Annotated in this window: 46 protein-coding genes, 1 tRNA gene, 1 pseudogene and 1 riboswitch; of the genes and pseudogenes, 27 read left to right on the top strand and 21 right to left on the bottom strand. The window is 35.3% G+C overall.

The features are described from left to right. The first annotated feature begins 47 nt into the window (after positions 1-47). The 3 genes from DOS84_RS08510 to aat all read left to right on the top strand — a co-directional run bounded on the left by DOS84_RS08510 (position 48) and on the right by aat (position 2,086). Entirely contained in the window at positions 48-923 is an 876-nt protein-coding gene (locus DOS84_RS08510) for a flavin reductase family protein (protein ID WP_111409693.1), read from the top strand. A 32-nt stretch (positions 924-955) separates the two neighbouring features. Continuing rightward, positions 956-1,330: a DUF3127 domain-containing protein gene (locus DOS84_RS08515; RefSeq protein ID WP_111409694.1), complete on the top strand. Its 375-nt coding sequence runs from the start codon at positions 956-958 to the stop codon at positions 1,328-1,330. Positions 1,331-1,447: 117 nt separating this feature from the next. After that, complete coding sequence (gene aat / locus DOS84_RS08520; protein WP_111409695.1) at positions 1,448-2,086, top strand: leucyl/phenylalanyl-tRNA--protein transferase; 639 nt, start codon at positions 1,448-1,450, stop codon at positions 2,084-2,086. A 91-nt stretch (positions 2,087-2,177) separates the two neighbouring features. On the opposite strand, the gene DOS84_RS08525 is transcribed toward aat, so the two are convergent. The 11 genes from DOS84_RS08525 to DOS84_RS08575 form a co-directional block, all read right to left on the bottom strand. Next, positions 2,178-2,888, bottom strand: coding sequence for a HesA/MoeB/ThiF family protein (locus DOS84_RS08525; protein WP_111409696.1), 711 nt, complete (start codon positions 2,886-2,888; stop codon positions 2,178-2,180). Positions 2,889-2,927: 39 nt separating this feature from the next. Further along, the gene (gene thiH / locus DOS84_RS08530) at positions 2,928-4,085 is read right to left on the bottom strand and encodes a 2-iminoacetate synthase ThiH (RefSeq protein WP_111409697.1); all 1,158 of its coding nucleotides are present in this window, start codon (positions 4,083-4,085) and stop codon (positions 2,928-2,930) included. A gap of 120 nt (positions 4,086-4,205) precedes the next feature. After that, a complete protein-coding gene (locus DOS84_RS08535; RefSeq protein WP_111409698.1) occupies positions 4,206-4,982 on the bottom strand; it encodes a thiazole synthase in 777 nt (258 codons plus the stop codon). After that, a complete protein-coding gene (locus tag DOS84_RS08540) occupies positions 4,963-5,601 on the bottom strand; it encodes a thiamine phosphate synthase (RefSeq protein ID WP_111409699.1) in 639 nt (212 codons plus the stop codon). Before DOS84_RS08540 ends, DOS84_RS08535 begins: the two co-directional genes overlap by 20 nt. Then, positions 5,594-6,349 (bottom strand): hydroxymethylpyrimidine/phosphomethylpyrimidine kinase, encoded by a 756-nt coding sequence (locus DOS84_RS08545; protein ID WP_111409700.1) that lies wholly within the window; start codon positions 6,347-6,349, stop codon positions 5,594-5,596. The genes DOS84_RS08540 and DOS84_RS08545 overlap by 8 nt, the downstream gene beginning before the upstream one ends. Beyond that, the gene (locus tag DOS84_RS08550) at positions 6,322-6,933 is read right to left on the bottom strand and encodes a thiamine phosphate synthase (protein WP_111409701.1); all 612 of its coding nucleotides are present in this window, start codon (positions 6,931-6,933) and stop codon (positions 6,322-6,324) included. Before DOS84_RS08550 ends, DOS84_RS08545 begins: the two co-directional genes overlap by 28 nt. A 95-nt stretch (positions 6,934-7,028) precedes the next feature. After that, positions 7,029-8,852 (bottom strand): phosphomethylpyrimidine synthase ThiC, encoded by a 1,824-nt coding sequence (thiC, locus tag DOS84_RS08555; RefSeq protein ID WP_111409702.1) that lies wholly within the window; start codon positions 8,850-8,852, stop codon positions 7,029-7,031. Between the two features lie 229 nt (positions 8,853-9,081). Continuing rightward, a complete protein-coding gene (gene thiS, locus DOS84_RS08560) occupies positions 9,082-9,288 on the bottom strand; it encodes a sulfur carrier protein ThiS (protein ID WP_111409703.1) in 207 nt (68 codons plus the stop codon). Between the two features lie 65 nt (positions 9,289-9,353). Next, positions 9,354-9,448: riboswitch (TPP riboswitch) on the bottom strand. A 100-nt stretch (positions 9,449-9,548) separates the two neighbouring features. Beyond that, entirely contained in the window at positions 9,549-10,115 is a 567-nt protein-coding gene (locus tag DOS84_RS08565; protein ID WP_111409704.1) for a DNA-3-methyladenine glycosylase I, read from the bottom strand. Beyond that, on the bottom strand, positions 10,112-10,816 hold the full coding sequence (locus DOS84_RS08570) for a hypothetical protein (protein WP_111409705.1): 705 nt from the start codon (positions 10,814-10,816) through the stop codon (positions 10,112-10,114). Before DOS84_RS08570 ends, DOS84_RS08565 begins: the two co-directional genes overlap by 4 nt. A gap of 146 nt (positions 10,817-10,962) precedes the next feature. Beyond that, on the bottom strand, positions 10,963-12,021 hold the full coding sequence (locus DOS84_RS08575; protein ID WP_111409706.1) for a Ppx/GppA phosphatase family protein: 1,059 nt from the start codon (positions 12,019-12,021) through the stop codon (positions 10,963-10,965). A 222-nt stretch (positions 12,022-12,243) separates the two neighbouring features. On the opposite strand from DOS84_RS08575, the gene DOS84_RS08580 reads away from it, so the two are divergent. Beyond that, entirely contained in the window at positions 12,244-13,482 is a 1,239-nt protein-coding gene (locus DOS84_RS08580; RefSeq protein ID WP_111409707.1) for an MFS transporter, read from the top strand. A gap of 368 nt (positions 13,483-13,850) precedes the next feature. Here the strand turns inward: DOS84_RS08580 and tsf are convergent, their stop codons facing one another. The 4 genes from tsf to rplM form a co-directional block, all read right to left on the bottom strand. Continuing rightward, positions 13,851-14,813, bottom strand: coding sequence for a translation elongation factor Ts (gene tsf / locus DOS84_RS08585; protein ID WP_111409708.1), 963 nt, complete (start codon positions 14,811-14,813; stop codon positions 13,851-13,853). Positions 14,814-14,949: 136 nt separating this feature from the next. Then, positions 14,950-15,744, bottom strand: coding sequence for a 30S ribosomal protein S2 (rpsB, locus tag DOS84_RS08590; RefSeq protein WP_111409709.1), 795 nt, complete (start codon positions 15,742-15,744; stop codon positions 14,950-14,952). Positions 15,745-15,917: 173 nt separating this feature from the next. After that, on the bottom strand, positions 15,918-16,304 hold the full coding sequence (gene rpsI / locus DOS84_RS08595; RefSeq protein ID WP_077371473.1) for a 30S ribosomal protein S9: 387 nt from the start codon (positions 16,302-16,304) through the stop codon (positions 15,918-15,920). Continuing rightward, positions 16,304-16,759: a 50S ribosomal protein L13 gene (gene rplM, locus DOS84_RS08600; RefSeq protein WP_111409710.1), complete on the bottom strand. Its 456-nt coding sequence runs from the start codon at positions 16,757-16,759 to the stop codon at positions 16,304-16,306. Before rplM ends, rpsI begins: the two co-directional genes overlap by 1 nt. 351 nt (positions 16,760-17,110) lie before the next feature. On the opposite strand from rplM, the gene DOS84_RS08605 reads away from it, so the two are divergent. Then, complete coding sequence (locus DOS84_RS08605; RefSeq protein ID WP_111409711.1) at positions 17,111-18,130, top strand: LacI family DNA-binding transcriptional regulator; 1,020 nt, start codon at positions 17,111-17,113, stop codon at positions 18,128-18,130. Positions 18,131-18,211: 81 nt separating this feature from the next. Here DOS84_RS08605 and DOS84_RS08610 read toward each other — a convergent pair whose 3' ends face one another. Together DOS84_RS08610 and polA are read right to left on the bottom strand one after the other, a co-directional pair. Next, positions 18,212-18,619: a hypothetical protein gene (locus DOS84_RS08610; protein ID WP_111409712.1), complete on the bottom strand. Its 408-nt coding sequence runs from the start codon at positions 18,617-18,619 to the stop codon at positions 18,212-18,214. A gap of 239 nt (positions 18,620-18,858) precedes the next feature. Beyond that, positions 18,859-21,720 carry a DNA polymerase I gene (gene polA / locus DOS84_RS08615; RefSeq protein WP_111409713.1) on the bottom strand — a complete coding sequence of 954 codons (2,862 nt, stop codon included), beginning with the start codon at positions 21,718-21,720 and terminating at the stop codon, positions 18,859-18,861. A gap of 235 nt (positions 21,721-21,955) precedes the next feature. On the opposite strand from polA, the gene DOS84_RS08620 reads away from it, so the two are divergent. From DOS84_RS08620 to DOS84_RS08645, 6 genes are all read left to right on the top strand, one after another. After that, on the top strand, positions 21,956-22,144 hold the full coding sequence (locus DOS84_RS08620; RefSeq protein WP_111409714.1) for a hypothetical protein: 189 nt from the start codon (positions 21,956-21,958) through the stop codon (positions 22,142-22,144). A gap of 184 nt (positions 22,145-22,328) precedes the next feature. Next, positions 22,329-23,003 (top strand): response regulator transcription factor, encoded by a 675-nt coding sequence (locus DOS84_RS08625; RefSeq protein WP_111409715.1) that lies wholly within the window; start codon positions 22,329-22,331, stop codon positions 23,001-23,003. A gap of 22 nt (positions 23,004-23,025) precedes the next feature. Beyond that, positions 23,026-24,360, top strand: coding sequence for a sensor histidine kinase (locus tag DOS84_RS08630; RefSeq protein ID WP_243636338.1), 1,335 nt, complete (start codon positions 23,026-23,028; stop codon positions 24,358-24,360). 103 nt (positions 24,361-24,463) lie between these two features. Beyond that, positions 24,464-24,709, top strand: a complete 246-nt coding sequence (locus DOS84_RS08635; protein ID WP_243636339.1) for a hypothetical protein — start codon at positions 24,464-24,466, stop codon at positions 24,707-24,709. A 177-nt stretch (positions 24,710-24,886) separates the two neighbouring features. Further along, positions 24,887-26,122, top strand: a complete 1,236-nt coding sequence (locus tag DOS84_RS08640) for a metallophosphoesterase (protein WP_111409716.1) — start codon at positions 24,887-24,889, stop codon at positions 26,120-26,122. Between the two features lie 72 nt (positions 26,123-26,194). Beyond that, on the top strand, positions 26,195-26,491 hold the full coding sequence (locus DOS84_RS08645; RefSeq protein ID WP_077371545.1) for a thioredoxin family protein: 297 nt from the start codon (positions 26,195-26,197) through the stop codon (positions 26,489-26,491). 16 nt (positions 26,492-26,507) lie between these two features. On the opposite strand, the gene DOS84_RS08650 is transcribed toward DOS84_RS08645, so the two are convergent. Together DOS84_RS08650 and DOS84_RS08655 are read right to left on the bottom strand one after the other, a co-directional pair. Then, entirely contained in the window at positions 26,508-27,158 is a 651-nt protein-coding gene (locus DOS84_RS08650) for a polysaccharide deacetylase family protein (RefSeq protein WP_111409717.1), read from the bottom strand. 94 nt (positions 27,159-27,252) lie between these two features. Next, complete coding sequence (locus DOS84_RS08655; RefSeq protein ID WP_111409718.1) at positions 27,253-30,528, bottom strand: glycosyltransferase family 117 protein; 3,276 nt, start codon at positions 30,526-30,528, stop codon at positions 27,253-27,255. Positions 30,529-30,789: 261 nt separating this feature from the next. On the opposite strand from DOS84_RS08655, the gene DOS84_RS08665 reads away from it, so the two are divergent. Next, positions 30,790-30,860 (top strand) — tRNA-Gln (locus tag DOS84_RS08665). A gap of 107 nt (positions 30,861-30,967) precedes the next feature. Here DOS84_RS08665 and DOS84_RS08670 read toward each other — a convergent pair. Next, on the bottom strand, positions 30,968-31,792 hold the full coding sequence (locus DOS84_RS08670) for a universal stress protein (RefSeq protein WP_111409720.1): 825 nt from the start codon (positions 31,790-31,792) through the stop codon (positions 30,968-30,970). 174 nt (positions 31,793-31,966) lie between these two features. Here DOS84_RS08670 and rimP point away from each other — a divergent pair, with 174 nt between their 5' ends. From rimP to DOS84_RS08690, 4 genes are all read left to right on the top strand, one after another. Next, positions 31,967-32,431, top strand: coding sequence for a ribosome assembly cofactor RimP (gene rimP, locus DOS84_RS08675; protein WP_111409721.1), 465 nt, complete (start codon positions 31,967-31,969; stop codon positions 32,429-32,431). A 13-nt stretch (positions 32,432-32,444) separates the two neighbouring features. Continuing rightward, positions 32,445-33,698, top strand: coding sequence for a transcription termination factor NusA (gene nusA / locus DOS84_RS08680; RefSeq protein ID WP_111409722.1), 1,254 nt, complete (start codon positions 32,445-32,447; stop codon positions 33,696-33,698). 91 nt (positions 33,699-33,789) lie between these two features. Beyond that, on the top strand, positions 33,790-36,693 hold the full coding sequence (gene infB, locus DOS84_RS08685; protein WP_111409723.1) for a translation initiation factor IF-2: 2,904 nt from the start codon (positions 33,790-33,792) through the stop codon (positions 36,691-36,693). A 305-nt stretch (positions 36,694-36,998) separates the two neighbouring features. Next, positions 36,999-37,754 (top strand): 5'-methylthioadenosine/adenosylhomocysteine nucleosidase, encoded by a 756-nt coding sequence (locus tag DOS84_RS08690; protein ID WP_111409724.1) that lies wholly within the window; start codon positions 36,999-37,001, stop codon positions 37,752-37,754. A 30-nt stretch (positions 37,755-37,784) separates the two neighbouring features. On the opposite strand, the gene DOS84_RS08695 is transcribed toward DOS84_RS08690, so the two are convergent. Then, positions 37,785-38,174, bottom strand: a complete 390-nt coding sequence (locus DOS84_RS08695) for an SPOR domain-containing protein (RefSeq protein WP_111409725.1) — start codon at positions 38,172-38,174, stop codon at positions 37,785-37,787. 217 nt (positions 38,175-38,391) lie between these two features. On the opposite strand from DOS84_RS08695, the gene DOS84_RS08700 reads away from it, so the two are divergent. From DOS84_RS08700 to DOS84_RS08750, 11 genes and pseudogenes are all read left to right on the top strand, one after another. Further along, entirely contained in the window at positions 38,392-39,729 is a 1,338-nt protein-coding gene (locus tag DOS84_RS08700) for a c-type cytochrome (protein ID WP_111409726.1), read from the top strand. Between the two features lie 110 nt (positions 39,730-39,839). Further along, positions 39,840-42,902: a TAT-variant-translocated molybdopterin oxidoreductase gene (locus tag DOS84_RS08705; RefSeq protein WP_111409727.1), complete on the top strand. Its 3,063-nt coding sequence runs from the start codon at positions 39,840-39,842 to the stop codon at positions 42,900-42,902. A 36-nt stretch (positions 42,903-42,938) separates the two neighbouring features. Next, positions 42,939-44,342: an NrfD/PsrC family molybdoenzyme membrane anchor subunit gene (gene nrfD, locus DOS84_RS08710; RefSeq protein WP_111409728.1), complete on the top strand. Its 1,404-nt coding sequence runs from the start codon at positions 42,939-42,941 to the stop codon at positions 44,340-44,342. Then, positions 44,335-44,859: a DUF3341 domain-containing protein gene (locus DOS84_RS08715; protein WP_111409729.1), complete on the top strand. Its 525-nt coding sequence runs from the start codon at positions 44,335-44,337 to the stop codon at positions 44,857-44,859. Before nrfD ends, DOS84_RS08715 begins: the two co-directional genes overlap by 8 nt. 8 nt (positions 44,860-44,867) lie before the next feature. Continuing rightward, a complete protein-coding gene (locus DOS84_RS08720) occupies positions 44,868-45,416 on the top strand; it encodes a c-type cytochrome (protein ID WP_111409730.1) in 549 nt (182 codons plus the stop codon). Between the two features lie 30 nt (positions 45,417-45,446). Beyond that, on the top strand, positions 45,447-46,775 hold the full coding sequence (locus DOS84_RS08725; RefSeq protein ID WP_111409731.1) for a quinol:cytochrome C oxidoreductase: 1,329 nt from the start codon (positions 45,447-45,449) through the stop codon (positions 46,773-46,775). A gap of 19 nt (positions 46,776-46,794) precedes the next feature. Then, entirely contained in the window at positions 46,795-47,952 is a 1,158-nt protein-coding gene (locus DOS84_RS08730; RefSeq protein WP_111409732.1) for a cytochrome c oxidase subunit II, read from the top strand. A gap of 28 nt (positions 47,953-47,980) precedes the next feature. Next, complete coding sequence (locus tag DOS84_RS08735; protein WP_111409733.1) at positions 47,981-49,777, top strand: cytochrome c oxidase subunit I; 1,797 nt, start codon at positions 47,981-47,983, stop codon at positions 49,775-49,777. A gap of 80 nt (positions 49,778-49,857) precedes the next feature. Further along, on the top strand, positions 49,858-50,880 hold the full coding sequence (gene ruvB / locus DOS84_RS08740; RefSeq protein WP_111409734.1) for a Holliday junction branch migration DNA helicase RuvB: 1,023 nt from the start codon (positions 49,858-49,860) through the stop codon (positions 50,878-50,880). Positions 50,881-51,011: 131 nt separating this feature from the next. After that, on the top strand, positions 51,012-51,932 hold the full coding sequence (gene queG, locus DOS84_RS08745; protein ID WP_111409735.1) for a tRNA epoxyqueuosine(34) reductase QueG: 921 nt from the start codon (positions 51,012-51,014) through the stop codon (positions 51,930-51,932). Between the two features lie 222 nt (positions 51,933-52,154). Beyond that, positions 52,155-55,955: pseudogene (locus DOS84_RS08750) on the top strand (DUF11 domain-containing protein); the annotation flags it as partial.

The following is a 55,955-nucleotide window of genomic DNA, read 5'->3' on the forward strand; positions in this document are numbered from 1 at the left end:
CGATAATCTAACTGCTATTTTGTTATTTTTGTCCAAATAAAAATTTTATGATTAGCATTGATCCAAAAAGCATTGACACCGTAAAGCTGCAAGGGTATTTACAAAGCTCAGTTGGGCCTCGGCCTATTGCTTTTGCTAGTACTATAGGGAAAAATGGCATTCCCAATTTGTCTCCTTTTAGTTTTTTTAATGTATTCAGTGCCAATCCGCCAGTGCTTATTTTTTCACCCGCAAGACGCGTAAGGGATAATACGGTCAAACACACCTTGATAAATGTAGAAGCCACTTTAGAAGTCGTAATCAACGTGGTAAATTACGATATGGTGCAGCAAACTTCCTTGGCCAGTACAGAATATGCCGAAGGTGTTGACGAGTTTTTAAAAGCTGGATTTACTCCGGTTCCTTCAGATATTGTAAAACCATATCGGGTAAAAGAATCGCCTGTACAGTTTGAGTGCAAGGTGACCCAGATAATTCCTTTGGGAACAGAAGGTGGTGCAGGGAATTTAATTATTTGTGAAGTGATTCGTATGCATATCAATGAAGCGGTTCTAAATGAGAATGGAGCCATCGACCAGCATAAAATTGACTTGGTTTCCAGGCTGGGGGCTAATTGGTATTCCAGATCCAATCAAGGACTGTTTGAAGTGCCAAAACCGCTTACAACTCTGGGAGTTGGGGTAGATGCTATACCTGATTTTGTTAAAAATAGTTCGGTTTTTGACGGGAATGATTTAGGAATGTTAGGTAATATTGAAGCCTTGCCTACTAAAGAGGAAGTTAGTATATTTGTAAATCAAAATTTTGCAGTAAAGGCTGTTTTGAGCTCGGATGACCTTGAAAAACAGCACTTGGAAGCCAAAAAATATCTTTTAGACAGTGATGTGCTTTCGGCTTGGAAAGTGCTTTTAGCCAAAAAATAAATTCAAAGTAACAATAATAAAACAAAAAGAAGATGGAAGTATTAGGAAAAATTAAAGTTGTTAATCCAGAGCAACAAGTGAGTGCAGCATTCAAAAAAAGAGAATTGGTTGTTACTACAGATGAGCAATATCCACAGCACATTCTGATTGAATTTACTCAAGACAAATGTGATTTACTAAGCAATTATAATATTGGAGAAGCCGTAAAAGTATCTATCAATTTGAGAGGAAGAGAATGGGTTAATCCACAAGGTGAAACAAGATATTTTAACAGTATCCAAGGTTGGAGAATTGAAAGATTGGTTGCTGATGCACCAACTCAACAAGCACCTCCAATGCCAGCTGCAGCAACTTTTGCACCAGCAACTAACTTAAATGAAGAAGATGCGGACGATTTGCCATTCTAAAAAATAAAATGCAATTTTTAAATTCCAAATTCCAATTAACAATATATAATTGGAATTTGGAATTTTTCATTTATTGGAATTTGAAGTTGCCATTGAAATTGATTTTTAAAATTGAAAATGTATTATTTATCTAAAGCTTTATTTTTTCCACCCGTTTCTCACGCCGATAGCGATGGAATTCTTGCGTTTGGGGGGGACTTGTCTCCAGAGCGTTTGCAGTTAGCTTATAATAGTGGAATTTTTCCATGGTTCAACGAAGGAGAGCCTATTATTTGGTGGTCACCCAATCCTAGAATGGTGCTGTTCTTGGATGAATTGATTGTTTCCAAAAGCATGCGAAACATCCTAAACCGAAACATTTTTACGGTTACTTTCAATCAAAATTTCAGGGACGTTATTTCCAATTGTCAGCAAATAAAGCGGGGTGGACAAACAGGAACTTGGATTACCAACGAAATGATTGAAGCCTATTGTAGGCTGAATGAATTAGGAATTGCAAAATCAATCGAAGTTTGGCAAAATGATCAATTAGTTGGCGGTTTGTACGGCATCGATTTAGGACATGTTTTCTGTGGTGAAAGCATGTTTTCTTTGGTTTCCAATGCTTCCAAAGTGGCATTTATCGCTTTGGTAAACCAACTCAAAAAAGACAATTATCGCTTGTTGGATTGTCAGGTTTACAACGAACATCTCGAAAGTTTAGGCTGTAGGGAAATTGAGCGGGAAGCTTTCATGGCAATTTTGAAGAGTAAATAGTTTAAAAAAAGAAAGGTTTACCATATAAGAAATATAAGGACATATAAGAGTTTAACGTTCTAGCTTAAATGAACTTATATTTCTTATATGGTTAAAATTTTATTTTTGTAAAACTCCAATTCAAAGTGCTGAACAATACCAATTCGTTCTTTAAAGTAGGTAAATCAATTATCAGTTTTAAGGTTTCATGAGCCATCATAGTTCCAATCATTCCTGGCAAAGTTCCCAGTACGCCATTAAGGCTGCAATTGGGTACATCTTTTGGATTGGGCGGTTCCGGAAATAAATCCCGAAGATTTTTACTTCCGTTACGGTTGAAAACGGCCATTTGTCCTTCAAAATTCAATATGCTTCCGTAAACCAATGTTTTTCCTAAAGCAACACAGGTATCATTGACCAAATAACGAGTTTCAAAATTATCCGATCCATCGACAACAAAATCATAATCCTGCATAATTGCAGCGGCATTTTCGGAGGTTAATTTTTCTTCGAATGCCAAAATGGAAATCAAAGGATTCATTTCTTCCAATGTTTCTTTTGCCATGATGGCTTTACTTTTACCCACATGGTTTTGGGTGTATAAAATTTGACGGTGTAGGTTATGAATCTCAATTTTATCAAAATCGACAATTCCAATTGTGCCTACACCAGCTGTAGCCATATATTGCAAAATAGGACAGCCCAATCCGCCGGCGCCAATGACCAATACTCTTGCTTTTTTTAGTTTTTCCTGTCCTTCGTCGCCAATTTCGGGGAGGATCATTTGGCGGTTGTATCTTAAATATTCTTGAATTATACTCATTTTTGTTAAGTCTTAAAGTTATAAAGTTGAAAGGAGGTATTAATTATGGATTGAATTCTCTTTAAGGCTTTCGGCTTTCGACTTTTGGCTAAATGTTCTGTCCCAATCTTTCCATATCGGTTCGTATCCTCTATCGCTGATTATTTTGGCAATTTCTTGGGCAGAACGTTCATCGCTAATCTCAAATTGTTCTAAAGATTGTGGGTCAACAACGTAACCGCCCGGATTGGTTTTGGATCCCGCACTCATGCTGGTAACCCCAATCGGAATGATATTATTCCTGAAATTTTCATTCTCCCGTGTCGAAATTGAAATCTCCAAATCTTCATTCCATAATCGATATGCGCATATTAATTGCGTCAAATCTTTGTCGTCCATAATAAAGTTGGGTTCGATAATTCCTTCGGCGGGTCGCAATCTCGGAAAGGAAACTGAATATTTAGTTTGCCAATAAGTTTTCTGTAAATAATCCAAATGCATGGCATTGAAAAAACTATCCGTTCGCCAATCTTCCAAGCCTAATAAAACGCCCAGTCCAATCTTGTGAATTCCAGCTTTTCCAATTCGGTCTGGTGTTTCCAAGCGAAAATCAAAATTGGACTTTTTACCTTTGGTATGATATTTTTTATATACTTCCTGATGATAGGTCTCCTGATATACCAAAACCGAATACACTCCAGCTTCGTGTAGTTTTTGGTATTCTTCGGTGGAAAGAGGCTGTACTTCTACCGAAATGGTTGAGAATTGCTCTTTTATTTGATCAATCGCATTCAGGAAATAATTGATGTTTACGGTATAATTGGCTTCTCCCGTTACCAATAATACATGATTAAAACCTGCCATTTTCAAGGCTTCGACTTCCAGTTTTATTTCAGTGTCGGATAGTGTTTTGCGTTTGATTTTATTATCCAAACTGAAACCACAATACGTGCAAATGTTTTGGCATTCATTGCTTAAATACAGAGGTGCATACATTTGAATGGTTTTCCCAAAACGTTTTTTGGTCAATTCGTGGCATTCTTGTGCCATTTGCTCCAAATAGATCGTGGCTGCTGGTGAAATCAGAGACAAGAAATCGTCTAGATTTCTTTTGCTTTTTGCCAATGCCTGTTCCACTTGTTTGGTGGTCGTTTGGTATATTTTGGTTTGAATGGTATCCCAATCATAACCCTCAAAAACCGATTTGTATGTTTTCATAATGTTTGTTTTTACCGTAAGGTTCGCAAAGTTTTATATTTTGAATTCTTAGAGTTAAGTCCGCAAGGCTTTGCGGATTTCGCGTCAATCATTGCATCCCTTGCGGTTAATTTTCGACAATTATACATTTAAAAAAGCAGTCAAAGGACTAGAAGCAACTGCTTGTTTGTATTGTTGTCCCAGTTTTGCTTCAAATGCTTTTCGTCCAGCGATTACTGCTTCCTTAAAGGATTCAGCCATTAATTTTGGATTTCCGGCTACGGCAATTGCGGTGTTGACCAATACTGCATCGGCTCCCATTTCCATTGCTTTGGCAGCATCAGATGGTGCGCCAATCCCTGCGTCAATGATTACTGGAACCAAACTTTGTTCGATGATTATTTCTAGAAAATCGATGGTTTTCAATCCTTTGTTACTTCCGATAGGGGATCCCAATGGCATTACGGCAGCTGTCCCCGCGTTTTCTAAATGCTTGCACAAAACAGGATCGGCATGAATGTAGGGCAAAACAATGAATCCTAATTTTGCGAGTTCTTCAGTTGCCTTGAGGGTTTCAATGGGATCTGGCATCAAGTATTTCGGGTCGGGATGAATCTCAAGTTTTAGCCAATTGGTTTCCAGTGCTTCTCTGGCGAGTTGTGCCGCAAAAATCGCTTCCTTGGCATTTCGTGCTCCAGAAGTATTGGGCAATAAGTTGATTCTGGGATTCTTTAAATGATTTAGAATAGCATCGGTATCTGTTTCCAGATCGATTCTTTTTAGGGCTACAGTTACCAATTCGCTTTCGGAAGCCAGTATAGCCTCTTCCATTTCGACATTGGAGCCAAATTTTCCGGTTCCTAAAAATAATCTGGATTCGAGTGTTTTATCCCCAATTTTAAATAGTGACGTTGCCATATAAGTTGTAGTTAAGTTGTGTAATGAGTTCTTGTTTGTCGTCGCTTTTGGTAATAACACCCGAAACTGCGATACCATGAATTCCCGTTTTCATTAGGGGGTTAACATCTCTCAATGTAATGCCGCCAATGGCATAAACCGGTATGTCAATTTGCGACTCTTTCATTTTAGTTATTATGGAATGATAGCCTTCAGAACCAAGTATCGGACTGAGATTGGTCTTGGTTTTAGTGTGTTGGAAAGGACCTAAGCCAATATAGTCACAGCCGTTGGTGACTTGACAGACAATGTCTTCAAAAGTGTTTGCCGTTGCACCAATGATTTTGGTTTTGCCCAAAATAGCTCTTGCTTCTGAAACCCTCATATCCGAAAGACCAAGATGGACACCGTCAGCATTAATTTTTTCGGCTAAATGTACATCATCGTTGATGATGAAATTGGCTAGGTATTCTTCACATAGAAATTTTGTGGCTTCCGCCAAAGCCAATGCTTTTTTAGGTTTTTGATGTTTGAATCGCATTTGTATCCAGTCGCATCCATTGTCGAGTGCTTGGTGGATGTTGTACAATTGTTCTTCGACGCTTTCTCCTTGGGAGATGTATTGTAGTTTGTTATACATGGTGAAATCCTAGTTTAGATGAGTTGGACAGTAAATAGTTTTCGGTATATGTTTTTGCATTTTCACAAGCCGTTTTCAGGTTTTGTCCCAATGCAAGGTTGGCCGTAATTGCGGCAGATAACACACAGCCTGAGCCATGTTTCTCAAAACATTCGTTGGTTTTGGGCAAAAGTTTAAGGATGTTATTTTTGGTGTATAAATAGTCAACTCCAATTTCGTTGTCGTTATGTCCGCCTTTTAGTAAAATCGAGCAGTAATCAGAATAGAATTTTGAAATCTTTTTCGGGTCATTTTCTCTATGATTAAAATTTTTGATTTCGTTGTAATTTGGAGTAATCAACTCCATTTGTTGCAGGATTTCAATCAAGGTCGTACGATTTAGTAGTGACAAAAACTCGAATTCGGTTGAAGATTTCAAAATTGGATCCCAAATAATTTTGATAGTCGGGGAGTGTTTTTTTAGGTAAAAAATAATCTGTCCCAAATAATCCAATGAAGGTATAATGCCAATTTTGACTGTGTTGATAGCATAACTGTCCAAAAGGGTTGTTATGGATTCTAAAACAAAATCTATAGAGCTCCATTCGTTTTTGTGGAATTTATTTTCAGTTTGTATGGTATTGGCCGTGTTGATGGCAAAACCATACACTTTATGCTGCTCAAAAGTTTTGATATCTGCCAAAACTCCTGCACCGCCCGAAGGATCAAATCCAGCGACAGTTAATACGATTGGACGATTTTTTGACATGATTTAAAGTTTTCTATTGGATTGTTCTGACTCCAAATGGTTCCTAGTAAGGCTATATTATCAAAACCGTTTTGTAATGTTTTCCCTGTGTTTTTTGATTCTATCCCTCCTAAAGCAATGAGTTTTGTTGAATAATTAAATCTGTTCTTAACGGCATCGAATAAATCTGTTTTTGAAGAATAATTTTCTTTGGAAATACTTGGGAAAATTGGACCCAAAAAAGCATATTTAAACACGCTGTCCAAAGTATTGAAATCGTCCATGCTATGAACCGAAGTCGATAAATGAAACCCTTTTGTTTTGTATGTTTCAAATGGAAATTTTCCGAATAACGTTATTGTTTTTTTTCTTTCGCTTTCGCTAAAGTGAATTCGATTGATGCCAAATGCTGAAGCTAAATGACGATGATTGTGCAAAACCAATTGTTCTCTTAAATCTGATTTTATTTCCGACAAGAAGGATCTCATTTCTACTGCAGAAAAATAAGGTTTCCGCACATGAAGCAACTCCAATCCACTCTCAAAAAGAGAATGGATGGTGTCGATTTCATTGGCTATCGGAATTGGATTTGTGATTACGATCATATTAATTTTAGATGAGAGATAATAGACTAAGAGATAATAGACTAAAAGATATTAGAGATTGTCTCTCATCTCCTAGTCTATTATCTATTCTCTTTTTAAATATAAATTTCTTTTCCTTGTTCAATAAACTCCTCTGACTTTTCTTTCATCCCTTTTTCGGCTTCCGCTACATCACGGATTTCCTGTGATATTTTCATCGAACAGAATTTAGGCCCGCACATCGAACAGAAGTGGGCGACTTTGGCGCCATCTGCAGGAAGTGTTTCGTCGTGGAATTCTCTAGCCGTGTCTGGATCTAATGATAAATTAAACTGGTCTTCCCAACGGAATTCGAAACGGGCTTTGCTCAGGGCATTGTCGCGGTATTGCGAACCAGGATGGCCTTTGGCCAAGTCGGCGGCATGTGCGGCAATTTTATAGGTTATAACACCGTCTTTTACGTCTTTTTTGTTAGGTAAACCAAGGTGTTCTTTTGGAGTGACATAGCATAGCATCGCACATCCGTACCAGCCAATCATTGCGGCACCAATGGCAGAAGTAATGTGGTCGTAACCCGGAGCAATATCGGTGGTTAACGGGCCTAAAGTGTAAAAAGGTGCTTGGTCGCAATGTTCCAATTGTTTGTCCATATTTTCTTTGATCATGTGCATTGGGACATGACCAGGACCTTCGATGAAAACTTGTACATCGTGTTTCCAAGCGATTTTTGTCAGCTCGCCAAGAGTCTCCAATTCGGCGAATTGTGCGGCATCATTGGCATCGGCAATTGAGCCAGGACGTAAACCGTCTCCCAATGAGAAAGCTACGTCATATTGTTTCATGATTTCGCAAATCTCTTCAAAATGCGTGTAAAGGAAGTTTTCTTTATGATGAAATAGACACCATTTAGCCATAATTGAACCACCACGAGAAACAATTCCGGTAACGCGATTGGCGGTTAAATGTATGTAGCGCAATAATACTCCGGCATGAATGGTGAAATAGGAAACTCCTTGTTCCGCTTGCTCGATAAGGGTGTCACGGAATACTTCCCAGGTTAAGTCTTCGGCGATTCCATTTACTTTCTCCAATGCTTGGTATATAGGCACCGTTCCGATAGGCACTGGTGAGTTACGAATAATCCATTCTCTAGTTTCGTGTATGTTTTTACCTGTTGATAAATCCATAATAGTGTCGGCTCCCCAACGGCATGCCCAAACGGCTTTTTCTACTTCCTCTTCAATGCTTGACGTTACGGCACTGTTACCGATGTTTGCGTTTATTTTTACCAAAAAGTTACGTCCCACAATCATAGGTTCGCTTTCGGGATGGTTGATGTTGTTTGGGATAATGGCGCGACCTCTGGCTACTTCGCTTCTAACGAATTCGGGAGTGATTTTGCTTTTTGGGGTTTGTGCTCCAAAACTATGCCCTTGGTGCTGGCATTGCATCGCTTTGGTTTGCTCATTCAGTTGTTCGATGCGCTGGTTTTCGCGAATGGCAATATATTCCATCTCGGGAGTGATGATGCCTTGTTTTGCGTAATATAATTGGGTTACGTTGGCTCCTTTTTGGGCACGCATCGGTTTATGCAAATACTCAAAACGTAGGTGGTTTAGTTTTTCATCATTCAAACGTGATTTTCCGTATTCGGACGAGATTTCTGTTAGTTCTTCTACGTCATTACGCTCTAGAATCCATTGTTCGCGAATGCGGGGCAATCCTTTTCGGATGTCGATTTCGATATTTGGGTCAGTGAATGGTCCTGAAGTATCATAAACGGTTACCGAAGGATTTTTTTCGATTCTTCCGTTGGACATTTTGGTGTCGGCCAAGGAGATTTCTCTCATTGCTACTTTTATAGGGTGGATTTCTCCATCGATATAGACCTTTTTGGAGTTTGGGAAGGGGGTTTTTGAGATTTTTTCTTCGTTGTTCATAGCTTTAGCTTTTATGTTGTGAGTAGTTATATTTTTAGTTGAAAATGAAAAGTTCTTGGTTTCTGGTTTTGCGTGAGGGATAGTAGCTAGCTACCGAAGTAGCGCGGATAGCCCGACCCCGTTTAGGAAAAGGGCTTTATAAGCAGTGCTAAGAGTAAGCCCTTTTTCTCAACGGGGGCACGCCCACACGAGTTTTTGCGAACTGACGCAGTAACTAGACATAATTATTTTATCCGCCTTGTGTGGCAGAAATGATTAGAATGTCGTCTGTTGGGTTGAGGAAATGGGTATTCCAATCGGATTTTGGAATTACCGTATTGTTGATCGCTAGGGCAATTCCGTTTTGTTTTTCGGGAAATTCTATGTCAAGAAGCGCTTGTACAGTGAGACTGTCAAGGGGAAATTGTTTGGTTTGATTGTTGATTTTTAGTTCCATTCCTTTTTGAATTTAGTATAAGTTATACTTTAGGAATGGCTACAAATACGCACAAATGTGCGACAAGAAGTCATCTTACTTTTTCCTACGCTAGTATGAACTAGATCAGGTTCGAGGGTAAAGTCTCAGCCTGCGATTGCAGACACCCCTAAAGTGTGAAACAAATGTAATTAAAAAAGTTTAGAAGTTTAAAGGTTTAAAAGTTTAAAGTTGTTACAGATGTAACTTGTGTTTTGGAGTGTTAAAATGATGATTGTGTATTAATTTCTTTTCCAGCAATCTTCTACATGATCGTCAACCATTCCGGTGGCCTGCATGTGGGCGTAAACCACAGTGGAACCGACAAACTTGAATCCGCGCTTTTTTAAATCTTTGCTGATGGCATCGGATAGGGGAGTTGCGGACTGTACTTCGCTTAAGCTTTTTCGTTTGTTTATAATTGGTTTTCCGTCGACAAAGCCCCAGATGTATTTGGAAAAACTGCCAAATTCAGCCTGAATTTTCATGAAGGCTATAGCATTGGAAACGGTAGAATAAACCTTTAGTTTGTTACGAATGATACCTGGATCTTGAAGCAAATCCTGAATTTTATCTTCGGAATAGTTGGCTATTTTTTTATAGTCGAAATTGTCAAAAGCTTTGCGAAAATTTTCTCTTTTGTTTAAGATGGTAATCCAACTTAATCCTGCCTGGAAAGTTTCCAGCAACAGGAATTCAAAAAGTTTTAGGTCGTCATAAACGGGAACGCCCCATTCTTCGTCGTGGTATTTTTGGTATAATTCGCTGGAATTGCACCAAGCGCATCTTGTGAGTTCTTTTTGTGTCATTTGTTTATTTCCCAATGGTAGCCTTTTACAGTCGGAATGTAGGCTGATCCGTTATTAAGTATCAATTCAGTGTATATTTTTTTATTGTATTTAATACCGATGGCACCTCCCGATACGTAAGTTTTATTTTTTTTGAAGGTGAAAATCATGGTGTCGTTTTCGAATTCGGCATCCGATACTTTTTCTACAAGCCAAGTGGATCCCCAGTTGAAATATAATTTGTTTGGTCCTACGCAGGTTACATGTTTTATGAGATCGACGGCTTCTTTTGGAAATTTGTACTCTTCAATTAATTCTTTTTTGGTATATGATTTGCCGAATTGGGCATTTCTCAATAAATTTCTCAAAGGAGTGTTGACGATAGCTTCTGCGTTTTCCGCTATTGGTGTTGCAATCGTTACTATAATTTGATCTTGATTATTACTATTGTTTTGGGTGTTTTTGTTTGAAGTTTGTGACTTTGGAATTTGTCTTTGAATGGCTGATGCTAAACCGGAATCAATATCAGTATCTTCTGTTTCCGCGTTCTCAATTTCAGTATTTGACACTGCGTTTTCTGCGTTCATTGCTGGAGTGTCTGTTGTAATATTTGAGGTTTGGGTATAATTAGTTTCTGCTTCCTCTTCTTCAGGTTCATTTTTTCCACAACTAATTAGCAAAGCAAGAAATATAAAAGAAAATATTATTTTAAAGTTCTTCATGATTAGAGCGTTAAGATACTTAATTACTCAAATTTAAACTTTTTTTTAAAATCTTATTCAAAAGAATAATTGAAAAGTGCAAAAAAAATCCCAAACATATAATGAATGGGATTTGATTTTTAATGAAATATTTTTTGATTCTATACTTAGTATATTTGTTTTACACCTTTAGCATTATCAAATACGTAACTAACTAACCATGCAATTTGACCTTGTTTAGCGAAATAAATCTTTTTGCTTTGTATGTTGGGGATAACTTCAAGAGATGTTTCTAAAAGATTAAAAGCAGCGATTAAGTATTTTTGTTGGTACGTGTTCAAAACTTTTTTCATTTCAACATTACTTTCAGCGCTAGTAACAAATCTCTGATAATTGTTTTCTGCGATTGTTCTTATAGCTAGAATATCATCATATTGGATTTGAGTAAAGTTTTCTTCTGCTTTGGCTCCATTTAAAAGAGTGTAGAAAGCCCAGGCTGCACCACCAGAGATGTAAACATTGCTCTTGTCTTGAGATTCAGCTCTGCTTGTGTACATTTTTTTGAAACTCTCTCTCATTGTTGGTAAATAGTCAAACAAGTTTTCGTTGAATTCAAATACTGTTTTTTGTTTACACTTTTTATTGATGATTTCAGTCAAAGTCACCGTTCCCAGATCACATGAAATTGGGAAAAATACAGATGAGTCGTTGATGTCTTTAGCATAACCTCCTTTAGTGTTTCCACCACCTATGTCTATAATTACGGAGTTTAAATAATTTTTAGGAGGAATACAACCTCTCAAAAGTAATTTGGCTTCCAATGATGAGGAGATGATTTCTATTTTTTTATTTGTCAACTCTTTTATTTTTACTACTAAATCATTAGTGTTTGTTGCAAGACCAACACCTGAAGAGGCAACAACGAAAATATTTTTGTCTTCAATCTTGTATTCATTAAGCATTTTTTTGTAGTTGTTGTAAACTACTCCACCTGCCTTGTCAATATCTTCTTTCAATAAAGTACCGTCGATTCCGATACCAGCTGCTATTCCTACGTTTTCAGTCCAAAACTCCTTTACATCGTAAGTGTTTCTTTTAATGCTCTCAACTTGAAGAACGGTCATTTTGATACCTTTACTTCCGATTTCAATACCACCGTAGAGTTGTGCCTGTGCTGTGTAGGTAAAGATTAGGCCTATTATTAAATAGTAAATTTTTTCTTTCATAATTATTATTATTTGGGGTTAATGCTGGTTGCAAATCTATATTAAAAATCTATAATTTCCTTTTTTTTAATGTTTTTTTTGAAGAACTTTTTTTTTAAGCAAAAATGTTTTAGAATTGTTATAAAATTATTATGTTTTTTAACTACTTGATTGTTGGTTGATTGAAAAAAAAATCTATTTTTGCCAAAATGAAAAAATTTTTTGCCCCAAAAAAAATTAATTATGATAAAAAAATACCTAGACAATTTTAAAGATTTTCCAAAAGAGATTTGGATACTTACTTTAATTACATTCATCAACAGAGCAGGGACTATGGTTATTCCCTTTCTATCAAAGTACATGAAAGAAAATTTAGAATTCAGTTACAGTCAAATAGGCTGGGTGATGGTTTTCTTTGGAGTCGGTTCTATAATTGGAACTTGGCTTAGTGGTAAATTATCTGACAAGATTGGCTTTTATAAGGTCATGGTGTTCAGTTTATTTGTCAGTGGTATCGTGTTTATTTTATTGCAGTATGCCACAACTTTTGAAGAGCTTTGCGTAGGTATACTTGTGTTAACAACTATTGCTGATATGTTTAGACCAGCAATGCTTGTGTGTCTAAAGACGTTTACCACAAAAGAAAATAGAGCTCGTGCCTATTCGTTAACCCGTGCAGCGATTAACTTGGGATTCCTTTTTGGGCCGGTATTGGGTGGATTGATTATTATGCAGTTGGGATATGAATATATATTTTATGTTGATGGTGCAACCTGTATCTTGGCAATTATTGTTTTCATGTTTTTTGTGAAAGAGAAGAAATTGCAAGTCAAATTGAAAAAACATCATGAGAAAGCTTTTAAGAAAGTTTCCGTGATGAAGGACAAGCCTTTTATGCTTCACTTGGTTATATGTTTGATAACAGGAATCTTGTTTTTTCAGATTTTTACAACTTTACCATTATATCATAAAGAACGATTTAATATGTCGGAATTTGATAGCGGATTGCTATTGAGTTTAAATGGACTGCTTATTTTGCTTTTCGAACTTCCAATTGTGAATTATGTAAGCAAAAATAAAATAAACAATCATAAAGTTATTTCTTTAGGGTTATTGCTTATGGCAACTAGTTTTTTACTTCTGTTGTTCCCTTGGGAGGCTATTTTGATTCCTATGATGCTTTTTATGACATGCGGAGTAATGTTGACTTTCCCATTTGCTAATTCATTTGCAATGGAGAGATCCAATGAAATGCAAGAAGGTAAGTATATGGCAGCTTTTACTATGAGTTATAGTTTTGCACATATTTTAAGCGCTAAAACAGGTATGGAAATAATTCAGAATTCTGGTTATGAGTCGAATTGGATGTTTATGACGATTCTAGGAGTTGCCGGTACTTTGCTTGTTTTTAAGTTGTCTAAGATGGTTGAAAAAGAAGAGTTGAAAGAGAGAATGATACCCGTAGAAAGTAACGAGAAATAGTTCGGTTTAATTCGACTTATCTTTGTATTGTAATGTTATATTGTTTACTGTAGAAAGAAGTTCGGGATTAATAAAAAATAGAATAAAAATTGTTATTAGCAGCAGTGAACTTTTGTTTGCTGCTGTTTTTTTGTTTTAGGACTTATGTTATTTTTGTTGTTGATGCTTTGTTAAAAGTTATTAATTGTTTTTGTTAAAGTGTTTTTAGGATCCTAGATCATATCAGTGTTTTTTTTTTTTTTTGTTCTGAAAACTTATTTTTAAATGATTAAGAAAAGGCATAAAAAAAGTCCCATTTCGTGATGAAATGGAACTTTATGAGTAAACGAAAATCTGTAATTAGAAAATCGTTAATGTGATCTAATTGATTATCCTAAAGTAACTCTTTTGAAACCTGTAATTTCAACATTGAATCCTTTAACGTAATCACCAACTTTTTTGCTGTCATCTTTGATGAAGTTTTGATCTAATAAGGCTTTCTCTTGATCTAAAGTAGTGTTGTCAGAGATGAAACGTTGAACTTTTCCTGGAATAATTTTATCCCAAATTTGTTCTGGTTTACCTTCAGCTCTTAATTCAGCTTTAGCATCTTCTTCAGCTTGTTTGATAACTTCTTCAGTCAATTGAGAGTAAGAAATATATTTAGGAACATTTTTTAAAGTTTTTCCTAAACGTTTTGCTTCTTCATTTTCTTTTTCGATTATAGCAATACGAGCAGCAAGTTCAGAAGCAACGAAAGCTGGATCAAAATCTTTGTAAGATAATGTATCAGCTCCCATAGAAGCAACTTGCATAGAGATGTCTTTAGTTAAAACGTCACCATTAGCAATTGGTGCAGAAATTGCAGTTAATGCAGCAATTTTGTTAACGTGAACATAAGATCCAACGAAAGCACCTTCTAAAATTTCAAAGCCACCGATTTCGATTTTTTCACCGATAACACCAGTTTGTTCGATTAATTTTTCAGCAACAGTAAGTCCGTTGAAATCTGAAGCTAAAAATTCCTCTTTAGAAGAAAAGTTAATAGCTCTTTCAACCAATTCTTTAGCTAAAGTTACGAAAGCCTCATTTTTACCTACGAAATCTGTTTCGCAGTTTAAAGTGATGATAGCTCCTTTAGTTTTGTCAGCATTAACAAAAGAAACAGCAGCTCCTTCAGAAGACTCACGGTCAGAACGGTTAGCAGCAACTTTTTGTCCTTTTTCTCTAAGGTTTTGTATAGCTTTATCGAAATCTCCTTCAGCTTCAACTAAAGCTTTTTTACAGTCCATCATTCCGGCACCTGTAGTTTGTCTTAATTTATTTACGTCTGCAGCAGTAATTGTTGCCATAATATAATGTGTTTAATGTTATAAAAATAAAAATTCCAATCTTTAAATCCCAAATTCCAATTTTATTAAATTATCAACATACTGTTTCTAATTTTTTATGGAACTTGGAATTTAAAATTGGAATTTAAAATTTGATTTATTCTTCAGTTGCTGGAGCTACAGGAGCTTCAACTGCTGGAGTTTCAGCTACAGGAGCTTCTGTTTCAGCAACAACTTCAGTAGCATCAGTTTCTTTATCAGAAGTTCTATTTGCAAGACCGTCGATAATTGAAGCAGTTACTAAAGATAAAATTTTATCAATTGATTTAGAAGCATCATCATTTGCAGGGATAACATAATCTACTTCACGTGGATCAGAATTGGTATCAACCATTGCAAAAACTGGAATGTTTAATTTTTGAGCTTCTTTTATTGCGATGTGTTCAGCTTTGATATCTACTACGAACAATGCTGCAGGAAGTCTAGACATATCTGCGATTGATCCTAAGTTTTTCTCTAGTTTTGCACGAAGACGATCAACTTGTAAACGCTCTTTTTTAGAAAGGGTCATGAATGTACCATCTTTCTTCATTTTATCAATAGTAGCCATTTTTTTAACAGCTTTACGGATAGTTACGAAGTTAGTTAGCATTCCACCTGGCCATCTTTCAGTGATGTAAGGCATGTTTGCAGCTTTTGCTTTATCAGCAACGATGTCTTTTGCTTGTTTCTTGGTAGCAACAAATAATATTTTTCTACCTGATGCAGCGATTTTTTTCAAAGCGTCATTTGCTTCTTCAATTTTTGCTGCAGTTTTATATAGATTTATAATGTGTATACCATTACGCTCCATATAAATGTAAGGAGCCATATTTGGATCCCATTTTCTAGTCATGTGTCCAAAATGAACACCTGCTTCTAGTAATTCTTTTACTTCTACTTTGTTTGACATTTTTTGTACTAGTTTACGTTCTGTTGATTAGCAATGCATGAATGGCGATTAATCGGCTACATACATTTAGATGCTAAACTAATTTCCAACCTCGGTCGGACAACAACAACATTGTTTTAAATTGTTTAATACATTCTGAGATGCCTTGCATAAATGATGCAAGACAGGCAATATTAACGTTTAGAGAATTGGAATCTCTTACGAGCTTTCTTCTGACCGAATTTCTTACGTTCAACCATTCTTGGATCTCTAGTTAATAAACCTTCTGGTTTCAAGATAGCTCTGTTTTCAGCATTTACTTCACACATAACGCGTGCCAATGCCATTCTTACAGCTTCTGCTTGTCCAGTTGAACCACCTCCATAAACGTTTACTTTTACGTCAAAGTTGGATGCGTTTTCTGTCATAGACATTGGTTGCAAAACTTTGTACTGTAAAGTAGCAGTTGGGAAATAAGTTGCGAATGGTTTTTTGTTTACAACGATAACTCCTGTTCCTTCAGAAACATAAACACGTGCAACAGCGGTCTTTCTTCTACCGATTTTGTGAATAACTCCCATTACTTAAGATCGTTTAGGTTAACAGTTCTAGGTTTTTGAGCTCCTTGTTTGTGCTCAGATCCTACAACAACATTTAAATTTCTAAAAAGTTCAGCTCCTAATTTGTTTTTAGGTAACATTCCTTTTACCGCTTTCTCTACTAGTAATGCAGGATTTTTTGATTGCAATACTTTAGCAGTTAAAGTTCTTTGTCCTCCAGGGTAACCAGTGTGACGGATGTATGTTTTCTCATCCATTTTGTTACCTGTTAGGTTGATTTTTTCTGAGTTGATAACAATTACGTTATCTCCACAGTCCACGTGTGGCGTATAACTTGGTTTGTACTTACCTCTTAAAATCATAGCGACTTTTGAAGCAAGACGACCTAAGTTATGACCGTCAGCATCTACAACAATCCATTCTTTTGTAGAATTGGCTTTTGTTGTTGAAATTGTCTTGTAGCTTAATGCGTTCACAATAATATATTTTAATTAAACATTCCATCCCCAATAAAGGGGTTGCAAAAGTACAATTAATTATTTTAAATACAAATAGCTTATTTGAATATTTTTTTGTTGGATTCCTGCTGATTATCAAATATATATTTGGATTGAGTCAAATAACATTTAGTTTGAGATTCATTTTTTTAAAATAATTTACTGGAATATTTTTTTTGATGTTGCATTTTTTTTGTAATTTTCGCTTTTAACCTTTCAAATGCCTGTTAAATTTTATATATTTAATAAAAATTTGGCATGTTTTGTTTAATCCTTTGTTGTTTTAATTTTTTTAACGACTCTTAATATAGTACCAAATACCATTCTACAATGAAAGCAAAAGCAACATTAAAACAAATTGCAAAAGAACTTAATGTTTCGGTATCGACTGTTTCTAAGGCACTTAATGATAGTCCGGAAATAAGCGAGCAAACAAAAATTAGAATTAAAGAATACGCAAAATTAAAAAATTATAAACCCAATGTTATTGGTTTAAATCTTAAAAACAGAAAAACCAAAACAATTGGAGTTATTATACCTAATATATTGAACTCATTTTTTGCCAAAGTTTTTAGTGGTATCGAGAAAGTGGCCGATGAAAAAGGATACAATGTTATTATGTGTATTTCTAATGAGTCGCTGGAAAAAGAAGCGCACACTCTTGAAATGTTGAGTAATGGTACCATAGATGGATTTGTCTTGTCTATTTCTGAAGAAGCCCAAAAGTTACATGAGTATAATCATTTCAAAGATATTATAAATGATGGTACGCCAATTGTGATGTTTGATAGAACCACAGACGAAGTAGAATGTGATAAAGTTATTGTGGATGATTTTGATTCTGGTCATAATGCGACGCAGCATTTAATTGATTTGGGATGTAAAAACATCGCGTTAATTTCATCTGTGGATAATTTGAGTGTGGGTAAACTGAGAGCGGAAGGATATTTAAAAGCATTGAAAGATAATAATATAACTATAAATGAGAATATTATTATCAGAACAGATTCGGAAATAGATCTTATTGATAAAATTACTGACTTGTATTCGAATAATCTTGTGGACGGTGTTTTTGCTTTGGATGAAAACGATTCGGTTGCTGCTTTAAAAGTGGGTGCCAAGAAAGGATATAAAATACCAAAGGATCTCAAAATTATTGGTTTTGCTGACGGAATTCTTGCTTCAAGAAGGTTGTCCCCAAGTTTAACAACTGTCAGTCAGCACGGAATTGATATTGGAGAAGTTGCCGTAAAATTACTGATTGACAGATTGGAATCTAAGGAAGAACACAAGCCTTATGAAACCGTAGTTATTAAAACTCAATTAAAAGAAAGGGAATCTACTAAGTAGAAATAGAATCATAAAAAAAGGCAATCGAAGAAAATTTCGATTGCCTTTTATGGACATAAAATAATGTTTTTCTAAAACTAGCTATTTCTTTTTGCCACCATTATTTCCTTTATATGATTTGGAATCATAATCGTGGTCTATTTTTTTAATGTCAGTGCTTTTGACGGATTTAGTCGGTTTGTATTTCGTTTTGTGCATTGAATTTTCTTTCCAAGGATTGTCTCCTTCAAAATCAAAATCATTGTAGCTTCCAATTAATCTAATGGTAGTAGGTAAACTGACAACCGTAGTCCAAGTTCCTCCTTTTAGATAAGTGTATTTCTTAACAACGGGATCAAAATAGACATTGGATTCAGGATAATACCTGTATTTTTTTTTTACTCCGTGTGCTTTTGCGTGTGCAGGTGGGTTTTGGGCGCTGACCGCATAGCTGCCCACTCCGATAAGAAATGCAAAAAACAAAATAATCGTTTTGATTGTTCTTTTCATAATAATATTTTTTTGGTTAATACAATGGTTTATAAATCAAAGAATCAAAGATAAATAATTAATTTTGAGGTTTTTACATTTTTTTTGTAATCAATGTTTTCTCATTCTTTATAAATTGAGAATTGGACACAGCTTGTAGGATCCAAATAAAAAGAGCAGGAATCGAGAAGGTTATTAACTTTACGATTTCTGCTCTTTTTTTAGCTCTAGACTGAATACTTAAAACTGACTGTTTTTTCTTAGTGTGCTTCCAACCAATTTTTCCCTGATCCTAATTCTACATCCAAGGGAACTGCCATTGTAAAGGCATTTTCCATTTCATATTTAATCATCGGTTTGATTTTTTCCAGTTCAGAACTGTGAACATCAAACACAAGCTCATCATGAACTTGCAATAACATTTTGCTTTTCCAATTTTCTGAAGTTAGTTTTTTGTGGATATTAATCATCGCAATCTTGATAATGTCTGCTGCGCTTCCCTGAATAGGAGCATTTACGGCATTTCTTTCTGCGGCGCCACGAACAACTGCATTCGCGGAATTTATATCTTTTAAATAACGACGACGACCTAATATGGTTTGTACGTATCCATTTTTTCGTGCAAAATCAACTTGATTTGACATGTATGATTTTAACTTAGGATACGTGTTGTAATAAGCATCAATTAACTCGGCGCTTTCTTTTCGCGAAAGCGATGTTTGATTACTTAATCCAAAAGCCGAAACACCGTAGATAATTCCGAAATTTACCGTTTTGGCATTGCTACGTTGTTCTTTGGTAACTTCTTCCAATGGAACGTGAAAAACTTTTGCGGCGGTGCTTCTGTGAATATCTTCGTGGTTTTTAAAGGCTTTGATCATGTTTTCTTCGCCAGACAAAGCGGCTATAATGCGCAATTCTATTTGCGAATAATCGGCAGAAACCAAAGTGTAGTTTTCGTCGCGGGGAATAAAAGCTTTTCGGATCAATCGTCCCCTTTCAGTACGAATCGGGATGTTTTGTAAATTGGGATTATTGGAACTCAAGCGGCCTGTTGCAGCTACCGTTTGCATGTAATCGGTGTGGACACGTCCTGTTTTTTTGTCGACTTGGTTAGGCAATGCATCGATATATGTACTTTGCAATTTTACCATTTGTCTCCACTCGAGGATATCGCGGACAATTTCATTATCATTCGCTAAATAAGACAGAACCTCTTCACCAGTGGCATATTGGCCTGTTTTGGTTTTCTTTTGTTTTACTCCGCCAATTTTTAATTTATCAAATAAAATATCACCTAGCTGTTTTGGTGAAGCCAAATTAAATTTCTCGCCAGCGGTTTCGTAGATTTTTTGTTCCAATGCGTTGCTCTCGGCAGCCATTTCGACGGACATTGACTTTAAAAAGGGAACGTCTAGATTAATTCCTTCCAATTCCATGGCCGCCAAAACTGGGATTAAAGGAATTTCGATTTCATCAAATAGTTTTTTTGTTTCGGCTTTGTCGAGAATTGGACTGAAATTTTGTTTCAATTGATACGTAATATCGGCATCTTCGGCGGCGTATTCTTTGATATCTTCCAAAGCGACATCGCGCATCGATTTTTGATTTTTACCTTTTTTACCAATTAAATCTTCAATTGATTTTGGCGAATATTTTAAGTAGGTTTCTGATAAAACGTCCATATTATGTCGCATATCAGGATTGATTAAATAATGCGCAATCATCGTATCAAATAGTTTTCCTTTGATTTGAACACCATAATGAGAAAGGATTTTCAAGTCATATTTGATATTTTGGCCAATTTTTTCGATGCTTTCACTTTCAAAAAAAGGTTTGAATTTGTCAACTAAAATCTGTGCTTCGTCTTGGTTTTCCGGAAACGGGACATAAAATGCTTTTCCTTTTTCAAAAGAAAATGACATTCCAACCAATTCAGCATTCAAGGCATCAATTCCTGTTGTTTCGGTATCAAAACAAACGGAAGTTTGATTCATTAAGTTTTGCATAAGTAATTTCACTGCAAAATCTCCTTGAATACTTTGGTAAAAATGTTCTGTGTTTTCTAAAGTTGCATAATGTAAATTGGAGTGAACTTCGTTGTTTTCTTCATCCGAAAAACCAAATAAGTCAAATTGGTCTTCATTTGATTTTTTGGCAGGAGCTTTTTTAACTATTTTTTCGTTGTCATTGCCATCGGCATTGCCATTGGTTTCGATTTCGTCGTAGTCTTTTCCGGTTCCAAAAAATTTGTCAAACTGTGCTTTCATTTGACGAAATTCCAATTCCTGGAATAATTCGTCTGTTTTTTCGACGTCGGGTTTTGATAATTCGTAGTCACCTGCATTAAATTGAACAGGACAATCCAGTAAAATAGCGGCCAATTTTTTTGACAAAATTCCTTTGTCTGCATTGGCTTCGATTTTTTCCTTCATGGCACCTTTCAGCTTGTGGGTATTAGCCAAAAGATTTTCCATTGATCCAAATTCCTTCAATAATTTCTTGGCGGTTACTTCGCCAACTCCTGGAAGTCCGGGAATATTATCGGCGGCATCACCCATCATTCCAAGATAATCAATAACTTGTTCGGGACGTTCTATTTCAAATCGGGCTAAAACTTCAGGAACTCCCCAAATTTCTATGCCATTTCCCATACGTGCGGGTTTATACATAAAAATGTTTTCGGATACCAATTGGGCAAAATCCTTATCTGGTGTAACCATAAAGACCTGATAGTTTTCTTTTTCCGCCTGTTTTGCAATGGTCCCTATTAAATCGTCTGCTTCATAACCCGGTACTTCTATAATCGGAATATGCATTGCCTTCAATAATTCTTGAATGTAGGGAACAGCAATCTTTATCGCTTCGGGAGTTGCATCACGATGGGCTTTGTATTCTGGAAATATTTCATTTCTTAAATTACTTCCTCCATTGTCAAAAGCTACGGCCAAATGATCGGGCTTGTCTCGTTTTATGACATCCATCAAGGCATTCATAAATCCCATAATGGCAGAAGTGTCCATTCCTTTCGAATTGATTCTCGGGTTTTTTATAAAGGCAAAATAACCACGAAATATTAATGCATAGGCATCAAGAAGGTAAAGGCGTTTTTGAGCAGACATATAAAAAATTTAGTCTGTAAAAATAGACAATTGAGTTTTAAAAATGAATTTGTTGTCAAAATTTATAATTGTTTAATGGAAAAGTAATAGCGAATCCTTTTTTTAAGCTTTAAAGATGAGTTCGTTAAGGGAAAGTTAAACTTTTATAGAGCGACAAATCTTCATTTTGTCTTCATTTATCCATTATACATTTGATCTGTAAATAATAAATTAATAATTCAAAAACTTAGAAATCATGAAAAAGTTGTTAATGTTAATCGCAGTATTGTTGGGGACAAGCGTTATGGTTAGTGCTAAGCCGGTAACTGAAAAATCAGCTACAGCCAAAGAAGTAAAAATGACTAAACACCCAAAACACAAAAAAAACAAAACAGAGAAAAAATCTGCAACAACCGGAACAGCAAGTTCTAGTGCCAAAAAATAATGAATGTTTTTGTTTTGTGCGCAAATGAGGATGGACAGAAAACAAAAGGGTTGATTGTTTTTGAAAGTCAGTGGAGAAATTTACTGGCTTTTTTGTATTTTTAGATACGTTAAAATTTTAATAACGTAAAGTGTTTTAATTTTTTCTTAGTTGTTACTTTGAGTGTTTTTAATTTTAATTATTTATGAAAATTCTTATTGTAGAAGATAATCCCGAATTGGCTATTGAAGTGAAAGAATATCTTTCCGGCAGCGGTTATATCTGCAAAATTTCCAAGAATTGCGAAGAGGCATTGGAGGAAATCAACAGTAATGATTATGATATCATGCTTTTAGATTTAGGCTTACCTGACGGAAGTGGCTTTGATGTTTTAAAAAGCATACGTAAAACAGATTCCAAAGTTGCGGTGATTATTATCACTGCCCAAGGAGAATTGGAAGATAGAATACATGGATTGCAACTTGGCGCCGATGATTATTTGACAAAACCTTTTGCTTTAACAGAGTTGGGAGCGCGTTTATTTGCGATTATTCGCAGAATGCACGGATATACGGTCAATCAGTTGGATGTTCATGGGTTTAGTTTGAAATTGCAGGATTATAAAGTGAGTTATGGTGAGATCCCAATAAATCTAACCAAGAAGGAGTTTGATATTTTTCAATATTTAGTTTTGAATAAAAATCGTGTAATAACCCGTTTGCAATTGACCGAGCATATTTGGGGGGATATTCTTGAAGTTAACTCCGATTCTAATTTTATAGATGTCCATGTTCGAAATCTTAGAAAAAAATTGGATAAACATTCCCCAATTGAATGGTTTGAAACGGTTAGGAATGTGGGTTACAGAATAAATGTATGATTTTAAAATAAATAAGTAGGATATGAAAATCAAGCACCAACTTGCTATTTTTAATGCACTATCACGTTTGTTACTGGTTTTGGGTTTATGGCTTATGCTTCCCATTTTGGTCGAAAAAGTAGTTTATAATCATATCAATAAAAGTTTACTGGAGAAAAAGCAAAAATTCATTGAGCATTTAGACAAAGAAGAAATAAATGACTTCATTGTTCGGAACGACACTTCCGAAACTTATTCCAGTTTTTCAACTTTACATAGTGAGTTTCTTTCGCTTTCCAGAGTGCCATCGAATGGCAAAATTAATCAAACCCTGTTTGTCACAGAACCAAGAATAATAGAAGATGAACGTAACGATTATAAAATTCTTCAATATTATTTTAAGTATGAAAACACAAACTACCTCTTGGAAATAGGAAATAGTTTAAGCGAAATCAATGATCTTACCTTTGTTATTAGGCTTTTCTTCATAATTGTTTTAATCATAATTGTTGTCATTACTTTTCTGGCTGATACTTTTTATATCGAATATTTATTAAAGCCTTTTTATAAAATTATCGATACTAAAATCCGCCATGTAAACGAGCCAGAATCTTTTGATCATACCCCAATAAAAACACATTCAAAGGATTTCCAGGAATTAGATACAGTTTTGAATCAAATGATGGACAGAATTAGTGAATTGTTTAAAAAAGAAAAACAATTTATAGCCAATGTTTCCCATGAACTCTTAACGCCAATTGCATTGTTAAAAAACAAATTTGAAAATCTACTTCAAAATGAGTCTTTGGATGATAATGCAGTGGATAAACTTGTAGGTTCCCTAAGTACATTGGATTTGCTGAAAAAGATAATTGGCAATTTATTGTTGATTTCAAAAATTGAAAACAATCAATATGAAGCGAATGAAATGATTGATTTTGATGTTATAATTACCGATTTGGTAACAGACTTGCAAGATAGGATCGATGACAAGAAATTGTCTTTTAAAAAAAAATTGGAACATCATTGTAGTTTTAGAGGAAATAAAACCCTGATGCATATTCTCTTCTATAATTTAATTGTTAATGCGATCAAATACAATAAACCTTTAGGAACAATTGAAATTAAAGACGGTTTTTTACATGGAAATTATTTCTTGTCAATATCGGATTCGGGTATTGGAATGAATGAAAAACAACAACAGAATGTTTTCAAACGATTCACCAGAGTAAGTTCTGATCAGGAAGGCCAGGGGCTGGGGCTTGCAATTGTTGAAAGCATTGCTCAATTTCATCGTATCGGCATTGAGATAACTTCGGAAATAAACGTTGGAACTACCTTTCTTTTATTGTTTCCAAATGAGGAAAAAATTAATTAAAAGTTAATTTTTTCCTGATGGCCAAAACTTCATTTAATCTTCATTTAGCAAACATAACTTTGACCTATTAATAAACTAAATTATTAATCTAAAATCTAAAATCATGAAATCACAGATTCACGAAAACCGAAAAAACAAACTTCAAAGCTTGAGTAAAAAGTTATTGATGGTATTGGCGGTTGCTTTAGGAACAACAGTTATGGTAAGTGCACAAACTACACCAGCTCAAACGAAGCCCACTAAAGAAGTAAAAGCAACTAAAAGCGAAGCGAAAAAAGAAACAAAAAAAGCACACAAAACAGAAGTTAGCAAACCAACTACTACGGAGGCTGCAACTCCAAAAAAATAATACAATCTTTTGCGAGCGGATATTTTGTAGAATAGTTCAAAAGATGTTAAAGGTTGGTTTTAATAGTAGAAAAGGGGAGATAAAGAATTTTACTCCCCTTTTTTGCGTTAAAATTATGGTAATAAAGATAATTAGCATTTTCAATAGTTGTTACTTTGTGTAAAATTTTATAAAATAATGATGTTACGTTTATTCCTTATAGGTGCTATTCTTTTTGTTATTGAACTTTATGCCTTTCAGGCAATTAAAACTTTAATTAAATTGAGATGGGTGCTGATTTCTTATCAAATAATTAGCCTTTTTCTTTTTGTATTTATCCTTTACTCCTTCACACAGTTTGACCGTTCCGTAGGGCAAACCAAGCAAACAATGTTTACAATGGGATTGTTGCTAGTTGTTTATCTTCCGAAGATTGTAATGACTTTAATTCTTTTGGGAGAAGATGTATTCCGACTGGCAGCTGGGTCAGTCAATTATTTTATTGATAATAATAGTAATGCCAATTTTTTGCCTTCCAGACGTAAATTTGTTAGTCAAATTGGTTTAGGGTTGGCTGCCATTCCATTTTTATCTTTGATTTATGGGATATTTGAAGGGAAATATAACTACAAAGTAATAAAGCAAGCGATACATTTTCCGGATTTGCCCGATGCTTTCGATGGTTTTACAATTACCCAAATTTCAGATGTACATAGCGGTAGTTTTGATAATCCTGAGAAGATTAATTACGCTATTGATTTGGTGAATGCCCAGAATTCGGATATGATATTATTTACGGGCGATATCGTTAATACTCATGCCAAGGAAATGCATCCATGGATTGAGACTTTCAACAGGATTGAGAAGCATGAATATGGTAAGTTTTCGGTTCTTGGAAATCATGATTATGGAGAATATGTGACTTGGCCAACGCAATCCGCCAAGGAGAAAAATTTTGAGGACATAAAAAAATTATACGGTCAAATAGGGTTTCAACTGTTATTGAATGAACATACTTTTATCGAAAAAGACGGCGATAAAATTGCATTGGTTGGAGTAGAAAATTGGGGTAAAAATTTCAAACAGGCTGGTGATTTAAAGAAAGCATCACAACATTTAAGTAAAGAGGATTTCAAAATCTTAATGAGTCATGATCCAAGTCATTGGAATGAAGTGGTTCAGTACGACGATAAGCATTTTCATTTGACCTTGTCTGGTCATACACATGGAATGCAATTTGGGATTGAAATTCCAGGTTTTTTTAAGTGGAGTTTGGCTCAATATGTTTATAAACAATGGGCGGGATTATATGAAAACTTAGGTAGATATGTATATGTAAATCGTGGATTTGGATTTCATGCCTATCCTGGTAGGGTTGGAATTATGCCCGAAATCACAGTAATTCAACTAATAAAGAGCAAAAAATTAGCATAATTGGTTTAAAATGCTAAATTTGCAGGATGATATCTCTTTTCGAAAGTAATAGAAATTAAATATTTTGGTTTTATGTCAAAATTTGGAGAACTTATAAATACTCAAGTTCCTGTGTTAATAGATTTTTACACAGACTGGAACGAATCTTCGGTATCGATGCATCCTGTTATAAAAGATGTAGCGGCGGCGCTTGGTGACAAAGTAAAGGTAATCAAGATAGACGTTGACAAAAATCAAGAATTAGCTGATGCTTTACGCATAAAAGGGCTGCCTACCTTGATGATTTATAAAGAAGGGATGATGATCTGGAGACAATCGGGTGAATTGGATGCCAATACTTTGATTGGAATAGTGCAAGAACAATTGTAATCTTGAGTTTTTTAGATTATTGAATTACTTCAAAAATAAATCCCCTTTGCTTTAAAATTTCTAAAGATCTTGGGAGTGTGTATTCTAAGTTTTTGAATGCTTTTACACTGTCATGGAAAACAATTACGCTTCCCGATTGTACATTCTGCAATACATTTTCCAAACATTTTTCGGGTGTTATGGTTTGGTCAAAATCCGCACTAAGGACATCCCACATGATTATTTTATAACCTAATAGTTGCAATTTTTTAGATTGCGATTTTTTTATTTTGCCGTAAGGTGGACGGAAAATTTTAGGTTTTAGATTGCAGATCTTAGATTGAAGATTTAAGATTTCCGATTCACATAAGGCAATATTGTCTAAATAGTCTTCGGTTGAAGTATTCCATCCTTTCAAATGATTGTAGGTATGATTTCCAATGGAATGGCCTTCTTCTATCGTTTTCAAAAAAATAGCTGCGTGATTATTTATGTTTTTTCCAATACAGAAAAATGTGGCTTTGGCTTCGTGTTTTTTTAATTCTTCCAAAACCCATTCTGTGATTTCTGGAGTTGGTCCATCATCAAATGTGAGGTAGATTTTATTCTCTAAATTCGGGATGTCCCAAATATAATTGGAGAATATTTTTTTTAAAAACTTATTTGTTTTAATCCAGTAGGTTTTCATAATTCAATAGCACAATTCAATGCAATTTAAATAAAAAAATGCAGTGCTTTTTTAATTGCACTGCATTTTTAAGTGATGTTTTTAATCTTGATAACTATTCTTTTTTACGTCCAAATCGAGCAAATATTTCAATATAGGTGTTGAATGTTTTTTTGCTTGAATTGTAATAATCCATGTCATTACTGTCTTTCATCACAATCAATAAACCTCTGTAGCGTTCTAAATCTGTTATGATTTCAATGCTAATGCTGGATTGTTCAGATGGCGCTAATTTGGCATAGTAATTAAGGTTTTCCTTGTATTTTTCCGTTAGTCGATCTAGCAAATCATGTGCTTTTGCTTTTTCTCCAACGTCATAATACCCTTTGGCGAATGGCTCTAAAAGTGAGTAATATCCAAACTTTTCCAAAGGCATTTTTGTCATAGCCAAATCAATGATGTTTTTCGCTTTGTCAATCTTTCCTTCGGCTATGAGTTTGTTCATTAAGCGAGACAAATTCATTCTGTAAGTAAGGCTTTCTCTGCGGGTTTCAGGATCGTGATATATTTTGTCACTTTCGCTATTGCCCCAGTCCCATTTCATTACTTTCTTGTACATGTTATCTGTATCAATTCGACCCATATCCATTTGACCTGAATCTTCTGTTAATGCTGTTTTTATTGGAACTAATTTGTAAACCATACCTTCTAATTGAAGATAGTCTTTCATCCATAAATAATCTTCGGCATCAAAAGCTCCTCCACTAAAATACACTGGTCTTTTCCAATTGTTGTTGTTAATTAGATCGAGCATCATTAACCTGTTTTTGTATATGGCGCTTCCTTTGATGTCAATGTCGATATACGGAACAATAGAATCGCTAAGTTTGGGATCAACCACCTTATTCTTTAAGATGTTTTCTTTGTCTATCGGAATTCTGATTTTATTTGTTGGGAAGAAATGAATGGTTTGTCCGTTTTGCATTTCAACTGTAGATCTTGGGTCTTTTATGAATTTTATGAAAGCATTTAAATCCCAACGGCTTTCGGTTTTTTGAATGTGCGCCACATAGTCAAGTTTATCTCCAACGTATTCATCATGTGTAAACGATATTGGTAAAGCTTCGGATTGGTACGCTTTTCTTTTCATTTGATCAATATACCAGTCAGTCATAAACAAGCTGGTGTTGACAATCTTGATGTCGGTACGAATGCCTTCTATTTCCTGAGCATACCAAAGAGGGAAAGTGTCATTATCTCCAATAGTGAATAAAATGGCGTTAGGATCGCAGGATTCAAGATAGGCTTTTGCCATTGCAGTTGCAGTATACTTTCCGGAACGGTCATGGTCATCCCAGTTTTGGTAAGCCATAAGCATTGGCGCAGCTAATAAACATCCACCGATAAGCACTGGTCCTGCAATTTTTGGAGCAAGGTATTTTTGTGCGCTTTCATACAACGCATATACTCCAAATCCAATCCAAATAGCAAATACGTAAAATGAACCTACTAAGGCGTAGTCTCTTTCGCGAGGTTCAAATGGTCGTTCGTTTAGATATATCTTTAGAGCAATTCCCAAGAATAGGAAAAGAGCTAATAGAACATAAAAGCTTTTTCTGTCTTTGCTTGCATGATACATGATTCCAATTAGGCCAAGTATAAATGGCAAGAAGAAATACACGTTTCTGCCTTTGTTATTTAAAACATCCGAAGGTAGATTATCTTGTGAGCCCAAATGTAAAGTGTCAAGGAGTGTAATTCCACTGATCCAGTTTCCATCCAGATAATCATATCTTCCTTGATTATCGTTTTGTCTTCCGACAAAATTCCACATCAAATATCTCCAATACATATAGCCAAATTGATATTCAAACATGAAACTGAAATTATCGGCAGTAGTTGGTTTTTCAATGATTAAATAATCTTTATAATGACTTAGGAAGGAAACATATCCCTCATTATCAATTTGTTTTTGTGCATAGGCTTGTCTGAACTCTGCAACTGTTTTTTCAGTTTCGTTTCTTAGTTGTGCCGTTGCTTTGTTGTAATCCTCCTCGCTTAATTTGCTTGGATCTAAACCATATTTTACCAAATCTTCATCATAATCATGGTTTGGGTCTACTCTAAATGCAGGCGGATTAGTAAAATTGATGTAGTTCTCGATATGCTCTGTACTCCACATCCTTGGTAAAATAGTTTTTTGAGCGTCATCACTATTTTGTTCTGCTTTTATGTAGTTGTTTACAATTACATATTTGCCAGTTTTGTAATCTCTCTCGTAATTGGGCGCTTTGTCCAAATAAGGATTGTTAGGATCCAATCCTGCAAAAGCTTCTGTGTATTGAGGGCCGTAAAATAAGGGATTTACACCATATTGCTCTCTGTTGTAATAAGCAAGAACTTCGGCGGCATCGGATGGTTTGTTTTCGTTAATGACCGTGTTTGAATTGGCGCGAATTGGTAGCATTAACCATGTTGAGAACCCAATTAGTATAAAAAGCACGCATAAAATAAGAGTATTGTAATGTATTAATCCTTTTTTATGGGTGTAGTTTAATCCAAAATAAAAGAAAGCTATAAGAAGCAGGGTTACAAAAATTGTTCCTGAATTAAAAGGCAGTCCCATCGAATTAACCATGAAGACTTCGGTTTTACCAAAGAACGCCATCGTTAATGGTAGTAATAATTTGAATATAAAAAGTAAAATAGAAACAACTACAATATTGGCTATAATGAAGTTTTTAACCGTTACTACTTTATAGTTTTTAAAAAAATATAAAAATCCAATTGCAGGAATGGTCAATAGAGACATAAAGTGTACACCAAAAGACAATCCAACTACCAAAGAAATTAAAAGCAGCCATCTATTTCCTCTTGGAGTGTTCATCTCCTGCTCCCAGCGTAATCCCAACCACAATAGTAAAGAAATTAGTAAAGTGGCCATGGCGTATACTTCAGCTTCGACAGCATTGTACCAAAAACTATCCGAAAAGGTGTAAGCCAAAGCACCAACTAAAGAGCTTCCGAGGATGACAATCGAATTGTTTGTATTGATTTCTGAATATTGTCCAATTATTTTTTTTAGGATCATTGTTGATGACCAAAACATAAATAATATAGTAAATGCACTGGAAAATACGGAAGTCATATTTACCATTAAAGCGATATGTTCTTTATCGATGGCAAACATTGCGAAAAAAGCACCGATCATTTGGAATAATGGGGCTCCTGGTGGGTGGCCAACCTCAAGTTTGGCGGCTGTCGCGATATATTCTCCACAATCCCAAAAACTCATTGTGGGTTCAACAGTAAGTGTATAAGTTATTAATGCTATTGAAAAGGCAAACCAACCTGTAATTGTATTCCATTTGTTGAAATTGAATGATGTCATATACTAGTCTTCTGTTTTTTATATGTTTTAAAAAGTGTTACAAAGAAAATGTTTTTTTTTTTAAAGTTAAGTCGCATTATTATAATTTTATGGAAAATAATCCTTTTAGTAAACGCTTTGTCTTTCAGTATTTTAATCAGATTTTGATTTTTAAATTGAAATTTGTTTCATTTTTTTTGAAGAAAAAGGTAAAAAAAGTTTGCACAGCTTGGAATTTGTTTTAAATTTGCACTCGCTTAGCAGAAATGTTAGCAACAAAGCTGGTCTATGGTGTAATGGTAACACAACTGTTTTTGGTGCAGTCTTTCTAGGTTCGAGTCCTAGTAGACCAACGAAAGCCCTTCAAATTTGAAGGGCTTTTTTTATGGTATTAACTGAAATGTTAATATGTAAAAAAGAAAGCCTCTCAAATTTTGAGAGGCTTTCTTTTTATTGAGAATTATATTCTAAATGTCAATACGGGTTTTGTGGCGTGATTTACCAAATCTTCTGAGATGCTTCCAGCAAAGAAATGATTAAGGCCGGTTCTTCCATGAGTGCAAAATGCGATCAGGTCGGCATCTTTTTCATTGGAATAGTTGATAATTCCTTTCTCTATATTGTTTTCATTGTATATTTCAAATGAGTATTCAGGCATGTCAAAATCAGCTACAAAGTCGGTAACTATTTTACGTGCGGCCGAAGTGCTTTTGAAGCTATTTGGCGTGCAAATCATTACCAGATTTAATTTTGCTTCAAATAATTTAGTGAAATCAAGCATTTTTTGAAATGGTTTTTTGATTTCTTTTGAAAAATCGGAGGCAAAAATGATATTTTGGATTTTGAAATTATTTATTTTGTTTTTAATTACCAAAACAGGGGTTTCGGATTGTCTTACTACTTTTTCGGTATTCGATCCAATGATGATTTCATTGATTCCGGATGCTCCGTGTGAACCCATAACAATCAGGTCCATGTCATGTTGTTTAATGTAGTTGTTTATTCCATGATAAGCGCCGTCAAGTCGAACTACTTCTGTTACTTTGATTCCTTGTAGGTAAGGGCGGTTCTTAATGTTTTTTAATGTTTCCTCTGCTTTGCGTTTAAAAAGCATTACCTCTGGAATACTTGTTGCTCCAGTTAAGGCATCGTTCATTTGGCCAGGTAATTCAAGCATGTGGATTAAGATGATTTCACAATCGTTTTTTTTTGCAATTTCTGCGCCAACTTCTATTGCTTCATCAGCATATTTGGAAAAGTCAGTAGGGATTAAAATTTTTTTCATCTGTTTGGGGTTTGATTTATTCAGTAATGTTGGGCAAATTTAATATAATAAAGATATAAATTTTTTTAATAGTAATCAATTTTTTTGATTTATAAAAAAACACTATATTTGCACCGTTATTTATTAATATACTAGATAATGAGGCACGCATAGCGTGCCTCTTTTTATAAAGATATGACATTTAAAGAAAAAGTAAAGCAAGTATTAGAAGAGGCTCTTCTTGAAAAACCATCTGTTTTTTTAATTGACTTGACCATAACGGACAGTTTTAAAATTATTATTGGGATTGATGGGGATAATGGTGTGGTTTTGCAGGACTGTATCGATGTAAGTCGTGCTGTTGAAAGTAATTTAGATAGAGAAGAGCAAGATTATTCTTTGGAGGTGGCTTCAGTTGGAGTTGGTTCTCCTTTAAAATTGGTTAGACAGTACAAAAAAAATATCGGTAGAACATTAATTGTTAAGACGAATACCGAAAATATTGAAGCAGAATTAGTTGAAGCTAATGATCTTTTTATAATTTTGTCTTGGAAAGCTAGAGAACCCAAAAAAATTGGTAAAGGAAAAGAGACGGTTCAAAAAGAACAACAAATCCCTTACTCAGATATTAAAGAAGCAATTGTTACAGTAACATTTTAATTAAAGAATTCGCATGGAAAATTTAGCATTAATCGATTCATTTTCAGAGTTTAAAGATGATAAACTTATTGATCGTGTAACGCTTATGGCAATTTTGGAAGATGTATTTAGAAATGCATTGAAAAAAAAATACGGTTCAGATGATAATTTCGATATCATTATAAATCCTGATAAAGGAGATATGGAGATTTGGAGAAGAAGAGTAATCGTTGCTGACGAGGATTTGGATTTTGAAAATGAAGAAATTACATTAACTGAAGCTAGAAAAATTGAAGCTGATTTTGAAATTGGTGAAGAGGTTTCTGAAGAAGTTAAGCTGATAGATTTGGGTAGAAGAGCGATATTGGCTTTAAGACAAAATTTAATTTCGAAAATACACGAACACGATAATACTAATCTTTACAAACAATTTAAAGATATTATTGGCGATATTTATACTGCGGAAGTGCATCATGTACGTCCAAGAGTTGTAATTTTGGTGGATGATGACGGAAATGAAATCATTTTGCCAAAAGAAAAACAAATTCCTTCAGATTTCTTCCGTAAAGGGGATAATGTGAGAGGTATAATTGAAAGCGTTGAACTAAAAGGAAATAAACCTCAAATTATTATGTCAAGAACTTCAGATAAGTTCTTGGAGAAATTGTTTGAACAAGAAATTCCAGAGGTTTTTGACGGTTTGATTATGGTTAAAAATGTTGTGAGAATACCAGGTGAAAAAGCCAAAGTAGCGGTAGATTCTTATGATGACCGTATTGATCCTGTTGGAGCATGTGTAGGTATGAAAGGTTCACGTATTCATGGAATTGTTCGTGAATTAGGAAATGAAAATATTGATGTAATCAATTATACTAGCAATATTCAATTGTATATTACCAGAGCATTAAGTCCTGCTAAAGTTTCCTCAATTAAGATTAATGAAGAAACAAAAAGAGCTGAAGTGTTTTTGAAATTGGAGGAAGTTTCTAAAGCAATAGGTAGAGGTGGGCATAATATTCGTTTGGCTGGTTTGTTGACCGGTTATGAATTGGATGTAATACGTGAAGGTGATGTAGCTGGTGCAATTGCAGATGATGACGATGTTGAATTGACTGAGTTTTCAGATGAGATCGAGGATTGGGTAATTGAGGAATTTGCAAAAATTGGATTGGATACTGCCAAAAGTATTTTGAAACATGATGTAGATGATTTAGTTAGAAGAACCGACCTAGAAGAGGAAACGATTTTAGATGTAATGAGAATACTAAATGAGGAGTTTGATAGTTAATATACTATAGGCGCCTCATATAAAATAAATTTCTATTTTTATTATAAAATATTAAATAGAACAACGAATAAGGTAAAAATAAAAAGGTTTTATGTCTGAAGAGAGAATTATTAGAATAAACAAGGTTTTAAGGGAATTAAATATTTCGTTAGAAAGAGCTGTGGATTATCTAAAAGATAAGGGTATTGCTATTGAGTCAAACCCAAACACAAAAATTTCTGAGCAGGAATTTAATATCCTACAAAGTCAGTTTGCAGGCGACAAGGGGAATAAAGAAGCTTCGAAAGAAGTAAGTGAGGAGAAAAGGAAAGAAAAAGAAGCTTTGCGTATTGAGCGTGAGAAAGAAGTTGAAGACAAACGCAAATTAGAAGAAGATCGTTTGAAACAACAAGAAGTTATAAAAGCGAGAGCTGTTTTGTCAGGTCCGGTACAAGTTGGTAAAATTGATCTTAATCCTAAAAAGCCTGCGGTCGCTCCAAGCCCTGTTGTTGCTGAAAAAGTAATTGCTCCTAAAGATGTAGTTCCAGAAGAAAAACCTGTTCTAAAAGAAGAAGTTAAAAAGGAAACTGTTGAGAATGTTGTTAAAACAGAAGCTCCAGTAGAAAAAGTTAAAAAGGAAATTCCAGCCCCTGAGGTAAAAGATAAGCCTAAGTTTAAGGAGGTAAAAAATATAGAGAAATCAGAAGCGGTAACAGAGAAAAAATCTGAAGCAACTTCAGGTGAAACTCCGGTTGAAGAATCTATTACGACTCAATATCAAAAACTTTCTGGTGCAACTCTAACAGGTCAAGTTATTGATTTGTCTCAATTTAATAAGCCGAAGAAGAAAAAAGAAGATCCAAAAATTACGCCTAATAAGCCAGGAACTCCTGGAGTGGCTGGTGCTAATAATGCGAATAAAAATAAACGTAAAAGAATTGCTCCAAAGCCAGGTGCGCCTAGACCACCTGCTACTCCTGGAGTTCCTGGAGCACCAAATCCTAACAAAATCACTCCGAATACTGGAGGTGGAGGTTTTAATGCAAATAGAAGTGCAAGACCTGGATTTGTAAAAGGAAATCGACCTGCAATTGTTGCCAAAGTAGAGCCTACGGAGGAAGAAGTAAAAAACCAAATCCGTGAAACTTTGGAGAAACTTCAAGGTAAAGGTGGTAAATCAAAAGCAGCTAAATACAGAAGAGATAAAAGAGATACACACCGTCAGAAATCTGATGATGAGCAAAGAGCTTTAGACGAAGGAAGTAAAACGATCAAAGTTACTGAGTTTGTTACTGTAGGTGAAATTGCAATCATGATGGATGTGCCAATTACTAAAGTGATTGGAACGTGTATGTCACTTGGAATCATGGTTACCATGAACCAGCGTTTGGATGCTGAGACATTAACTATTGTTGCTGATGAATTTGGTTATGATGTTGAATTTATTACAGTAGATATTGAAGAAGCAATTCAGGTTGTTGAAGACAAAGAAGAAGATTTAGTATTCAGAGCTCCTATTGTAACTGTAATGGGTCACGTCGATCACGGTAAAACGTCTTTGCTGGATTATATCCGTAAAGAAAATGTTATCGCTGGGGAATCTGGAGGAATTACACAGCACATTGGTGCATATGGAGTAACTTTAGATAATGGTCAAAAAATTGCATTTTTAGATACACCTGGTCACGAAGCCTTTACTGCGATGCGTGCTCGTGGTGCTCAAGTTACAGATATTGCAATTATTGTGATTGCTGCTGATGATGATATCATGCCGCAAACCAAAGAGGCTATTTCTCATGCTCAAGCAGCAGGGGTTCCTATTATTTTTGCAATTAATAAAATTGATAAACCAAATGCTAATCCTGAAAAAGTAAAAGAAAGATTAGCAGGTATGAACCTTTTGGTAGAAGATTGGGGTGGGAAAATTCAATCTCATGATATCTCTGCAAAAGTAGGTACTGGTGTAAAAGAATTATTAGAAAAAGTATTGTTAGAAGCTGAAATTTTAGATTTGAAATCGAATCCAAATAAAGCGGCTCAAGGTACAGTGGTTGAAGCTTTCTTAGATAAAGGGAAAGGATATGTATCTACTATATTAGTACAACATGGTACTCTTAAAATTGGAGACTATATGTTGGCTGGAAAACACCATGGTAAAATTAAAGCCATGCACGATGAAAGAGGTAATATTGTTACTGTTGCAGGTCCTTCGACTCCAGTTTCTGTTTTAGGTCTTGATGGTGCAGCTACTGCGGGTGATAAATTCAATATTTTTGAAGACGAAAAAGAAGCGAAACAAATTGCTGCTAAACGTTCTCAATTAATGCGTGAACAATCTGTACGTACACAAAGACATATCACATTGGATGAAATTGGGCGTAGAATTGCATTGGGTCAATTTAAAGAATTGAACATTATCCTTAAAGGAGACGTAGATGGTTCTGTTGAAGCATTGTCTGATTCGTTCTCTAAATTATCTACTGAAGAAATACAGATTAATATTATACATAAAGGAGTTGGTGCTATTACTGAAACTGACGTTATGTTGGCTTCTGCTTCTGATGCAATCATTATCGGATTTAACGTTCGTCCTGCTGGAAATGCTAGACAATTGGCTGATAAAGAAGAAATCGATATCCGTTATTACTCTATTATCTATGCTGCTATCGATGACTTGAAAGATGCAATGGAAGGAATGTTAGCTCCTGAAATGAAAGAAGAAGTACTTGGTACTGCTGAGATCAGAGAAATATTCAAAATTTCTAAAGTTGGTTCTATCGCAGGATGTATGGTTATGGATGGTAAAATTGCCAAAAATGCCAAAATCAGAATCATTAGAGATGGAGTTGTTGTATTCACGGGTGAACTACTTGCATTGAAACGTTTCAAAGATGATGTGAAAGAAGTTGCTAAAGGATATGATTGTGGTATTCAAATAAAAGGATACAATGATATCGAAGAAAGAGATGTTATTGAAGCTTACCACGAAGTTGCAATTAAAAAGAAATTGAAATAAGATTTCTTAGATCTATAATTAAAAATCCCAATTCGTTGGGATTTTTTTGTTTATATATTGTTGTTTTTAATGTTTGATGATTTTTTAAATTGGATATGAATTGAACTGTTAATTTTTAGCAGCAGAAATTTTTGGCTTATTTGTTAATATCGCCCCGCTTTTCGCTAATTTTTTGTCTAATACTGGTGCAAAAAATTTTCACTGCAATCGGGGCTAAGTGCTGGCATTTTGTATTTTTACCGTCATTCTAAAATTGAAAACAGTGTTATTCCGAATCAGGTTGGTAGATTAAAAAATAATATAATATGGAAAGAATTGGTATTCTGGGTGCAATGCCAGAAGAAATAAATGGTATCGTTTTGTTGTTAAAAGACAAAAAAGAAGTTGGAAAGGGAATGCGCACCTATTATTTAGGGACAATAAATGATATTGAAGTAGTAGTTGTGTTTTCTAGATGGGGAAAAGTGGCTTCAGCTACGACTGTTACCCATTTAATTGTTGAATTTGGGATAACAGAATTGTTTTTCATAGGAGTTGCAGGTGCTATTCATTCAGATTTAAATATTGGTGATATTGTTGTGGCTAGTAGTTTAATTCAACATGATTTAGATGCGCGTCCAATAATCCAGAGATTTGAAATTCCTTTACTGGGAAAAACTGCACTGTACTCTCCAAAAGAGATGTTGGCTAAGACAGTAAAGAATATGGATGAATTAGTAAATGATAAGAGTTTAATTCACTTACTTTCTCCAAAACAAAGGGAAAAGTTTTCTTTGTGGAATCCCAAAATGGTTGTTGGTCAAATTGCCAGTGGAGACCGTTTCATTGCAAGTCATAAAGATAAAGAAAACCTTTTGGCAATACTACCTGAAGTTTTGTGTGCTGAGATGGAAGGAGCTGCAGTGGCACAAGTATGTTTTGAATACAATGTTCCTTATGTCATAATTCGAATTATCTCAGATGAGGCTAATGATAATTCTGTTGTAGATTTTATAGAATTCGTATCTCAGGTAGCTTCAAGGTTTGGAGTTGAGATAATTAAAAAACTGTTAAAAAAATAGCCCTTAAAAGGGCTATTTTTGTTCGAAATATTATTTACTTGGTTTTATTAAAAACACATTTTTATATTTCTTTTGGATCTCAACAAGATTTCGTTCAGCTTCCATTCTGGTTCTGAAATTGCCAACCCAAACTTTATAATTCGGTGTATTGAAAATAATGGTACCATCTAAATTCGTGAATTCTTGGCGAAACTCATTTAAAGTTTTTTTAGCGCTTTCACTAGCTCCACTGAAAATTTGGATTTTGTAGCGATCGGAATAAGATAAATTGCTATTGGATTTTCTTTTTTCATTTAATAATTGCTCAAATTTAGGGTCTTGATTTAAACTTAAATTGGAGTTCTGGGCAGTTATTCTGTTTGTTGTTATTAGAAATAAAGTAAATAGCAACAATGCTTTAAGGTTTCTTAAAAATCTCATAATCTGATTATTTATTCTGCAAAAATAGTTTTTTAACAGGGAATCGTAATAGTTTCGCTATTTAGATTTAATATAAATTATAATTAAGATTATTTTAAGGTTTTGAGAATAGTTCTTAAGTCGTATTTTTGTGCAAGTTTTTAAATAAGGTTCGTTTTGTTTTCTAGTTTTAGATAAACAAGCGAACAATTTTTTAGTAGATAATCAATATATTAATATGAAAAAGGTGGGTAACCATAATTCGAATTCAAGGAAATTATTTTTAAGCTTAGCATTAATGTTGAGTATTTCCGTAGCTTCATTTGCGCAAGATGCAGCTCCTGTTGCGGCCGAAGCAACTGCAGCAGCTCCAGCGGCGAGTTCTGGAGGTGATGCGGCAAAAGGTAAAGAGCTTTTTAATACCAATTGTGCTGCATGTCACAAGTTAGATGCAAAATCTACGGGTCCGGCTCTTAGAGATGTTATTTCAAGACATGAAATTTCTTGGATTTATAAATGGGTCCACAATAGTTCAGATTTAATTAAATCTGGTGATGCTGCTGCCGTAAAAGTTTTTGAGGCTAACAACAAAATTCCGATGACTGCATTCCCTCAGTTGTCTGAAGGGGATATTGATAATATTATTGCTTATACTTCTGAGCCAAAAGCTACTGCTCCTGCTGCTGCCGGTGCTTCTGCTTCTGCTGCCGTTCCTGGTACGGTTCAAGAAGAAGGAATCTCTAATAATGTTATATTAGGTGCTTTGTCATTAGTAATGGCAATTCTTATTGTGATGTTGGTTTTGGTTAACAAAGTATTAAGAAAGGTGGCTGCTGCAAATGGAATTGAAGTGGTTGCAAAAGAACCTACATTACCGATCTGGAAAGCTTTTGTTAGAAATCAGTTTTTGGTTTTGGTTTCTGCTATATTTTTATTGCTTTCGGGTGCTTATTTAGTATACGGATTTTTAATGCAAGTTGGTGTAGATCAAAATTACGAACCAATTCAGCCGATACACTACTCTCACAGAATACATGCCGGCGATAATGAAATCAACTGTAAATATTGTCACTCTGCTTCTCGTGTGAGCAAAACTGCAGGTATTCCTTCTTTGAATGTTTGTATGAACTGTCATAAAAGTATTAGTGAAGTTGCTGAAACTACTGCAACTCCAGAATACAGTAAAGCTTTTTATGATGAGCAAATCCAAAAATTATATAAAGCTGTGGGTTGGGATGCTACTTCTCAATCATATACAGGTAAAACTGAGCCAGTGAAATGGGTTCGTATTCATAATTTACCTGACTTTGTTTATTTTAATCACTCACAACACGTTACTGTAGCTGGTATTGAATGTCAAACTTGTCACGGTCCTGTTCAGGAATTCGAAGTCATGAAACAGTTCTCTCCTTTGACAATGGGATGGTGTGTTAATTGCCATAGAAAAACTGATGTTAAAATGGAAGGTAATGAGTATTACACAAAAATACACGAAGAGCTTTCTAAAAAATATGGTGTAGATAAATTAACCGCTGCTCAAATGGGTGGGTTAGAATGTGGTAAATGTCACTACTAAAAAGAGTTTAAAAGTTTTAAGTTTCAAGTTGTCTTTTATATAGCTTGAAACTTAAGACAAAGAAAACTTGAAACTAAAAAAAATTATTAAGATTAATATTTATATATAATATGTCATCAAACAAAAAATACTGGAAAAGTGTTGAAGAACTAGACGGAAATAGTTCTATTGTTGAGGCGCTTAGAAATAACGAATTTGTTGAAGAGATTCCTACAGATGAATTTTTAGGGAATGAAGCAGCTTTGTCTTCTTCTTCAACTACACGTCGTGACTTTTTAAAGTACGTTGGTTTTAGTACAGCGGCAGCTTCTTTAGCTGCTTGCGAAGGTCCTGTGCATTTGTCAATTCCTTATGTGCTGCAACCAGAACAAATTATTCCTGGAGTAGCAGATTATTATGCAACTTCAGTTTTTGATGGATTTGATTTCGCAAACCTTTTGGTAAAAACTCGTGAAGGTCGTCCAATTAAAATAGATAATAACACTATTGCTGGAGCTAAGTTTGCGGCTAATGCTAGAATTCATGGTTCTATATTGTCATTGTATGATAATATGCGTTTGAAAGAGCCTAAGCTAGATGCTAAAAATGCTTCTTGGTCTGCAGTTGATTCAAAAATAAAATCTAGTATTGTTGATGCTAAAGCAAAAGGTGGGCAAGTAGTATTTTTGACAAATACATTGGCAAGTCCTTCTACTGAAAAACTAATTGCTGATTTCATTGCAAAGAATCCTAATGCAAAACATGTAATATACGATGCTGTTTCTTCTTCAGAAGCTTTAGATGCTTTTGAAACTGTTTATGGAGAAAGAGCTTTAGTGGATTATGATTTTTCTAAAGCTTCGGTTATTGTTTCTGTTGGAGCTGATTTCCTTGGAGATTGGCAAGGTGGAGGATATGACTCTGGATATGCAAAAGGAAGAATCCCATCTGGTGCTGTTGGAAAGAAAACAATATCAAAACACGTACAATTAGAGTCTAATATGACTTTATCTGGTGCTGCTGCTGATAAGCGTGTTGCTATGTCAACCGCTAATCAAAAGCAAGCATTAGTTCAAATATACAATGTTGTTACCGGTGCAAATGTTAGTACTTCATTGGATGCTACTTTCAAAGCGGATGTAATTAAAGCAGCTCAACAATTGAAAGCTGCTGGGTCTAAAGGAGTTTTGGTGTCTGGTATTCAAGATAAAAATGCTCAATTATTAGTTCTTGCTATTAATCAAGTTTTGGCAAGTGAAGCTTTTGCTACTTCTGGAACTAGACAAATCCGTAAAGGATCTAATGAGAAAGTTGCTCAATTAATAAAAGATATGAATGCTGGAAGTGTTCATACTTTGATTATGAGTGGTGTTAATCCAGTTTACACTTTGGCTGACAGCAAGTCATTTGTTGAAGGATTGAAAAAAGTAAAAACTTCGGTTTCATTATCATTAAAAGAAGATGAAACTGCTTCATTGTCTACAATTGCTGCTCCAGTTCCTCATTATTTGGAAGCTTGGGGAGATTTAGCTTTGACAAAAGGAACATATAGTATTACTCAACCTACTATTCGTCCATTATTTAATACAAAGCAATTTCAAGATATTTTATTGTCTATAAACGGAATTCCTGGAACTTATTATGATTATCTGAAAGCGTTTTCGTCTTCAGTAATTGCTGGTTCTTCTTGGAATAAAGTTTTGCATGATGGGGTTTATGTAGGTGTTATACCAACATCAGCTGCTGGTACTGCTGATTACAACGGTGCTGCAAATACATTGGCTCAAGCAAAATCTACTGGTCTTGAATTAGTATTGTATACTAAAACAGGAATGGGAGATGGTCAGCAAGCTAACAACCCATGGTTGCAAGAGTTTCCGGATCCATTAACAAGAGTATCTTGGGATAATTATGTTACTGTTTCGAATGCTGATGCTAAGAAATGGGGATTAACAAATGAAATCGTTGCTAACGGTGGATTAAATGGTAGCTATGTTACTTTGACTGCTAATGGTGTTAAACTTGAAAATGTTCCTGTAATTGTTCAACCAGGTCAAGCTGTTGGAACTGTGGGGATGGCTTTAGGATATGGTCGTAAAGCAGCTTTAAAAGAAGAAATGCAAGTAGGTATTAATGCTTACGCTTTATATAGTGGATTTAATAATGTACAATCTGTTTCAATAGTGAAAGCAGACGGTGAACACGAATTTGCTTGTGTTCAAGGTCAAAAAACATTAATGGGAAGAGGAGACATCATTAAAGAAACTACTCTTGAAATTTTCAATACTAAAGATGCTGAAATTTGGAATGAAAAACCAATGGTTTCTTTAGACCACAAAGAAGTTGAAGCTACTTCAGTAGATTTATGGGGTTCATTTGATCGTTCTACTGGACATCACTTTAATCTTTCTATAGATTTGAATGCTTGTACTGGATGTGGGGCTTGTGTAATTGCATGTCATGCTGAAAATAACGTTCCTGTAGTTGGTAAATCTGAAGTAAGAAGAAGTAGAGATATGCACTGGTTGCGTATTGATAGATACTATTCTTCTGAAAGCACATTTGAAGGGGATAACGAAAGAAAAGAAAATATAGCTGGATTGTCTAGTTCATTATCTACTTTCAATGAAATGGAAAAAGCTGGAGATAATCCACAAGTTTCTTTCCAACCTGTAATGTGTCAACATTGTAATCATGCTCCTTGTGAGACTGTTTGTCCTGTTGCTGCAACTTCACACGGTCGTCAAGGCCAAAATCAAATGGCTTATAACAGATGTGTTGGTACTCGTTACTGTGCTAACAACTGTCCTTATAAAGTACGTCGTTTCAACTGGTTCTTATACAACAAAAACAGTGAATTTGATTATCATATGAATGATGATTTGGGACGTATGGTTTTAAATCCAGATGTTAATGTTCGTTCTCGTGGAGTAATGGAAAAATGTTCAATGTGTATTCAAATGACACAAGCGACAATTTTGAAAGCTAAAAACGAAGGAAGAACAATAAAAGATGGAGAATTCCAAACTGCTTGTTCAAATGCTTGTTCTACTGGAGCGATGATATTTGGAGATGTAAATGATAAAGAAGCGACTGTTACTAAATTAGCAGAAGACGAAAGAAGTTATCATTTATTGGAGCATGTTGGTACAAAACCAAATGTTGTATACCACGTTAAAGTTAGAAATACCTAGTACAAAAATTATTAATTAAGAATCAAATAAAGGATTATGTCGTCTCACTACGAAGCAGCCATTAGAAAACCCTTAGTTATAGGTGATAAATCTTATCACGATATAACTGTTGATGTAGCCGCACCTATCGAAGGTAAAGCAAATAAACAATGGTGGATTGTATTTACAATTGCATTAACAGCTTTCCTTTGGGGATTAGGCTGTATTATATACACAGTGTCCACAGGTATTGGTACTTGGGGATTAAACAAAACAGTTGGTTGGGCTTGGGATATTACTAACTTCGTTTGGTGGGTTGGTATTGGTCACGCAGGAACTCTTATTTCTGCAGTACTTTTATTATTCCGTCAACGATGGAGAATGGCGATTAACCGTTCTGCAGAGGCGATGACAATTTTCTCTGTAATCCAAGCGGGTTTATTTCCAATTATACACATGGGACGTCCTTGGTTGGCGTATTGGGTATTACCAATTCCAAATCAGTTTGGATCTCTTTGGGTGAATTTTAACTCTCCATTACTTTGGGACGTATTCGCGATTTCAACTTATCTTTCAGTATCATTGGTTTTCTGGTGGACAGGATTGTTGCCTGACTTTGCAATGTTGCGCGATAGAGCTATTACGCCTTTCAACAAAAGAGTCTATTCTATCCTAAGTTTTGGATGGAGTGGTAGAGCTAAAGATTGGCAACGTTTTGAAGAAGTTTCATTAGTTCTTGCAGGTTTAGCTACCCCTCTTGTACTTTCTGTGCATACTATTGTATCGATGGACTTTGCTACTTCTGTAATTCCTGGATGGCATACTACAATTTTTCCTCCATATTTCGTTGCTGGAGCGGTTTTCTCTGGATTTGCAATGGTAAACACTTTGCTTATCATTATGAGAAAAGTTTCTAATCTTGAAGCTTACATTACTATTCAACATATCGAATTGATGAACATTGTAATCATGATTACAGGTTCTATTGTTGGGGTTGCTTACATTACCGAGTTGTTTATTGCTTGGTATTCTGGAGTAGAGTATGAGCAATATGCTTTCTTGAACAGAGCAACTGGACCATATGCTTGGGCATATTGGGCTATGATGACTTGTAACGTGTTCTCTCCACAATTTATGTGGTTCAAAAAATTAAGAACTAGTATTATGTTTTCTTTCATTATTTCAATTGTGGTAAACATTGGAATGTGGTTTGAAAGATTTGTAATTATCGTAACTTCATTACATAGGGATTATTTACCATCCTCATGGACTATGTTCTCTCCAACATTTGTTGATATTGGAATTTTTATCGGAACAATAGGTTTCTTCTTTGTGTTATTCTTATTGTATGCAAGAACATTTCCTGTTATTGCTCAAGCCGAGGTTAAAACAATATTGAAAGCTACAGGAGAACATTATATTAAAGAAAGAGAAGCTAATAAACATTCACATCATGAGTAATAAAGTTATATACGCCATTTATAATGACGATGATATTTTGATGGATGCCGTAAAAAAGACACGTGCAGCTCATCACCATATTGAAGAAGTATTTACGCCTTTCCCAGTTCACGGATTGGACAAAGCAATGGGACTTGCACCTACACGTTTAGCGATATGTGCTTTTATCTATGGTTTGTGCGGTTTGTCTTTTGGTACTTGGATGATGAATTATATTATGATTCAAGACTGGCCTCAAGATATTGGAGGTAAACCAAGTTTCAGTTATATTGATAATATGCCAGCTTTTGTGCCTATTATGTTTGAAGAAACGGTATTTTTTGCAGCTCACTTAATGGTAATTACTTTTTACATGAGAAGTAGATTATGGCCGTTTAAAGAAGCTGAAAATCCTGATGTAAGAACTACTGATGATCACTTTTTGATGGAAGTAGCGGTTAACAATAATGAAGAAGAACTTGTTTCTTTCTTTGAAGGTACAGGTGCGGTAGAAGTTAAAGTAATTGAAAAGCATTAATTGTAGATATGAAAAGTTTATATAAAATAACACTTGTATTGGGTTTAATGATAACGGTATCGTCATGTTTTCATAATGATAAACCGAATTATCAATATTTTCCAAATATGTATGAATCGGTGAGTGGTGAAACTTATTCTCCAGCTCCAGTTGATGTATTTAAAAACGGTAAAGAAGGTCAGCTTCCAGCTGTTGGTTCAATAAATAGAGGGTTTGAGCCATTCGAATATGAAAATACTCCAGAAGGATATGCTTTAGCTAAAGCTAATTTGAAATCTCCTTTAGATTCATTAGATAGAAATTCTGATAAAGGAAAAGAGCTTTTTGAGATTTATTGTATTAGCTGTCACGGTGCTGCTGGTGATGGTAAAGGAAAATTAGTAGAAAGAGAAAAATTTCTTGGTGTTCCAAATTACAAAGACAGGGAAATTACTGAAGGAAGTATTTTTTATGTTGAAACTTATGGTTTAAATGCTATGGGTTCACATGCTAATCAAATGAGTGCACACGAACGTTGGTTAGTTGCTGACTATGTTCTTAAACTAAAAGCACAATAATAATTGTTGAACAAACTGATCGTAATAGATATGTATACATTTTCAAGTAAATTAAAAACTTTTTCTTTCGTCTTAATGGCTGTTGGTCTTTTAGGAATTGGATATGGTTTTTTAACTGCACCTAAAGATATTCAAGATGTTGAAAAAATACTTGCTGCTGATGCTCATGGTAGTCATCATGAGGCAAGTGGTGAATCTGAAGGGGCTCACGCAGTTTCTGCTGAAGCAAAAGTGAAAGCTGAAGCAGAACATGCAGAACATTTAACTCATGTTTTGCATCAATTAGAAAATAAACCATGGTCTGCTTTATATGTAGCCTGTATTTTCTTTATGTTACTTTCTTTGGGAACATTGGTTTTTTATGGTATTCAGCAAGTGGCACAAGCAGGTTGGTCTCCAGTTCTTTTTAGAGTAATGCAGGGAATTACGGCCTACTTACCTGTAGGGTCTGTTATTTTCTTTATATTTTTAATTTTGTGTGGCTTACACTTTAATCATTTGTTTATTTGGTTAGATCCAGAAGTAGTTGCTCATGATAAAATTATTGCTAATAAATCTGGTTATTTAAATTTTCCATTTTGGATTGTTAGAGCTGCAGTATTTTTGGCTGGTTGGAATGCTTATCGTTATTTCTCTAGAAAAAATTGTTTGGCTCAAGATGAGTCGGATGATAACAGTTTCTACAAAAAGAATTTCAACATATCGGCTATGTTCTTGGTATTCTTTATTGTTTCAGAATCGATTATGTCTTGGGACTGGATTATGTCTTTAGATCCTCACTGGTCTAGCACACTTTTTGGATGGTATGTATTTGCTAGTTTCTTCGTAAGTGGTATTACGATGATTGCTATGGTTACTATTTATCTAAAATCTAGAGGTTATTTAGAGAATGTAAATACAAGTCATATCCATGATTTAGCTAAATTTATGTTTGGTATCAGTGTATTTTGGACATACCTATGGTTTTCTCAATTTATGTTGATTTGGTATGCTAACATTCCTGAAGAGATTACTTATTTTGTAATGAGAATTCAAGTATATAATTTGCCTTTCTTTGGCGCTGTTGTTATGAATTTCTTGTTCCCGGTTTTAATTTTGATTAATACTGATTTCAAGAGAATCACTTGGATCTTAGTTATGGCTGGTATTGTAATTTTGTTAGGTCATTATATTGACTTCTTTAATATGATTATGCCTGGTACCGTTGGTGGTAGTTGGTTTATTGGTGTTTCAGAAATTGCATCAGTTTTATTCTTTCTTGGATTATTTATTTTTGTTGTCTTCTCAGCATTAACTAAAGCTCCTTTGTTACCAAAAAGAAATCCATATATAGAAGAGAGTAAACATTTTCATTATTAATATTTAAAGAGATAAACAGATGACAAGTTTGTTGGTAATTATAGTTTTAGTTTTATTGGCTGTTGCTGTTTGGCAATTGACGAAAATATTCGATTTAACACAAGTTGCTTCGACTTCGGACAATTCGCAAATTGCAACCGACGATGACAATAATGTGCAAGGATATTTGATGTTTGGTTTTTTAGCCTTCATCTATATTTTTACGATATATGGAGTTTACACATGGGGACCATTAGTCCTGCACACTCCAGCATCTGAACATGGTGCTTTGATTGATAACTTGATGAATATCACATGGGTGTTGATTTTTACTGTTCAGGCAATTACTCAAGTTCTATTACATTACTTTGCTTTTAAATACAGAGGTAATAAGGATAAAAGAGCCTTGTATTTTGCAGATAATAATAAATTAGAAGCTATTTGGAGTGTAATTCCTGCTGTAGTATTAGCTGGTTTGATTCTTTATGGTCTTTATGCATGGACAAATATCATGTTTATTGATGAGGATGAAGATACAGTAGTTGTTGAGTTATACGCTCAACAATTTAAATGGACTGCAAGATACGCTGGAGCTGATAATGTTTTAGGGAAAGCAAATGTTAGATTGATTGAAGGAGTTAACACTCTTGGGGTTGATTTATCAGATCCATATGCTCAAGATGATATCGTGGTTTCAGAATTACATATACCTAAAGGAAAAAAGATTCACTTCAAGATGAGATCTCAAGATGTATTGCACTCAGCATACTTCCCTTATTTTAGAGCTCAAATGAACTGTGTGCCAGGTATGGTTACAGAGTTTGCTTTTACTCCAATTTATACAACAGCTGAATATCAAGCTTTACCATTCATGATTGAAAAAGTAGCTAATATCAATGCTATTAGAGCTAAAAAAAGCTTAGAATTGGTAGCGAAAGGTGAAACTGGATTAGATCCTTACACTTTTGATTATTTGTTATTATGTAACAAGATTTGTGGGGCTTCTCACTATAATATGCAAATGAAAGTTGTAGTGGATACTCCAGAGGATTATAAAAAATGGTTGAGTGAAAAAACTACTTTGGTTAGCGAAGTAAAAGCTTCTAAAGCTGAACCTGCTGCTCCAGATGCAGCTCCAGGTAAAGATTCAACTCTTACAAAAGATACAGCAGCTGTTGCTAAAATAGCTATGAAATAATTATTAAGAAAATTTAAAGTATAAATATATGTCAGCAGAAGGTCACGATCACGGACACGATCACGAACACGAACATCACCATAAGGACACATTCATTACTAAATATATTTTTAGTATTGATCACAAAATGATTGCCAAACAATATCTGCTTACAGGTATTATAATGGGAGTTATAGGTGTTGGTATGTCTATGCTTTTTAGAATGCAATTGGCTTGGCCAGAAGAATCTTTTAAGATTTTCAATATATTACTTGGAGACAAATGGGCTCCAAACGGAGTAATGGCAAACGATATTTACCTTTCATTAGTTACTATACATGGAACTATAATGGTATTCTTTGTTCTTACTGCAGGATTAAGTGGTACGTTTAGTAACTTATTGATACCACTTCAAATTGGTGCAAGGGATATGGCGTCAGGATTCATGAATATGATTTCCTATTGGTTGTTCTTTTTGTCTAGTGTATTAATGGTTTGTTCATTATTTGTGGAATCAGGACCTGCTAATGCTGGTTGGACAATTTATCCACCTTTAAGTGCACTTCCTCAGGCTATATCTGGTTCTGGTGCAGGTATGACTTTATGGTTAGTTTCTATGGCTATTTTCATCGCATCATCTTTAATGGGATCTTTGAACTATGTTGTAACTGTAATTAACTTAAGAACAAAAGGAATGTCTATGACAAGATTGCCTCTTACTATTTGGGCTTTCTTCGTTACTGCAATTATCGGTATTGTTTCTTTCCCTGTTTTATTGTCTGCAGCATTGTTGTTGATTTTTGACAGAAGTTTTGGTACTTCTTTCTTCCTATCTGATATTTATATTGCTGGCGAAGTTTTGCATTACCAAGGTGGTTCTCCAGTTCTTTTTGAACACTTATTCTGGTTTTTGGGTCACCCTGAAGTTTATATTGTAATCTTACCTGCATTGGGGATTACTTCTGAAATTATTGCCACAAATTCTCGTAAACCAATCTTTGGTTATAGAGCGATGATTATGTCAATTATTGCAATTGCGTTTTTATCTACAATTGTTTGGGGACACCATATGTTTATTTCTGGAATGAATCCTTTCTTGGGATCTGTATTTACATTTACAACCTTGTTGATTGCGATTCCATCTGCGGTAAAAGCATTTAATTATATTACTACACTTTGGAAAGGTAATCTTCAAATGAATCCTGCCATGTTGTTTTCGATTGGTCTTGTTTCGACTTTCATTACTGGAGGTTTAACTGGAATCATTCTTGGGGACAGTACATTAGATATAAATGTTCATGATACTTATTTCGTAGTAGCTCACTTCCACTTAGTAATGGGTATATCTGCTCTTTATGGAATGTTTGCTGGAATCTACCACTGGTATCCAAAAATGTTCGGTAGAATGTTGAACAAGAATTTAGGATATGTTCACTTTTGGGTAACTGCAATCTGTGCTTATGGAGTATTTTTCCCAATGCACTTTATTGGATTAGCTGGTTTACCAAGACGTTACTATACTAATACAAACTTTCCGTTATTTGACGATTTACAAAACGTAAACGTCTTGATTACAACATTTGCCTTGATTGGTGGAGCTTTCCAATTAGTATTTTTATACAACTTCTTTAGCAGTATTTTCTATGGTAAGAAAGCAGTTCAAAATCCATGGAAATCAAATACATTGGAATGGACGACTCCTGTAGAACACATACACGGTAACTGGCCAGGAGAAATCCCTCACGTACACCGTTGGCCTTATGATTACAGTAATCCTGCTCATGAAGAGGATTTTGTACCTCAAACGGTTCCAATGAAAGAAGGAGAAGTAGTTTTACATCACTAAAATTTCAAAATTATATAAATGCCTTTCATTATTGAAAGGCATTTTTTATATAAAATGATTACTTTTTTTACCTTTACCTCATGAATGAAAACTTAGATCCAACAAATAATAATTTTAGTTCCGAAGAACTGGATATTGAAAAGAGATTGAGACCATTATCGTTTGATGATTTTGCGGGTCAGGATCAAGTATTGGAAAATCTTAAGGTTTTTGTTGCTGCTGCCAATCAAAGGAAAGAGGCTCTTGATCACACTCTTTTTCACGGGCCTCCTGGTTTGGGTAAAACGACTCTGGCCAATATTTTGGCAAATGAATTAGAAGTAGGTATCAAAATTACTTCCGGACCTGTTTTGGATAAACCGGGTGATTTAGCTGGATTGCTTACAAATCTTGAAGAGAGGGATGTTCTGTTTATTGACGAGATACACCGTTTAAGTCCTATAGTCGAAGAGTACTTATATTCGGCTATGGAAGATTTTAAGATCGATATCATGATTGAATCTGGACCTAATGCGAGAACGGTTCAAATCAATTTAAATCCTTTTACGCTAATCGGAGCAACTACCCGTTCTGGTCTTTTGACTGCTCCTATGCGTGCTCGTTTTGGTATTTCGTCAAGATTGCAATATTATACTACGGAACTTTTGACTACAATTGTGGAGCGAAGTGCCATGATTTTCAAAATGCCGATTACTATGGAAGCCGCAATAGAAATTGCCGGTAGGAGTAGAGGGACACCTCGTATTGCGAATGCATTATTGCGTCGTGTTCGTGATTTTGCTCAAATAAAAGGTAACGGAACCATTGATATTGAAATAGCGCGATATGCCTTAAAAGCATTGAATGTAGATGCCCATGGTCTGGACGAAATGGATAACAAAATTTTGAATACCATAATTGATAAATTCAAAGGAGGGCCCGTTGGTTTGTCCACATTGGCAACCGCCGTATCCGAAAGTAGTGAAACTATCGAGGAAGTTTATGAACCTTTCTTGATTCAGGAGGGTTTTATTATGCGTACGCCTAGAGGGCGTGAAGTAACGGAAAAAGCTTATAAGCATTTAGGAAAAATCAAAGCCAATATTCAAGGTGGATTATTCTAATGGTTAGGAGCTATTCCTGCTATCCGTTGCAATCTTTTCTATTTTTAAAGAAAAAATAGAAAAGGATTTTCACTGCTATCAGGGCTAGGGCTTTAATAGTGATCAAGATCTTTTATTAAAAATTAGAAGCCATAAACAATAAGTCAAAATACACGCAATTTATAAAATCCGAGGCCAAGCGTCTTGGATTTTTGTCTTGTGGCATCTCAAAAGCTGGTTTTCTAGAACAGGAAGCTCCTCGTTTGGAAAATTGGCTGAATCAAAATTACAATGGGCAAATGTCCTATATGGAGAATAATTTTGACAAACGCTTGGATCCAACATTATTGGTCGATGGTGCCAAGAGTGTAGTTTCTCTTTTACTAAACTATTATCCTTCGGAATTTCAAAATTCAGATTCCTATAAAATATCCAAATATGCTTATGGACAGGATTACCATTTTGTCATAAAGGATAAACTAAAAGAGTTGCTTTTTTCGATAGAGTCTTATATTGGTGCTGTTTCCGGACGTGCTTTTGTAGATTCTGCTCCTGTTTTGGATAAAGCTTGGGCTGCCAAAAGCGGTTTAGGGTGGATAGGTAAAAACAGTAATCTGCTGACTCAAAAAGTAGGTTCTTTTTATTTCATCGCCGAGCTTATTATTGATTTGGATCTAGAATATGATTATGCCGTTACAGATCATTGTGGAACCTGTACGGCCTGTATTGATGCTTGTCCAACAGAGGCAATTGTGGCGCCTTATGTTGTGGATGGCAGTAAATGTATTTCTTACTTCACTATTGAACTTAAAGAGAATATTCCTTCGGATATGAAGGGTAAATTTGATGATTGGGCTTTTGGCTGTGATACTTGTCAAGATGTTTGTCCTTGGAATCGTTTTTCAAAATCTCATAATGAACCTTTGTTCAGTCCCAATCCCGAATTACTTTCGATGTCCAAAAAAGATTGGATCGAAATAACCGAAGAAACTTTTAAAATCGTATTTAAGGATTCTCCTCTTAAACGATCAAAATTTCAAGGAGTAAAACGAAATATTCTTTTCTTAGAATAATATTTCCTTTTTTTGTGATCGTCTCTATATTATTTTTTTTAGCAGATTATAAAAACGTAAAATTCTGACATTAAATAACTGTATTTTAACGTTTTAATGCGCTTTATGTCGACAAAAGTGTGAATTGACGACAAAATATGTAGTTAAACGGAAATTGTTAATAAGTTATTCATAATTATTTAGTTTTGACAGACCCAATCTATTGAAACTTAACGACTAATTATGACAAACTTTACTTGGAAAAGGCTTAACCTTATTAAGCCATTGTTAATTGTTGCTTTATTTTTGTTCAGTAGTCATACTGTTTTTTCTCAATTTTATACGACACACTATGTAGCTCCAGCACCATGGCAATACTTTAGTAAGGCTAATGAAATTATCATAGCTACAAATTCTACTACTACAGTAAATATAGCTTTGAAAAAAAGTGATGGCACTTTAATAACGAATTTGACGGCAATTAAGGGGACACCAGCAGTTTATAGATTTTCAGGACTTCCGAGTGCTTTAGGTGTTCATCCTTTCAATACAATTGTAAATGCTGCTGGATTAATAATTACTGGTGATGGACCAACTTCAGTTAATTTAAGAAATGTAGCCTCTGATAATTTAGGGTCTGACGGAAGTGATACCAATATAAAAGGAAATGCATCTTTAACGAGTTTTGGAGACGCAGGAATTGGGGTTCGTTATAGGATAGGATATTACAGGGATGGCGGTTTAGGTAATTTTGGGGGATTTGGAACTCAATATCCAATTTACACCATTATGGCTATAAATAATGGTACAACAATAAAATTAAATGGTGTAGTTTTAACGACATTGAATGCAGGTCAGAGTTATTTATTTCAGGCTGCAATAGGTTCTTTGGTGGAGTCTTCAAGTGGAACAGTTATGAATACTTCTGCAAGAATTGATATGCCAAGTGGATGCGGGGATGGAGTTTTTGACCAAGTTCCACCAGAATCAGTTTTGGGTTCTGAATATTTTATAGAGAGAGGTAAGGGTAATGATACGGCCGAACAAACAACTGTGGTTGCTATAAAAGCCAATACGGTATTAACCATTAATACATTTTCAACAACTGGAACTTTGACTGGTACAGTTACTACTACTCTTGTGAATGCAGGAGATTTTTACACATTTAAAAATGGAGTTTCCAATACTCCATTTACAGCGACAAGAGTTTCGTCAACTGAAAATGTAGCTGTTTATTCAGGTACTGCACAATCCTGTGAGGTAGATATTTCAGTAATTGCTCCGGTATCGGCCTGTGGAGGCTCAAACTTTATAGAAACCAAAAAATTTAGAGCTTATAATTCTGCTACTTCATTGCCTTATTTTGGATATGTCCTTTTGAAAGATGCAACAGCTATTGTTGATGTTAATGGGGTTAATATTGAAACTCTTGCGGGGGCAAGATATCAATTAGGTACAACTGGATGGTATTTAATAAATTTTACGGATACACAAATTAGTAGCCCAGATATAATTTCAGTTTCAAGTTCTGCTAAGTTGACAGTTTCTATTGTCCAACAAGGAGGAGGGTTTTCTATGGCAGGATTTTTCTCTAATTTTGCACAACAGCCCGATGATCCTACTTTGACTTATGTTTCGGGAGGTGGATGTACTAATAATTCGGCAATTTTATCTACACCATCTGGATTTGCTCCATATCAATGGTATTATAATGGAGTTGCTATTTCTGGAGAAACTTCGAATACATATACGGCTACACAGACCGGTTCGTATTCAGTTGCGTCAACTTTAGTTTGCGGGTCTCTGATTCAATCAAGACCGATTATTGTTACTTTATGTACTGATCTTGAAGTACTCAAAACAGTTGATACTGCCAATCCTTGTGTAGGTACAAATGTTGAGTTTACAGTAAAGGTGACTAATTTAGGTTCCAATAATGCTTCTGGTTTATCGGTTAATGATTTATTGCCTTCGGGTTATACTTATATTAGTTCCGTTCCATCGGTTGGAGCGTATAATCCAACTACAGGAATTTGGAGTATAGGTAATTTAAATAGTGCACAGGTTATTACTTTAAAAGTTTTGTGCAAAGTAAATGCTAGTGGAGTATACTTGAATACGGCTGCTATTCCAGCAGGGAGTCAACCAGATAGTAATTCTTCAAACAATTCGGCTAGTATGTCAACTACTCCAATTGTATCACCAACAGCTCTTTCTTTAACAGGGAGTACAATTTGTGTATCTCCTGGCTCAAATGGCACAATAACTTCAACAACATCAGTAAGCGGAGTAACTTATCAATTGTATAATTCTGGTAACGTTGCGGTACAAAGTGCTAAAGCAGGAACAGGAACAGGATTAACATGGTCTTCATTGCCCGCCGGAAATGGTTATTATGTTGTGGCTACCAATGCTGCGCTTTGTACTGCAACGAGTGGCACGGTAAATGTTTTGACTACTCCTAATCCAACAGTTCTCTCTTTAACAGGGAGTACAATTTGTGTATCTCCTGGTTCAAATGGCACAATAACTTCAACAACATCAGTAAGCGGAGTAACTTATCAATTGTATAATTCTGGTAACGTTGCGGTACAAAGTGCTAAAGTAGGAACAGGAACAGGATTAGCATGGTCTTCATTGCCCGCCGGAAATGGTTATTATGTTGTGGCTACCAATGCTGCGCTTTGTACCGCAACGAGTGGCACTGTAAATGTTTCAACTACTCCCAATCCAACCATATCCAGTGCGGGAGCTGACCAAATAGGAGCGACTACATGCGGACTTACTACAGTTACTCTTGGTGCAAATACTCCAACAGTAGGTACCGGTAAATGGACTATTGTAAGTGGAACGGGTGGATCCTTTGTTTCGGATACCAATCCAACAACAACTTTTTCAGGTACAGCAGGCACAACTTATGTGCTGCGCTGGACAATTTCTAATAATCCTTGTACAGACTCTACGGATGATGTTAATGTTACTTTTAATTTGTTCTCTGCAGTTCCGACTATTGATTCTGTTGCGCCAACATGCGCGGCAGTGGGGACAAGCACGATCAGCAATTACATTGGAACAAACACTTATACTTTCAGCCCTGCGGGTCCAACGGTGGATGCCACGGGATTGGTAAACGGTATGGTATTTGGCACAAGTTATACGGTTACCTCAAACAACGGAAGCTGTACTTCGGTGGCTTCGGCCTTGTTCAGTAATCTGGATAAGTTGGTTACCCCGGCGGTTCCTACTATTGATTCTGTTGCGCCAACATGCGTGGCAGCGGGGACAAGCACGATCAGCAATTACATTGGAACAAACACCTATACTTTCAGTCCTTCGGGTCCAACTGTGGACGCCACGGGATTGGTAAGCGGTATATTACTTGGCACTAGTTATACGGTTACTTCCAACAACGGAAACTGTACTTCGGCGGCTTCGGCTTCGTTCAGTAATCTTGATAAGTTGGTTACCCCGGTGGTTCCTACTATTGATTCTGTTGCTTCAACATGCGTGGCAGCGGGGACAAGCACGATCAGCAATTACATTGGAACAAATACTTATACTTTCAGCCCTTCGGGTCCAACGGTGGATGCCACGGGATTGGTAAGTTCAATGGTGTTTGGCACTAGTTATACGGTTACCTCAAATAACGGAAACTGTACTTCGGCGGCTTCGGCTTCGTTCAGCAATCTGGATAAGTTGGTTACCCCGGCGGTTCCTACTATTGATTCTGTTGCGCCAACATGCGCGACAGCGGGGACAAGCACGATCAGCAATTACATTGGAACAAACACTTATACTTTCAGCCCTGTGGGTCCAACGGTGGACGTCACGGGATTGGTAAGCGGTATGGTATTTGGCACAAGTTATACGGTTACTTCCAACAACGGAAACTGTACTTCGGCGGCTTCGGCTTCGTTCAGTAATCTTGATAAGTTGGTTACCCCGGTGGTTCCTACTATTGATTCTGTTGCTTCAACATGCGTGGCAGCGGGGACAAGCACGATCAGCAATTACATTGGAACAAATACTTATACTTTCAGCCCT

Origin of the sequence: Flavobacterium aquariorum, assembly GCF_003254745.1 — a bacterium.
Taxonomy (GTDB): domain Bacteria; phylum Bacteroidota; class Bacteroidia; order Flavobacteriales; family Flavobacteriaceae; genus Flavobacterium; species Flavobacterium aquariorum.

What these genes read in the sequence shown, in the direction of transcription:
- DOS84_RS08650 (WP_111409717.1), bottom strand. Translation starts at nt 27,158, where the DNA reads ATGAAAACCTACTGGATTAAAACAAATAAGTTTTTAAAAAAAATATTC.
- ruvB (WP_111409734.1), top strand. Translation starts at nt 49,858, where the DNA reads ATGAATGAAAACTTAGATCCAACAAATAATAATTTTAGTTCCGAAGAA.
- DOS84_RS08635 (WP_243636339.1), top strand. Translation starts at nt 24,464, where the DNA reads ATGAAATCACAGATTCACGAAAACCGAAAAAACAAACTTCAAAGCTTG.
- DOS84_RS08735 (WP_111409733.1), top strand. Translation starts at nt 47,981, where the DNA reads ATGTCAGCAGAAGGTCACGATCACGGACACGATCACGAACACGAACAT.
- DOS84_RS08695 (WP_111409725.1), bottom strand. Translation starts at nt 38,174, where the DNA reads ATGAGATTTTTAAGAAACCTTAAAGCATTGTTGCTATTTACTTTATTT.
- DOS84_RS08565 (WP_111409704.1), bottom strand. Translation starts at nt 10,115, where the DNA reads ATGACACAAAAAGAACTCACAAGATGCGCTTGGTGCAATTCCAGCGAA.
- DOS84_RS08575 (WP_111409706.1), bottom strand. Translation starts at nt 12,021, where the DNA reads ATGAAAGAAAAAATTTACTATTTAATAATAGGCCTAATCTTTACCTAC.
- DOS84_RS08640 (WP_111409716.1), top strand. Translation starts at nt 24,887, where the DNA reads ATGATGTTACGTTTATTCCTTATAGGTGCTATTCTTTTTGTTATTGAA.
- DOS84_RS08645 (WP_077371545.1), top strand. Translation starts at nt 26,195, where the DNA reads ATGTCAAAATTTGGAGAACTTATAAATACTCAAGTTCCTGTGTTAATA.
- DOS84_RS08715 (WP_111409729.1), top strand. Translation starts at nt 44,335, where the DNA reads ATGAGTAATAAAGTTATATACGCCATTTATAATGACGATGATATTTTG.
- DOS84_RS08625 (WP_111409715.1), top strand. Translation starts at nt 22,329, where the DNA reads ATGAAAATTCTTATTGTAGAAGATAATCCCGAATTGGCTATTGAAGTG.
- DOS84_RS08720 (WP_111409730.1), top strand. Translation starts at nt 44,868, where the DNA reads ATGAAAAGTTTATATAAAATAACACTTGTATTGGGTTTAATGATAACG.
- DOS84_RS08620 (WP_111409714.1), top strand. Translation starts at nt 21,956, where the DNA reads ATGAAAAAGTTGTTAATGTTAATCGCAGTATTGTTGGGGACAAGCGTT.
- nrfD (WP_111409728.1), top strand. Translation starts at nt 42,939, where the DNA reads ATGTCGTCTCACTACGAAGCAGCCATTAGAAAACCCTTAGTTATAGGT.
- DOS84_RS08580 (WP_111409707.1), top strand. Translation starts at nt 12,244, where the DNA reads ATGATAAAAAAATACCTAGACAATTTTAAAGATTTTCCAAAAGAGATT.
- DOS84_RS08605 (WP_111409711.1), top strand. Translation starts at nt 17,111, where the DNA reads ATGAAAGCAAAAGCAACATTAAAACAAATTGCAAAAGAACTTAATGTT.
- thiH (WP_111409697.1), bottom strand. Translation starts at nt 4,085, where the DNA reads ATGAAAACATACAAATCGGTTTTTGAGGGTTATGATTGGGATACCATT.
- polA (WP_111409713.1), bottom strand. Translation starts at nt 21,720, where the DNA reads ATGTCTGCTCAAAAACGCCTTTACCTTCTTGATGCCTATGCATTAATA.
- rpsB (WP_111409709.1), bottom strand. Translation starts at nt 15,744, where the DNA reads ATGTCAAACAAAGTAGAAGTAAAAGAATTACTAGAAGCAGGTGTTCAT.
- tsf (WP_111409708.1), bottom strand. Translation starts at nt 14,813, where the DNA reads ATGGCAACAATTACTGCTGCAGACGTAAATAAATTAAGACAAACTACA.
- DOS84_RS08525 (WP_111409696.1), bottom strand. Translation starts at nt 2,888, where the DNA reads ATGAGTATAATTCAAGAATATTTAAGATACAACCGCCAAATGATCCTC.
- DOS84_RS08725 (WP_111409731.1), top strand. Translation starts at nt 45,447, where the DNA reads ATGTATACATTTTCAAGTAAATTAAAAACTTTTTCTTTCGTCTTAATG.
- DOS84_RS08545 (WP_111409700.1), bottom strand. Translation starts at nt 6,349, where the DNA reads ATGTCAAAAAATCGTCCAATCGTATTAACTGTCGCTGGATTTGATCCT.
- infB (WP_111409723.1), top strand. Translation starts at nt 33,790, where the DNA reads ATGTCTGAAGAGAGAATTATTAGAATAAACAAGGTTTTAAGGGAATTA.
- DOS84_RS08540 (WP_111409699.1), bottom strand. Translation starts at nt 5,601, where the DNA reads ATGTATAACAAACTACAATACATCTCCCAAGGAGAAAGCGTCGAAGAA.
- DOS84_RS08630 (WP_243636338.1), top strand. Translation starts at nt 23,026, where the DNA reads ATGAAAATCAAGCACCAACTTGCTATTTTTAATGCACTATCACGTTTG.
- DOS84_RS08700 (WP_111409726.1), top strand. Translation starts at nt 38,392, where the DNA reads ATGAAAAAGGTGGGTAACCATAATTCGAATTCAAGGAAATTATTTTTA.
- DOS84_RS08610 (WP_111409712.1), bottom strand. Translation starts at nt 18,619, where the DNA reads ATGAAAAGAACAATCAAAACGATTATTTTGTTTTTTGCATTTCTTATC.
- DOS84_RS08670 (WP_111409720.1), bottom strand. Translation starts at nt 31,792, where the DNA reads ATGAAAAAAATTTTAATCCCTACTGACTTTTCCAAATATGCTGATGAA.
- DOS84_RS08550 (WP_111409701.1), bottom strand. Translation starts at nt 6,933, where the DNA reads ATGATCGTAATCACAAATCCAATTCCGATAGCCAATGAAATCGACACC.
- rimP (WP_111409721.1), top strand. Translation starts at nt 31,967, where the DNA reads ATGACATTTAAAGAAAAAGTAAAGCAAGTATTAGAAGAGGCTCTTCTT.
- DOS84_RS08690 (WP_111409724.1), top strand. Translation starts at nt 36,999, where the DNA reads ATGGAAAGAATTGGTATTCTGGGTGCAATGCCAGAAGAAATAAATGGT.
- DOS84_RS08510 (WP_111409693.1), top strand. Translation starts at nt 48, where the DNA reads ATGATTAGCATTGATCCAAAAAGCATTGACACCGTAAAGCTGCAAGGG.
- rpsI (WP_077371473.1), bottom strand. Translation starts at nt 16,304, where the DNA reads ATGGGAGTTATTCACAAAATCGGTAGAAGAAAGACCGCTGTTGCACGT.
- DOS84_RS08730 (WP_111409732.1), top strand. Translation starts at nt 46,795, where the DNA reads ATGACAAGTTTGTTGGTAATTATAGTTTTAGTTTTATTGGCTGTTGCT.
- aat (WP_111409695.1), top strand. Translation starts at nt 1,448, where the DNA reads ATGTATTATTTATCTAAAGCTTTATTTTTTCCACCCGTTTCTCACGCC.
- nusA (WP_111409722.1), top strand. Translation starts at nt 32,445, where the DNA reads ATGGAAAATTTAGCATTAATCGATTCATTTTCAGAGTTTAAAGATGAT.
- DOS84_RS08655 (WP_111409718.1), bottom strand. Translation starts at nt 30,528, where the DNA reads ATGACATCATTCAATTTCAACAAATGGAATACAATTACAGGTTGGTTT.
- DOS84_RS08570 (WP_111409705.1), bottom strand. Translation starts at nt 10,816, where the DNA reads ATGAAGAACTTTAAAATAATATTTTCTTTTATATTTCTTGCTTTGCTA.
- DOS84_RS08535 (WP_111409698.1), bottom strand. Translation starts at nt 4,982, where the DNA reads ATGGCAACGTCACTATTTAAAATTGGGGATAAAACACTCGAATCCAGA.
- thiS (WP_111409703.1), bottom strand. Translation starts at nt 9,288, where the DNA reads ATGGAACTAAAAATCAACAATCAAACCAAACAATTTCCCCTTGACAGT.
- DOS84_RS08705 (WP_111409727.1), top strand. Translation starts at nt 39,840, where the DNA reads ATGTCATCAAACAAAAAATACTGGAAAAGTGTTGAAGAACTAGACGGA.
- thiC (WP_111409702.1), bottom strand. Translation starts at nt 8,852, where the DNA reads ATGAACAACGAAGAAAAAATCTCAAAAACCCCCTTCCCAAACTCCAAA.
- DOS84_RS08515 (WP_111409694.1), top strand. Translation starts at nt 956, where the DNA reads ATGGAAGTATTAGGAAAAATTAAAGTTGTTAATCCAGAGCAACAAGTG.